Raw genomic sequence first — 56618 nt, 5'->3', positions numbered from 1 at the left:
CCGAAGACCCCGGAATCGCCGGGGCCCACGGACGAACCGACGGAGACACCCACAGACGGACCGTCCGAGACACCTACGGACGAACCGACTGAGACGCCGACGGACGAACCGTCAACTGATCCCACTGATCCCGGTGGGTTGGGAGTCAAAGACCCGGACGAGAAGTCGGATGAAGAGCTCAACGGCGACTTCCCGAAGGATGCGCAACTCGATGAGAAGGCTCCGATCTTCACGAAGACTCCCGCGGCAATGGGGTCTGAGTCACTGTCCTTCAAGGGGCTCAGCGGGATCTCGTTCGCAGCTGTTCCGACCGCCGACGGCGGGAAGATCACCACGCTGAAGATCCAGGCCGATGAGATATCAATCTCCGGGTTCTCACTCACGGTGCGCCCGCCGGAGGAGAAGGAAGGACTGTTGACCACTGCTGACACAATGACGCTCAAGGGCGATGTCACGGTGTACATCGGTTCGATCACCGCCACGACGAAGAACGGCGATTCGCTGACCCTGGGTCCCGAGACGCCGCCGACCATGGACGATGTCGAACCGGGACTCCTGCGAGTCACGATGGGATTGGTCGGTTCCACAGCCGATTCGATCAACTACTCGAACACAGACCAGGAGCTCAAGGAAGCCTGATCACACCCGCGTCGACTCGTTCGTCGCAGGCGCGTCATCCAACAGAGGCCCGTCGTTTCCCAGCATTGCGTACTGCTGGGAAACGACGGGCCTCTTCTGTGTGAGGATATTGGTGTCGGGATACGCGGAACTTTTCAGCCCCCCTTCTTCAGCTGTCCTTCTGGGCACGCGCCAGCTTCTTGGCTTTCAGCGAATCCCGCACCTCACGCAGCTTGTCGCGCTTACGACGACGGCCCGCCTCCGCGGCTCTGATCTGCTCCATCGTCGGCTCATGATCACCCATGCCGACCTGCAGCTCGGCGGGTGTGATCTCACGCATGATGCCGACGTCGATGCGCTTGCGCAGCCGCAGAATCTCAAGGCGCAGGATCCGGGACAGGAAGTAGAGCCCCAGCAGGTTGGGGAAGGCCATGAGGAAGAAGATCGCGTCGGAGAACGCGATGACGGACTCCAGCGACATTGAGGCACCGACGATGACGGCCAGGATCCAGAAGACCTGATATGCCTTGTCGGCCTTCTTCGAGTTCCCCGTCAGATACCCCAGGGCCTGTTGACCGTAGTACCCGTAGGCGAGGATCGTCGAGAACGCGAAGAGGACGACGCAGATCGTGAGCAGGAACGGGAACCATCCGGCGACGCTCGCGAAGGCTTCGGAGGTCAGCCCGATTCCGTCTTCGGACGTCGACCCGTAGAGCCCGGTGGTGATGATGGCCAGGGAGGTCAGGGTGCAGATGATGACGGAGTCGATGAGCGGTTCCCACATCGCCACGAAACCCTCGGTTGCCGGCTTCGTCGTCTTCGATGCGGCATGGGCCATACCGGCCGAGCCGACGCCTGCCGCGTTTGAGAACAGGGCACGCTGGATGCCGACGATGGCGACGCCGATGATTCCGCCGGCGACACCGTCGGGGCTGAATGCCCCGGTGAACATCAGCACGAATGCGTGCGGGATCTCGCTGGCATTCATGATGAGGATGACGAGGACGCTGAGGAAGTAGAGGATCGCCATCATCGGGGTGAGTTTCGAGGTCCACTGCCCGATCTTCTTGATTCCGCCGAGTATGACCAATGCGGTCAGCGCTGCGAACACAACACCGATGAGCCACGATTTTCCGTCGAGGAAGCTGCCCTCACCACCGGTGGCCTTGACGAGGATCGAGGCGGCCTGGTTGGCCTGGAACAGGTTGCCCGCTCCGATCACGCCGATGACGGTGGTGGCAGCGTAGAAGACCGCGAGGAACTTGCCCAACTTGGGGCGGCCGATCTCGGCCAGCCCGTCACGCAGGTAGTACATGGGGCCGCCGGAGACTGTCCCGTCGGCATGGACCTTTCGGTACTTCACGCCCAGAGTCGCCTCGGCCATCTTCACGGTCATGGCGAAGAAGCCGAAGATGATGATCCACAGAGCGGCCCCGGGCCCGCCGATGGTGATGGCGACGGCCACACCGGCGATATTGCCCAGGCCCACCGTGCCCGAGAGCTCTGTGGCGAGCGCCTGGAAGCTCGATACCTGACCGGGGTCGGTCTTGCGGGTGAAGCGTCCGCGGATGATTCCGACCGAGTACTTCAACCCTGTGACCGGCTGAAATCTCAGATAGACGGTGAGGAAGACGGCGGCGGCCATGAGCCAGACGACGATGAGCGGAATGGCTAGGTCGCCGATCGTGAGCTCGAAGAAGACGATGTTGCTGAAGGCCTGCGCAATCGGACCGAAGAACGATTCGATCGCCTGGTCGACGCCTGAAGCAGCGATGATGTCTGCGGCTGCCGAAACATCGACAGCTTGGGAAGCTGCGGTCATCCGATCTGCACTGATCGGGGTGGAATCCAGGACTGCGATGTCGTGGATCTGGCCAGAATTTTCAATTATGGGATTCATTCTCACGGGCGCTTGCTAGCGATTCGTCCGGAGGATCGGTCCGGCACCGGCGCCTGAAGACAACCTAGCAAGAACGCCGCAAGCTGTCAGCTAATATTCAGCTTTCAACGATGCCTGGGGCCACCGTGCCGTTTCAGAAATCACCGCGCTCTTCCACAATTCACGGCCGTCCCCGCAGGAAGTGAACGAAGCTGTGTGCAAGTGCCTGATTGATCCGGATCAGATCGGCGTCCGCCTCGGCTGCCTCCGTCGTGATGGACTCATTGGTTTTGCCCTCGGGCAGCCGTAACGGGTCCGAGCTCAGCCACTGCTGAACCTGCGCGGCGTCGGATTCGGGATGGAACTGTGTCCCCCACGCGAATTCCCCGACCCGGTAACCCTGGATCGGAGCATCGGACCCGGTGACCAGGAGTTCACCGCCGTCTGGCAGCTCCATCTCCTCCTGGTGGAAGAGGACCGCCGGAAATGTCTCCCCTGCAATGGCGCAGAACACTGGATCCTCCTCCCCCGCCGAGGTGGTGTGCAGATCGTAGATCCCGATCTGCGGGTGTTCCCGGCGGATGATCTTCGCCGAGGTGGCCGCGGCCAGGAGCTCCCCGCCGAGGCAGATGTTGAAGCTCGGGAACTCCCCCGCCGCCGATCGCTGCAACAGGTCCCTGACCTGGGGCAGCCATGGATTGACGGCGTCCTCGAGCGGCCCGGCAGACCCGCCGAGGACGAGAAGAGCGGCATAGCTGTCAATATCAGCGGAGCCAGCACGCTCAGCAGAGCCGACAAGCTCAGCGGAGCCGTCGAGAGCGGAAGGAATCTCATCGCCGAGGTAGGGACGAACGACAACCACCTCAGCGCCAGCTTCGGTCAGCCACTCGCCGAACCTCTTCGGACCTGTGCCGCACTCATGTTCGATGACCAGGATTCTCACTGCGCTCATGCCGACCATTGTCACCGATGCGAACCGGCGCCGTCGACAAGGTCTCTGATGCGACACTGCGTTGAGGCCGACAGAACAGTGAGGCCCACAACGTGACAGATAGGCAGACGAAGCAGGGTCCGTGCTCAACGATGACGTCGTTGAGCACGGACCCCGGCACCACCTCGGCGGCGGTGTTTGAGTGATTATTCCGAATTGAGATCTGAGCTGCGATCCGAGCGGTGGTCAGCCGTCGATCGACCGAGCTGTGGACGTGGTGACGGCCTTGTCGGCGACGATGGCTTTGCGCAGTGACAGGAAGAGCAGAACCATGCCGACGGAGAGCGCGATGTGTCCGAGTCCGGCGATGCCGGCGATCATGGCGCTGGACTCCTGGCCGAGGACGGTGAGCATGCCGTGCCAGACCATGGTGCCTGTGGTGAGGATGATGCCAGCGTTGTAGGTCCAGAAGAACCAGGAGAACAGCTTGGTGCCTGACAGGCCGAAGACCTTGTCGAGGACGAGGACGATGAGCAGGACGATGAAGCCGAGCGTGAGCAGGTGGGTGTGGACGAGGCTGAGCTGGGTGAAGCCTCCTTCTGGGAAATCGTTGGCCTTGGTGAACTCCCGGTAGAACAGGCCGGAGAGGACGCCGATGATCATGTATGCGAATGCCGCGTTGAATATCTTCTTCATGCTTCTACTTCATCAAGATCCGGCATTCGAATCCTGACCCAGAGGATTGAACTCTTCTCCCAACTTTTGATTGATGTTCCTCCTCACACCCTCAAACTTCCCCACTTCGCAGGAAATCCGGCCCAGTCACGGTTAGCCTGAAAGCATGTCCATGGAGAATCTGTTCGCAAAGATCGACCGCATCGCGGGTGGCAGCAAAGCAGGACTCATCGTTCCTGCCGAAGGGCTCGCCCACCCGAAGACGAAGCGCGCGTTCGCGTGGATCACAGGACTGCTCGCCTTCGAGCTGGTCCTCGGCGTCGGTGCCGTCGTCTTCGCTGTCATCATCGCCCGCGCGGGCGAACCCGTGCCGTTCGCAGTCTGGATGCGTACCGTCGTCGTTCTCGGAATGACCGCCACCCTGTTCTACTTCTTCTGGCGCTCGACGAAGGGCTACTACTGGGGCTACCAGCGACTGCGCCTCTTCGCCCAGATCTTCCCGGTGATCACCCTCGTCATGGCGGCCATCCCCGGCCTCTATCCGGTCTGGATGATCACTGAGCAGATCGTCTTCAGCCTCATCATGATCGGTGTCGGTGATTTCCTCACCAGCGATCATATGCGCGAGGTGTTCCGCAAGCCCGAGAGCTGAGGTTGTGGGTGGGCTGGGCACGTGGGCTGGGGGCGGGCTGGGCTGAGAGCGGCCCGTGGGCTGGGTCTCAGCCGGCCACGAGCTTGCGAGCCTCCTCCTGGTGGGCCGCGATGAGCGCTTCCTTATCCAGCTGTACCCCGTTGCTGCCGACCGCGTTGCCGTCGAGTACTCGCCATTGACCGGCGACCATGACTCTGTCCGCCTTCTCCGCTCCGCAGAGGACGAGGGCAGGAATCGGATCGTGTGAGCCGGAGAAGGCGAGACCGTCGAGGCGGAACATCGCCAGATCCGCCTGCTTGCCGACCTTGATGCGTCCGATGTCTTCACGCCCCAGGGCCGCCGCGGATCCGCGAGTGGCCCAGTCGAGCACACGAGCGCAGGTGACGTCAACCGAGCCGTAGCGCAGGCGCTGGATGTAGAGTGCCTGTCGGACTTCACGGATGAGGTTCGAGGCATCGTTCGATGCCGATCCGTCGACACCGAGACCAACGTTGACGCCGGCGTCTTCGAGCTCGACAGCCCGAGCGATGCCCGAGGCCAGGCGCATGTTCGACGTCGGGCAGTGCGCCACGGAGGCACCTGCCTCGCCGAGGCGGGTGATCTCATCCGTATCGAAGTGGACTCCGTGGGCCAGCCACGATCGGTCACTCAGCCACCCCACGGACTCGAGATAGTCGACGGTGCGCAGCCCGAATCGTTCCCGGCAGAACTCCTCCTCGTCGAGGGTCTCTGCAAGGTGGGTGTGGAGTCGGACGTCGAGCTCTTCGGCGAGTATCGCACTGTCGCGCATGAGTTCGGTGGTCACGGAGAAGGGCGAGCAGGGAGCGAATCCGATCTGCACCTGCGCCCCGGCGCCTCGTTCGTGATAGGCCTCGACGAGGCGACGGGAGTCGGCGAGGATCACGTCGGCATCCTGGACGGTCTGCTGCGGCGGCAGCCCGCCGTCCTTTTCGCCCAGGGACATGGATCCGCGGGTGAGCATGGCGCGCATGCCGAGCTTCCGGGTCACCTCGACCTGGATATCGATCGCATCGCCCATGCCGGTGGGGAACAGGTAGTGGTGGTCGGCGGCTGTCGTGCACCCGGACTCGAGGAGTTCGGCCATGGCCACAGTAGTGGCCAGCTCAAGAGCCTTCGGCGTCAGCCGAGCCCACACGGGGTAGAGATTGGTCAGCCACCCGAAGAGTGGCAGGTCCGCTACGGGAGCCCACGCACGTGTCAGGGTCTGGTAGAAGTGATGATGGGTGTTGATGAGCCCCGGAGTGATGACGTGCGCGCTCGCATCGACCACCTCGGCGACGGACTGTGCCCCTCCGGTGGGCTCACCACCTGCAGGAACAAGTTCGACGATCAGCCCGGACTGCCTATGGACGACGATTCCGCCGGAAGCTTGCGCCGGATCGGTGTCGCGGCCGAGGTGGACGGCCATGGGATTGCGCAGCCACAGAGTGGAGCCATTCGCAGTGCCAGCCGTCGGGGTGCCGGCTGTTCGGGTGCTGGCTGCAGTCGTACTGGGTATTGGGGATTCGATTCCTGTGGTCATATCTGCCGCCTTTCAGTGCTGATTCGGCCGAATCATCACATCGACCGTTGTGCGGCGACACGACTGGGGGCGAATCGCCGCCAGCTCAGGTTTCTCGGCGTCTGCTGCTCCGCCGTCCGGTGGAGGTGTACGGGACGCAGGTCCGCGAGTGAGTTCTGCACTCGAGGTGATACCGCGCTCTGTCCCCTAGCTCCAGGCTCTACCGCCTAGCTCCAGGTGCTGCACCTCAGGTGGGACTTATTTGTCCTCCGAGGCATCCACCGGCAAGACTGCACTCTAGCATGTGCGGCAGATCACGAAATGAGTTTGCCATCCTTTCACCATTCACCTAGCATTTTGCGATAAGGAAATATACTTTCACATCTTGGAAGTATTCAAACGGATCCCTCACATTCAGTCGACCACCCGAATCGCTTATCCAAGCGAGGGCCCCGAGGCTGTTACTCAGGGAAGAACTCAACGGAGAGATAGATGTCGACATCAAAGCAGGCACCCAAGAATTCCCGGGCCGAAGCGGCCCGTCCGGAGGATGAACGGCTTCCGGTCGGCACCTCATTTGCCTACGGTCTTCAGCACGTTCTGACCATGTACGGCGGCATCATCGCCGTCCCCCTCATCATCGGCAAGGCCGCCGGACTCGATGGTGCCGGAATCAGCGTGCTGATCGCATCATGCCTGTTCGTGGGCGGATTGGCCACGATTCTGCAGTCGTTCGGCGTTCCGTTCTTCGGCTCACAACTGCCGCTGGTGCAGGGAGTGTCATTTGCCGGCGTCGCCACCATGACCTCGATCCTCGCGGGAGGTGAAGGGCTTCCGGAGGTCTTCGGCGCTGTCCTGGTCGCCTCGGTGATCGGCCTCATCGTCGCTCCAGGTTTCGCGCTCATTGTGAAGTTCTTCCCACCCGTCGTCACCGGCACCGTCATCACGACGATCGGCTTGTCCCTCATGCCGGTGGCCGCTGGTTGGGCCATGGGCGGAAACGCAGAGGCACCCGATTACGGCAGCGGTCGCAATATCCTCATCGCTGTCGGTACCCTTGCCGTCGTCCTCATACTCAGCCGAATCCCCGTTGCCGCGATCTCCCGCCTATCCATCCTTTTGGCAATCGTGGTCGGAACTGTCATCTGCCTCATCTTCGGCTGGGCCGATTTCTCTCACGTGCTCGATCGGGGCGTGTTCGCGTTCCCCGAACCGTTTGCCTTCGGAATGCCGACCTTCTCTGCTGCGGCGATCATCTCGATGTTCATCGTCATCATCGTCACCTTCGCAGAGACCACTGCCGACATCATCGCGGTGGGCGAAATCGTCAAGACCAAGGTCGACTCCAAGCGGATCTCCAATGGCCTGCGCGCGGACATGCTGTCCTCGGCAGTGTCACCGATCTTCAACTCCTTCACCCAGTCCGCCTTCGCCCAGAACGTCGGACTTGTGGCGATCACCGGGGTGAAGTCTCGTTTCGTAGTTACCGCCGGCGGTGTCATTCTCGTCGTCCTCGGCCTGCTGCCTGTCATGGGAGGAGTCGTTGCCGCGATCCCCTCCCCCGTCCTCGGCGGCGCAGGCATCGTCCTCTTCGGCACCGTGGCTGCCTCGGGCATTCGCACCCTGTCGAAGGTCGAGTACGAGGGCAACCTCAACATGATCCTGGTGGCAGTGTCCTTGGCGTTCGGCATCATCCCGGTCGTCCAGCCCGACTTCTACAACTCCTTCCCCTCGTGGGTCGGAATCATCCTCCACTCGGGAATCTCCTCGGCCACTCTCATGGCCGTGCTGCTCAACCTGGTCTTCAACCACATCGGCGTGAAGAACAAGGACCGCACCGAACGTTCGGTGTTTGTCGCAGGCACCGGCCGAGTCATCCGCAGGGACGAGCTCGAGCGACTCATCAATCATGAGGCGCTGCTCGCCGAGGGCGACACAGTCAAGGATGGGAAGATCGTCGACTGCAACGGCGAAGAAGTTCCTGTCGTCTCGGAGCAGCAGCACGAAAAGGTTGTGGAGGCGATCAAGAAGGGCGAAGCGCAGACTCAAGACGATATACGTCGAGTGATCAGAGAGACCGAAGACTGACGCTCTCTGGCTGAACAGGCAGTTCCGTCCGGAGATTCCGCCTAGACACTCAGTTCCAGCCGTCGGTGGTGGTGCATACGCGCCCACCTCCGACGGCTTTCTACTGGAATCGGAAGTTCAGAATGGCGGTGGACCACCGGCGTCCCAGATCCATTCGTCTTCCTTCGCGCGGTCGTTGAGCATTGAGTTGTTCTTCACCCACCCGGCCTGACCGTCGGCAGCGGGTGGCCCCGGACATTCTTGAGATATTCGCTTGTCGCCATGCCACGGCTCATCTGCCGCACGTGTTTTCGTCTTCGGTGGATCAGATGTGCGCGCAGCCTGTTGCTGCATCTCAAAGAACATCTTCGCGTGGGCGGCATTGATCGGATGGTCTCCAGCCGCCACCTCGGTTCTCATTCCGTGTCGAAAGACGTACTGCAGGAATCCGGTGCGGTTCATCCGAACTGAGTATTTGCGATCAGTTTTCGCCTGATGATGCAGTTTGCACAGCGGGTGGAGATTGCCGAATCGGGTATGCCCGCCTTCTGCCGGATGAGCATGGTCGAAGGGCACGATGTGGTCGATCTCTGTGGTCTCTGCCCTGCGTGTGCAACCGGGAATCGTGCATGCCTGCCATTTGGCAATCAAGGTCTGACGGACATTCTCGGGTATTTGGTAGGTCGTAGCCTTGGCATCGACCGGTGTGCCGCTGGCAGGGTCTGTGAGAATCCGCGTCCAGGACTTCGCATGTCTGGCGACTCGACGCGCCGTATCTGCTGGGATCGGAGAGCCGTCGGAGAACGTGCCAGGAAGTTCTGAGGAGCCAGCGAGTGTGAGGAAGGGGACTGTGGTGATCATCTTGGCCTGCGAGCCCAGCCACTGCTCGTGAGTGGGCATCGTGAGAACGACTTCCACTCTGTTCGCCTCTTCGTTGGCTTCCGAACTCGATCCGCTGACGGTGGCGGCGCTGGCGGTGGCGCTGGCGGCCCCAGCCTCGGCGATGCGTTCGTTCACATTGTTGATGACAGAAGCCGGGGTCAGCGGCTGCTCAGCGGGCACATCGAGAGGAATGTCATGTGTTGACGTCTCCCCCGTCGTCGTATCGGTCGCAGTGACCTGAATGCTGAGCTGCGGGATGGTTCGCGTGAGAATGTCGAACATGAGTGCGTCAATTCCCCGGTCATCGTCGATCTCGGTGCCCGGCGCCAACTGGTCACTGAAAGCCGCGATGCTCCCGGACCGTATCGCTCGTGCAAAGGCCCCTATACGCAGATAGCAGGCCTGCAGTTCGGGCGCTGGTCCAGCCAAGGTGAGGAACGCCGTTCCATCGGCGGTCGTCGTTATATCGACACGTCGGCGCTTGCTCGCCTCTTCCACACGCTCCTCGAGAGGTTCGACGACTGCGATCTTCATGCCCAAAGACTTCTTGAAGGTTTCGAGCGTGATGTCCGCGCGACGATCCGCAAGGTAGTCGTCGATGAGGGGAAGGTTCTCGAACTTGATGTCCCTGCAAGCATGAGCGGTGGCATGGACGTGTTCGATCGTGAACTCACCGGCGAGGCAGCGCGCAAAGAATTTGGGCAGCCCATGCAAGAGAATCATCGCCGAGGTTATCTGGGAATACGCCCGCGCGGTCGTCGTCCCCAGGACTGTTGTGAACTCCGCGATGTCTTCGGCCTGGGAGAGTTCGTGCACCCAGCCGTAGAAGGTCTGGTCCAGCCTGAATCGAGGAAAGGACGGGAGTTCCTTTTTGCCTCTATCGGGGTCCTTGCCCCTCTTGGGGGTCTTGGACTTCGCAGCTCCGGAAGAGCGGCGGTCACGCTGGAACCGGCGAACGGTTTCGGCGATCGTCGCGTGAGCATATGGCTGCCCAGGATGAGGATTGTAGAGGCGCAGATTCTCTACGGTTTCGTTGAAGAAGAGTTCAGCAGAGACGTCCAGTGCCGATAGCTGCGCCTGATCACTCGCGGCGAATACTTTCGCAGCGTCAGCAAAAGGTGAATCCGCATCAATGCGGAGGCGCCGAGAGAAATGTGTCGGTCCGCGGGCCGCTCCGCGAGCATCGGCACCTGTATCGGCGCCAGCGCCAGCGCCAGCGCCAGCATCAGCGGGAGAAGCCGGACCAGTCGCGTCGCCCGAAGCGGGCCCATTGGAGTTTGAAGTGGCATTGGGTTGAGGCTTCTCAGTGGAATGAGAGGTTCCATCGGAGTCACGGGCAGGTTCGGAACCGGTGCTGTCGGATTCGGAGGGGAACTTCACTGGTGGTCACCTGATCTTCACGTCGATGTGAGTGCCTACCTCAATTCTAGTCGTGATCGTCAGTGATTAACATCACAATTCGATAACAAGCGATAGGTTAGTTCGATCTTTATTCGATGATGAAGTCATAATGGACGTAATAGAGAGGCATTTTTCAACCACCACCTGCTCACCCTCAACCGGCCAACCACCTCACACCGCGGTCCGGGGAATCCCGCGCGCTTCTGAGCACATCTCAGCGCAAGAGCAGGCCCGGCAGCTGCTCCATCGCGGTGAAGATCTCATGGGCTCCCACGCGTTCGAGGGCCTCGGGTCTCTGATGGACTGGCGAGTCGGGGCAGAAGCCGAACACGTGTGCGCCAGCCGCAACGCCCGCTGTCACACCGGTCGGCGAATCCTCGATCACTGCTGTCTCCACAGGATCGACGCCGAGAGCGTCAGCGGCCGCCAGATACACGTCCGGCGCCGGCTTCGACTGAGGCAGCTCCATTCCGGAGAAGATCCGACCGTCGAAGACGTCGAAGAGCCCGATCTTCTGCAGCTGCAGGTTGATCTTGGGGCGGTCAGCGCTCGACGCGACCGCGAGCCGACCGGGGTAAGCCGCATCAAGGGCACGGACCGCCTCGGCGACTCCCGGTATTGCTTCCAATGAAGCTTCGAGAGCATCATTGCGACGTCCACGGAACACACTCAGCCACTCAGCGTCGATACGGAAACCGGAATGCTCCTCGATGACATCCACCTCGTCGCGGAGCATCTTCCCGACGAACCGGGACACACATTCCTCTCGCGAGATCTGCCATCCCAGCTCATTGAGCATTTCCCAGAGAACAGTGTTCGTGAGGCGCTCAGAATCGACGAGCACCCCGTCGCAGTCGAACAGCACAGCAGCATACTTCGGGCTCGGATTCATACTCCGATTCTGCCATCCGGTGCTGACTCGACTACCCCCGACCCCTCGACTACCCCCGACCCCTCGACTGCCCCCGGCCTTGGGCGCGGGCTGCTTCCAGCCCCGACCCGACTGCTGCCACCTCAGATCCGAACTGCCCCCATGCCCCCAGTGACCCTGCGTGATCAGCCGATAGCAATCGTGGACGCCGAGTACAGAATGTATGCGGAGGCGAGCGCGCAGAAGATGATGACCAGCGCGAACAGGCTCAGCCAGGCTGCCGCCGGCAGGCTCGAACCCTGGGCGAGGATGTAGGCATCCGACTGTTGGATGTGGCGCCTGCGGGTATGGACGCGGAATACCTTGACGAGGTCCTTGAGCGAGCCGATCACCAGGGCCGTTCCCAGGCCGGCGACGAACACGGCGAGCCATTCGATCGGCAGGAAGACGACGACGAGCTGCGCGGCCACGGCCGTGACCACTGCGATCATGGCGCCGGCGAGGTTCCGGATGAAGATGAGCGCAACCAGAAGGATGAGCGCACCGACCGACAGCGCCAGTGGCGCCCACCCCTGAGTCGCCGAGGTGATGAGGACCAGTCCGAGGACGCCGGGTGCCGGATATCCCCAGAAACCCGACCACGTCGCCGAGAATCCGACCTTGCCGAAGGAGTTCATCTGACCGGAGTGGTCGAAGTTCAGGGAGATTCCCTTGACGACCCGACCTGTCATCAATGCGGCGAAGGCGTGGCCGAGTTCGTGCACGAAGGTGACGAACATGCCGAAGAAGCGCCAGATTCCCGGCGTCAGCGTGACAACCAGAGGAATGCCAATGACGAGGAGCAGCTGTACGGCATCGGGTTCCAGCCCGTCCTGGCGCCCGAACCCGGACGTGATGGCCTCCCACCAGGTTGAGACTCCCTGCTTCAGGTCCATGCACGCACCTCCGTCGTCAATTGCTCGCTCATAGCGGCCCAGTCTATGAACCGACCCTGAGTGACATCCTCAGGGTCGGTTCCGAGAGTCCGTACGGGCCCGTCTTCCAGGTCGGTTCACAATGCGAAGCCGGCACCCCAGCAGGGCCAACCTGCGGACCCGCACAGGTCCTCGGGCATGTGATCGAACTCTCCGCGTCAGTCCCTTACCTGCGCCCTCGCCGCGACCATAGACTTCTTTTGTGCCGACCACCGACGCTCTTCTCTCCTTTCTCGCCGCAGCCCTCGTCATCATCGTGATTCCCGGGCCGACGGTGCTCTTCGTCGTCGGCCAATCACTCTCACACGGCAGACGCTCGGGCTTGACGAGCGTGCTCGGCGGCAGCGTCGGCATCATCCCGATCATCGTGGCCGTGGCCTTCGGGGTGGGCACCATCGTCGCCCAATCGGTCGTCATCTTCACGATCGTCAAGATCCTCGGCGCCGGCTACCTCGTCTACTTGGGCGTCCAGGGCATCCGACACCGCAAGGTCGGCAATGAGGTGCCCGAGGACCCATCATCGGCGCTGGAGGCTGAGAGCGAAGCGGATTCCTTCGTCCCAGCTGGTCGTGAAGTCACCTATCGCTCGATGTTCATGCAGGGCTTCATCGTCGGCATCTCGAACCCGAAGACCATCATCTTCTTCGTCGCGGCCCTCCCCCAGTTCGTCTCGATCGAGGCAGGGCATGTGCCGTTGCAGATGATCTTCCTCGGTCTCCTCTTCCAGGCGCTTGCCCTGTTCTCGGACGGGTCGTGGGCCTTCATCGCCGGTACCGCGCGCAGCTGGTTCGCTCGCTCGCCGAGGCGGATGTCGCGGATCCGTGGAATCGGCGGCGGCATGCTCATCGGCTTGGGCGGAACGCTGGCCTTCGCCAGCCAGTAGACAGACACCGCTGCGCCCATTGGTCCGGGTCGCTGCGCTCAGTCATCCGAGCAGCACCTACTGGTTCGAGAACGCGGCATCGAAGGACGCGTCGGGCTTCTTCCACAGCAGTTCACGGATGCGCACGACCGCCTCGGCGGCACCGTGGAGACGATCCATCCCGGCATCTTCCCATTCGATCGAGATCGGCCCGGTGTAGCCGATCGACCTCAGCGCTCGAAACGCATCCTCCCAGTGCATGTCCCCGTGCCCCGTCGACACGAAATCCCACCCTCGCCGAGGATCACCCCAGGGCAGATGGGAACCGAGGATGCCGCTTCGCCCGCTCGCAGGCCGAAGTCGTGTGTCTTTACAATCGACATGGTAGATGCGATCGGCGAAGTCGGTGATGAAGCCGATCGTGTCCAGGCCCTGCCACAGCAGGTGGCTCGGGTCCCAGTTGAGGCCGAAGGCTTCCCGGTGTTCGATGCACTCCAATGCCCGCACCGTCGTCCAGTAGTCGTAGGCGATCTCGGACGGATGAACCTCGTGAGCAAAGCGCACCCCCTCGCCGTCGAAGACGTCGAGGATCGGATTCCACCGAGTAGCGAAGTCCTCGTAGCCGGCATCGATGACCTCGGCAGGGACAGGTGGGAACATCGCCACATACGGCCAGATCTTCGATCCTGTGAACCCGACGACAGTGTCCACACCGAGCTTTCGCGCCACCCTGGCTGCCCGCTTCATATCTTCGGCGGCACGTCGGCGCACCCCTTCCGCATCGCCGTCGCCCCAGACATAGTCACGCACGATCGCCTGATGGCGGAAATCGATCGGATCATCGCACACGGCCTGGCCCGCCAGATGGTTCGAGATCGCCCACACTTTGAGACCGTACCTGTCCAGAACATCGAGGCGTGACTGCAGGTACGCAGGATTTTCGTCGGCCCTGGCGAGGTCCAGATGATCGCCGGAACACGCGATCTCCAGCCCGTCATAACCCCAGGACGCCGCCAGCCGAGCCACCTCCTCGAACGGCATATCGGCCCATTGGCCAGTGAATAGAGTGACTGGATGAGATGAATCGGTCATTGCTGCTCCCTTGCAGATATATTCGCTGCCCTGTCCGCCGGGGCCGTGTCCGCCGAGCCCCCGTCGGCCGAATTCCTGACCGCCGTCCCCGTGCCCGAAGCCCGCGAAAGCTGCAGTTCGGTGAGGAATTCGGCGCTGGATCTTGCCAGTTCGTCTTGGGTCTTTGCCAGGGGACGCCAGATGGACGCAGCCACGGCGATGGTGTCGTTGTCTGCGGTGAAGCTCTCCAGCGTCAGCGGTCCCGCGTAGGCGATGTCGTCGAGAGCATCGAAGAAAGAGTCCCAGTCGGTGTGGTCTCCGCCCACGGGCCCGCGATCGTTGCCGCATACCTGCACGACCCGACAATGATCCCCGGAGGCCCGGATCGCGGCTGCCGGGGAACGCTCCTCGATGTTGAGGTGATAGCTGTCCAGAGCCAGCCCGACTCCACGGTCCAGCAGGGGTTCGAGAGCATCGAGGGCCTGGCCGACGGTATTGATGATGCTCGTCTCGTACCGGTTGAGCGGCTCCACAGCCAGGGTCACGCTGCGTTCGGCAGCATAGTCGGCAACCGGGCGCAGTGCCTCCCGAAGCATCTCCACGACCTGGCTCCGCTCGCCCGCATCCATCCGCCACACTCGGCCGGTCGCGGCCGTGAACGGACCAGCCACGGTGGGCGACCCCACGGCGAGCGCGACATCCACACAGTGCCGGAGGTAGTCCTGGGTATCCGCACGATACAGCGGGTCGATGAGGTCACGACCGGGACCCATCGCCCCCACGATCCGCGCACCCATTTCGTACCCGGCAAGCACCTCGGCGGCGGAGTTCGGGTCCCATTCACCCGGGTTCTCCACGGGCAGTTCCAGCAGACCGAACCCGAATCGTCGGGCTCGGTCCGCCAGATCGCCGAGGTTCTCCGTCGTCAGCGGAGATGTCCACACCCAGGTGTTGATGCCGATCTCACGGGGTCCGATCACGTCCTCACTCCCGTTCATACACGCACGCCGAACATCCGCGCACGCCGTTCATCCGCCATCCGCACACGCCGATCATCCCCATTCCCCGATCAGGGGATGACTCGGTCCTGCCACACCTGCGGATATCCGGCCATGTCTTCGCCGCCGAACTTCGCATAGTGGCCATCGGGCATTCCCTCGTTCCGGTCAAGGTACTCATCGAGGTCCTCGGCCGTGATCGGGCTCTGGGGCAGCACCCATTCGGTAGGAACTTCCTCACCTTGGAAGATCTTCTCCGCGGCCAGCAGCGGGGTCCGCCACTGGAAGTTCGTGTACACGGGCGCCAGAGCAGTCATCTCAGTGTCCTTCCACTTCCGCAGGAAGCTCAGCTCGTCCTCACCGGTCATCACCGGGTAGTCCTTGCCAGCATCCTCGAATGCTTCGATCGCGGACACAGCACCGTCTCCCGCATCCATCCAGATGCCCTGGACGTCGCCCTTCGCGAGCTCATCGGAGACGACCTTCTTGATCTCGGCCGGGTCACCCTCGGTGAAGTAGTCGACGACCTCGATTCCGGCCTCACCGAAGAGCTTGTCCGCTGCCGCCCAGCGCTGTTCGAGCACGTCGACACCGGGCAGAATCCGCAGCGCCACGACCTTGTCGCCCTTCTCGAGGTTGTCGATGAGGAACTGCGAGGTGTCGATGCCCCAGGCGAATCCGCCGATCGGGTGGATGAACGTCACGGCGCAGTCCGTTTCGACACCGCGGTCGAAGACGATCACGGGCTTGTCTGTCTTGCAGGCGCGTTCGACGGCCGGTGTGATTGCGGCCGTCGAGTTGGGCGAGATGATGAAGCCATCGCAGTTGCCTTCGGCGATGAAGTAGTCGATGTCCGCAATCTGCGTATCATCATTGTCCTGAGCATCACGGGTCTCCATCTCAGTGATGACGCCGTCCTTCTTGAGCTCCTTGAGCTGCTCGTTCATCGTGATCCACCCGGTCTGGCGCCAGGGGTTGGAGATCGATGCATTCGCGAAGCACATCTTCTTCCCACCATCGGACTTGAACTCCGAGGTGTCGCCCATCTTCGGGTTGATCATCTGCAGGTAGGGCTTGTCCTCCGGGCCATCCGGTTCGACCTCACGCTGCTTGAACTGCTGGTCGTAGAGCTCCTGGTCGAACCATTCCTCGGCCGGTGCCTCCTCCTGCGCACCATCGCCTTCGTCCGCCGGCTCCACAGACGGGTCGGTCGTGCACCCCGCCAATGCGATGAGAGCCGCGGCACTGGCAATGCCGAGCGCGCTCCTCAATCCTCTTCTCATGATGTTCTCTCCCTTGTCATTTCCGTGCGGCTTCGTCGCCGCCGGTGAGTTGGATCGGCGAAGGTGCCCCCGCCGAGGTTGTGCTTGGGTCGGTCTGTTCATTCGTCGGGCTCGTGGTCGCCGAGGTGGCGGGTCGTCTGCGCTTCTTCGCGAAGACCACACCGGAGTATGCGACCGCAGCGATGATGATGGCTCCCTGGATCGCGTCGCGCATCGTTGCCGGCACCGAGGTGAAGTTGAGCAGGGTGAAGAGTGACTCGAGCGTGAAGGCTCCGATCAGTGCGCCGAGGACGGTTCCCCGTCCGCCGCCGAGGACCACGCCTCCCAGAACGACTGCCGTGATGGCGGTGAATTCGTAGCCCTGACCGACTGAGGGATGGACCCCGGCATAGCCGGCGAGGAGCACTCCTGCCACTGTCGCTGCGAGGGAGGACAGGACGAAGGCGAGAGTCTTCGTCCTCCACACGTTCGCTCCGGCGAAGACCACCGCCTCTGCGTTGTCGCCGATGGCGACCACGGTCCTGCCGAAGGGTCTCCGGGAGATCCACACGGCGAAGACGATGACTGCCACCAGAATCAGGACGGCATAGGGCAGGAGGCCCAGGATCGGGATCCCCTCGATCCCGCCCCGGCCGAGCTGCCGGAAGGATTCGGCGGGATTGCCCGTCGCCGCTCCGCCCGTCCACCACATGACTGCGCCGTGGATGACGAGCATCGTGCCGAGGGTGACGATGAACGAGGGGACTTTGAGCAGCGTCGTGGCCAGCCCGTTGACGATGCCGACGACGACGCCGATGACCAGCATGATGATGAGCACCGGCACCGTCTTCGAGTCGTCTTCGCCGATGAGATGGCCCGCGGTCATCACCTGCGCGGTGACCACTGCGCCCATCGACAGGTCGAATTCGCCGCTGACGATGACGAAGTACTGGCCGATGGCGACGATGACCACGGGCGAGACCCGCTGGATGAAGCGCATGAGCGCTCCCGGCTCTGCGAAGCTCGGGTTGAGGACGACAATGGCGATCAGGATGACGATGAGGAGGACGACCACGGCGCCCCGCGGATCCACAGCCCGTTCGATCAGTCGACGAAGTCCTCCATCGCCGAGGCGGGTCTCGGGAGTTCTCGGAATCATCCTCGGCTCCCTTCACGGTCGGTCTCAAGGTCGCGGTCGGTCTCGAAGTCACGGCCGGTCTCGGGGTCACGGTCACTCTCGGGGGCACGGTCAGTCTCGGGAGCACGCTCGGGCACAGCCGCGGTGGCGATGTTCGGTCCTGGTGGCGCATCGGCGAATCGGATTCTGCGGGCGATGACCCGGCGGCGAGCGTAGAGCGCCACGGCGATGATGATGACGAGTCCGCGGATGACGTCCTTGAGGAAGGGATTGAACTGCATGACGCTCATGAGATTGTCGAGGACTGCGAAGATCGCTACACCGCCGATGGTCCCCCAGATCGAACCGCGTCCGCCCATGAGAACTGTTCCGCCGAGGACCACCGCGGCGATCGAGAGCAGATCGTAACTGCCCTGTGAGCCGACGGTCGGGCTGCCGACACCCAAGCGACTCGCCAGCAGCAGACCCGCCAATCCTGCACAGACGGAACTGCCGATGTGAGCGCCGATCAGTGGCAGGCGCTGCCGGACGCCGGAGAGTCGGGCGACCTCCGAGTTGCCGCCGACGGCGAACAGGTGGTGGCCGAATCTGGTCCGGACCAGGAGGAATGCCACGAGGCTGGCCAGGGCGAGCATGACGATCGTCGAGATCGGCACCGGTCCGACGCCGGTGGCGCCGAAGAGCTGGAACGACCAGGGAACACTGCCTTCTGTGCCCTGGTAGTTCGTGTCCAGATACCCCTTGAGGATGAGACCGACTCCCAGAGTCGCAACAAAACCGTGGACTCCGAGGACGGTGACGATGAGACCATTGGCCAGACCGATGCAGGCCGTGACCACCAACGTCAGCAGCACCGCGGGGAGGACCATCGCATCGCTGCCGTTCATCGTCTGCGCTGCGACCAGACTGGCCAGGCTCATGACATAGGGAACGGAGAGGTCCAGGGATGCTCCGAGGATCACGAGCGTCTGTCCGATGGCGACGAATCCCAACACGCTCATCCCGGTGAGAATGTCACGGACATTGCCCGGGCTGAAGAAGTTGCGACCGGTCGTGGCCACAAGGACGGCACCGATGATGAGCACTCCGATGAGCGCGAGATAGACGAGTGCGGTGGTGTCGAGGCGACGCAGCTGGGCTCTCATCGGTCTCCCACCACTTGGGCCTCGGTGCCGGTGGCCAGGGCCAGGACCTCTTCCTCCGTCGAACTCGGCGGAAGCTCCCCGGCGATTCGGCCATCCGACATGACGAGAACCCGATCGGACATTCCCAGGACCTCGGGAAGTTCGCTGGAGACGAGGACGATCGCCACACCTCGGCGGGCGAGGCTGCGGATCAGCTTGTAGACCGCGACCTTCGCGCCGACGTCGATTCCTCGGGTCGGTTCGTCGAGCAGCACCACACGTGGGGAGGTGGCCAGCCATTTGGCCAGAACGACCTTCTGCTGGTTGCCTCCCGACAGTGCTCGGACCTCCTGGTCCGCATTGCGGCTGATGACCTCGAGAGATTCGAGGATCCCCGGAATCTCGGCGCGCATGCCGGATGTGCGGGAGGGGAAGACAGCGCGGATCGCCAGGAGCGCATTGTCGACAATGGATTGGGAGAGCACCAGACCTGTGCCCTTGCGGTCCTCCGTGACCAGAGCCAGACCCCGCCGGACGCCCTGTCGGGCGGAGGCGATGCGCACCGCCTCCCCGTCGAGGTGCAGCGTACCGCGGGTGAACGGCTCGGCGCCGAAGATCGCGGACAGCAGCTCCGACCGCCCCGAACCCTGCAGGCCCGCCAGCCCGAGGATCTCACCGGCGCGCAGGTCGAGGGCGATGCCGTCAAGCTGTTCATTGCCTCCGCCAGTCACCGAGAGCACGGTGTCACCGATCTCCGTTCCCGTCTCGGCCTCGGGGAAGAACGTGCTGATGGGCCTGCCGACCATGGCGCGCACGAGTCCCGCCTGATCCATCTGGGACGCCGGTTGACTGGTGACGAGAGCACCGTCCTTCATCACGGTGATCGTGTCGCAGAGGTCGAAGACCTCCTGCAGTCGGTGCGAGACGTAGATGATCGCCACGCCCTTGGATTTGAGAGTCTCGATGACCCGATAGAGGACGGCAACCTCATTGTCGGACAGCGCCGCGGTGGGTTCGTCCATGGAGATCACCCGGGCATCGACGGAGAGTGCTTTGATGATCTCGACGATCTGCTGTTCAGCCACGGTCAGCCAGCCGACCTTCGCATCGGGGGTGATTCCCTCCACGTCGAGTTCGTCGAGGAGGGCCTGGGTCTTCGACCGCATCGTGCGCACATCGACAAGGCCGCGTCTGCGGGGCTCTCGGCCCAAAAAGACGTTCTGCGCGACGGTGCGATCGGGCAGCAGATTGAACTCCTGAAAGACCGTGGCCACGCCTGCCCGGCCGGCATCGACGGGATGGGAGAAGTCGACGACCTGGCCATCGATGCGCACCTCGCCGCCGTCCCTGCGGTAGACACCGGCGATGATCTTCATCAGCGTGGACTTTCCGGCTCCGTTCTCCCCGACGAGGCCGTGGACCGTGCCGGCGCGCACCTCGAGCGCGATATCGTGCAGCACTTCGACTCCGAAGAACTGTTTGCTGATCCCCGTGGCGCGCAGCACCGGTGCATCGGTCATGGCTGTCCGACCTCGACCCACGTGCGCTCGGCTGCCGATTTGAGCACAGCCTCTGTCACGGATGCCGCGCGAACGCCGTCGGCCAAGGTCGGCACACCTTCACGCTCCTCACCGGCGAAGACAGCGTAGGAATCGGCGACGAACGCATTGAATGCATCCTGATAGCCCTGCGGATGTCCTGCCGGGACTCTGCACAGCCGGGCGGCATCGGCCGACAGGACCTCGGGGTCGCGCACCAAGAGCAGACTGCCGGCACGACGGCCCACCCACAGCTCTTCCGGCTGCTCTTGGGCGAATCGCAGACTTTCCTTGGATCCCGCGACCTCGATGACGAGGCCGTTCTTCCGTCCCGGCGCGAGCTGGGAGATGAGGACCGAGCCGATTCCACCGCCGCTCATCTCGACCGTCATCGCAACTGTGTCTTCCGTGGTCACCGTCGCTCCGCCTCGGCGGGGGTGGACGGTTCTCGTCGTTGCGACCAGGGACACGATGCGTTCGTCGGTGATGAACTCGATGAGATCGACGAGGTGGGAGCCGATATCCGCGAACGCGCGGGAGGGGCCTCCGGAGCCGGCATCGACACGCCAGTTGTCGTCATCGGCGCTGAGCATCCAATCCTGAAGATAGCTGGCATCGATGGTCAGCAGAGCCCCGGCGTCTCCTCGCCGGATTCGGGCGCGGGCCTCACGCACCATCGGGTGATAGCGGTAGACGAACGGAACGGTTCCGCCCAGTCCCAACGATGTCGCATGCTCGAGGATTGAGCGCGCGCTGGCCGCATCAACGGCCAGCGGCTTCTCGCAGATGATGTGGGAGCCCGAGTCGAGCGCTCGCCGTGAGTGTTCGGCGTGGGTGCTGTTCGGGGTGCAGACATGGACGACGTCGAGCTCGTGGTCGAAGAGATCGTCACCGGTCGCGGCTGCCCGGTAGCCGAGTTCAGCTGCAGCGCTGCGGCTGCCGGCTGCGCTCGAGCGTGCGATCACCTCGAGGTGAGCTCCGGCGGCGCGAGCGGCACGGGTATGCGTGCGGGCCATGAAGCCGCCACCGACCATCCCGATTCGAGGTGGAGGGGCGGAAGCCTGGGCGTCAGTGTCCATGAATCATTCTGATGCCAGCTTGCCTACTTCTGTCAAGTCTTTTTTAAAAGTAAGTTATCAATCGTCATCTTTGGGCAATGCGCTTTACCTAATGTGCTTTACTGAAGGGATGAGCCAGGTGACAGTTTCGCAAGCCCCTGACCTGTCGCATGCCGGCGGGCTCTTCCAGCTCCTGCGCGACGGTCAGCCGCGGACTCGGGCCGATCTGGCGAAGTCGACCGGCCTCTCACGTCCCACCATCGCGCAGAGAATCGACCAGCTTCTCGGCCTCGGGCTCATCACCCCCGTCAGCGACGCCGTGTCGACAGGCGGCCGGCCGAGCTCGCAGTTCGCCTTCAATCCTCGGGCCAGAGTGGTCGTCGCCGCGGACTTCGGCGCCTCACACGCTCGCCTGGCAGTGACGGATCTGACCGGCACCGTCCTCGCGGAACTCGGCGAGGAACGCGAGATCTCAGAGGGTCCCGTCAGCGCCATCGAGTGGCTGAGAACTTCGGCGCTGCGCCTGCTCGCCGAGGCTGATCGCAGTGCCGTGGATGTCGTCGGGGTGGGCATCGGCCTACCCGGTCCAGTCGAATTCTCCTCGGGTCGCCCGATCAATCCGCCGATCATGCCCGGCTGGGACCGGTTCGATCTGCCGGGTGCCCTCAAGGAGACGTTCTTTGCCCCGGTCCTCGTTGACAACGACGTCAACATCATGGCCCTCGGCGAGCAGACCTCGGCCTGGCCCGACACCACGGATCTCATCTTCGTCAAGGTCGCCACCGGAATCGGAGCCGGCATCATCTCCGGCGGCTCTCTGCGCCGCGGCTCGCACGGAGCCGCAGGCGACATCGGCCACGTCGCCCTGGCTCGCGCGGCCGACGTTCCGTGCGCCTGCGGCAATCGCGGGTGTCTGGAAGCGGTCGCCTCGGGGCGTGCGATTGCGCGCGAGCTCGCGCGGTCGGGGCTGGCGACGAGGACTCCGGCCGACGTGGTGGGGCTCGTCAAGGCCGGTGATCTGCAGGCGATACAGGCCGTCCGTCAGGCCGGCCGCGACCTCGGCGAGGTCCTCACCACATGCGTGAGCCTGATGAATCCCTCCCTCATGCTCATCGGCGGGACCATGGCGCAGGCGGCCGAACACCTCGTGGCCGGTGTTCGCGAAGTCGTCTATGCGCGCTCCATCCCTCTGTCGACCGAACACCTGACGATCGCCCCCTCTCGCGCAGCCGGAGATGCCGCCATACTGGGCGCGGCGCACCTGGCCATCGATGCGGCCCTGTCTCCCGACCGGATCGCTGCCGCCCTCAACCGGTGACGACGACTCGACACACGAGAACCACCTCAATTCAAATGGCAAGCCATCTTGCCACATACGGTGCCCACAGCGGTTCTGACACTCCGACGCAGCAGGTCCTGATCCCCCAGCTGGAGCTTCACCCCATTACCATGGGAAGTGCGCACCCCCAAGAAACAGCGCCCTTTCAATGAAGGAGTTCCCCCTCTTGCCTCATAATCGAGCATTCGCCCAGGTCGATGTCTTCTCCAGCGAGCCCTTTCGCGGCAACCCTGTGGCCGTGATCCTCGACGCAGAGGGGCTGGCCGACCAGGACATGGCTCGGATCGCGAATTGGACAAATCTTTCGGAGACCACATTCGTCCTCCCACCCAGCGACCCACGCGCTGACTACCGTCTGCGAATCTTCACACCGGCTCGCGAACTCCCCTTCGCCGGGCACCCCACACTCGGTTCGGCGGCCGCGTGGCTGGAGGCAGGGGGCGTCCCACGCAGCGAGGGGACCGTGGTCCAGGAGTGCGGTGCCGGACTCGTCAATCTTCGCCGAGGTGGCCAGACCCTGTCGTTCGCCGCTCCCGAGCCGATCCGCACCGGTGACCTCGACGAAGGCTTCGTCGAGCAGATCGCCTCCGCCCTCCACATCGACCGCGCAGAGATCCTCGGTCATCAGTGGGTCGACAACGGACCAGGCTGGGCCGCAGTGAGACTGACGAGTGCGCAGCAGGTCCTCGACCTCGAACCTGACTTCTCGCAGATTCCCGACGCCAAGCTCGGCGTCCTGGGTTCCCACCCGGATGAGAGCGAGCATGAGTTTGAGATCCGAGCGTTCGTCCCCGGCGCAGGCGTGGCCGAGGATCCCGTGACGGGCAGCCTCAATGCCTCAGTCGCGCAGTGGCTCATCGCTTCCGGCCTTGCGCCGGAGAAGTACACCGTCACGCAGGGCACCGCGCTCGGACGGGCCGGTGTCGTTTCGATCTCCCATGAAAACGATGAGGTCTGGGTCGGCGGATCCACGGCCGTGTGCTTCCGAGGGACGGCGTTCGCATGAGCCGATCGATGAAGATGCCGAGCAGGCACAAAAAGCCCACCACACAGAACAAGCCGGTGCGGATCTTCCACGGCCGAATGTACTTCGCCCTCCAGGCACTCGCCGGTGCCGCGTGGTGGCTCGGCACCATCACACTTCCAGCACTGCGTGAGGCGACGCTGGGCGGTCTCAGCCCGCTGCTCGTCGCCATCGTCGACGTCCCGCTGTTCGTCATCGGCTCTGCTCTGGCAGCACTCAACTTCCGCTGGGCCGTCTGGGTGGCCACTGCCTGGACAACCCTCGTCGCCCTCTGCATGGTCATCTATGCCACCGTCACCACCGAGGCGGGCCTGGGCGCCGTCCTCATGGTGGCCGCCGCAGTGGGCAGCATCCTCGCCGGGACACTCATGATCCTCGGTCGGATCCCGTCCGAACGCCTCGTCACCGGCCCGTTCGCCTTCCGCAGCTCTCACACACGCGTGAGGTCTCAGCTCCTGATCAGAACCACGATCCAGATCATGGTCTTCTGGGGCGTGTTCCTCATCGTCATTCCGGGGATCATCAATTCGTTCGAGGAACGCTGGAACCTGACCGTGAAGTTCCCTATCCTCGTGATCGTCGCCGGTTTCGCCCTCCTCGCCTTCGGCACCGTCCTCGGCGTGTGGTCTGCACGGGCGATCGCGAACTTCGGTTCCGGTACTCCCCTGCCCGCCGCGATGGCCCACCATTTCGTCAAGAGGGGACCTTACGCCTTCGTTCGCAATCCCATGGCCATCGCCGGCATCGTCCAGGGTGTGGCGATCGGGCTCTTCATCGGTTCATGGATGGTCATCGCCTACGCCATCGCCGGTTCGCTGCTGTGGAACTGGCTGATCCGCCCGCACGAGGAAGCCGACCTGCATCAGCGCTTCGGGGCCGAGTACGACGACTACGCGGCACGAGTCTCCTGCTGGATCCCGACGTTCTCACAGGCCGACGAGGACTATGACGATGAGGACGAGGCCGATGCGGATGCGGACCACTCCGAGGTCGAACATGACCACGCCGCGGACGAACCGGGCCGCGCCGCGGACATCAACGTCGACGCCGACGGGGCCCGCGCCGACCGCAACGACTACTAGAGCACGCGCCCGTCCGGGCGTAGGATTCGGCCATGGTCACCTTCACAGCGACTCTCCTGAAGCTGGGCAATAATGTCGGCATCGAGGTGCCCGAGCACATCGTGCTCGGCTTCGGAGTCGGAAAACGAGTCCCGGTCATCGTCACGATCTCCGAGTACTCCTATCCCTCCACGACCGCGGTGATGGGCGGAAAGTTCCTCCTCCCGTTGGCCAAGGAACATCGTGAGGCGGCGGGTGTGTCCGGCGGCGAGACCCACGAGGTCACGCTGACCCACGACACCTCGTCGCGCGAGACCCCCGTTCCCGATGACCTCGCCGAGGCGCTCGGCAGTGCCGGCGTCCGTGAGGTCTTCGATGGGCTGGCCCCTTCGAAGCGCAAGGAGCATGTGCGTCAGGTCGAATCGGCCAAGGCCGAGGCCACGCGGGAGCGCCGGATCGCGAAGATCGTCGATTACCTGGGGTAAGCGGGCAGCTGCTTCCCTGACCGGCACCTCGCCGAGGTGGTCGATCGTCGACGGTCGACCACCTCAGATTCCAACGGCTCAGCTCGTTTCGGCTTGGTTCGGCTCAACTCGCCTCACCCCGCGTCGTGCATGGTCACCGAGTAGCCATCGGGATCGACGAAGGTGAACGTCAGGCCGAAGGGACTCGGTGCCGGGGGGCGCAGGATCTCCACCCCTGATTCGACGAGGCGGTCGTGCAGAGCCTGGGCATCATCGCACTTGAACCACAGCGCCACCCCGATTCCGGGACGATCGACCGAGTCGAGATCAACGCCGGGCAATGGCTCACGCACGGCGAACGGAATCGGAGAGGTCGCGAAGACCACTGCTCCGGGCGGCCCCGCCGGCGCCCGCGTCAGGCCGATCGTCTCCTCGTAGAATTCGGCCGACTTCTCCAAGTCTCGCAGCTGCAGTGCGAGGAAATCCGGTCCTGTCACAGTCATGGTCGTTCCCATCTCTTGCTGCTGAAATGCATGTCAGTGTTCTGACATAAACAATGTATGTCAGAATACTTACATGAGTCAAGAGCCACAGCTACCAGATGCACTCGAATCCCTGATCGGATATCAGCTCAAGCACCTGCAGTCGGTGCTGCGCTCGCGCATGGACGAGGCGCTGCGGCCGCTGGGCATCTCAACTCCGCAGTACGCCTGCCTCGAGCTGCTGCGCCGGGCTCCGGGAGCATCGAACTCGGAGCTCGCCCGCGGGGCCTTCGTCACCCGGCAGACGATGAATACACTGCTGAAGGGCCTGCAGGACCGGGGTCTCGTGACGCGGGCGGCGAAAGCTGAAACCGGCAGGGCACTGCCGACGACCCTGACCGATGAGGGAGGGAGGGCCCTCGACCGGGCCGTCGAACGGGTTGAGAGGATCTCTGCACTCATGGTCTCCTCGCTCGACGAGGAACTCAAACGCCACCTCGGCGAGGCTCTCGATCTGTGTATCAACGCCCTCGAGAATGAGGACATGAAGGGCGCACCCGGGAGCTGAGGTCGCCGAGGTGAAGGTCCTCAACGCACGACGCGATCGACCTCGTCCGGTTCGTCTCGAGGAGGCAGCAGGACCATGAGGACCAGCGCGAGGACGGCACCGATCACGGCACCGAGCGTGTTCGTGATGAGGTCGCTGATCGTGCCGTAGCGAGTGGGCGAGAGCAGAGTCACCTGGGCCCCCTCGATCAGGCACGTGAAGGCCGCGCCCGCCGCCCCGCCGACCCACCAGTGCCGACGCCCCATCTGCAGTGCGAGCAGGAATCCGAACGGGACGAACATGGCGACATTCGCCAGCTTCTCGACGAGTGTATAGGTCAGCCATGACGTCACCTGATGATCGGCGAAGAATTGGAGCAGCCTCCCGATCGGACCCGCAGGGCTGACGTCGAGCTGGTAGGGGGTCAGCGTCATGAAGCCGATGAAGACGGTGTAGAAGATCAGCAGCACCAGGAGCATATCGCCCATCCGTCTCTGCCGACTCGCCATGCGGCTCAGACTACCGTCGATACCTGATGACAGCCCCCGGATTGCGGTAACCCGCAACCAGGGTCCCAGACAGTTCAGCCGACGAATCGGGCACTGAGTTCGTCGCCCCCTCGTCGCGGGCGACCAACCCGAGGACTGGCGTGAGCGGTTCCAGTGCTGGGACAGACTGCATCGCAGAAAAAGGGGCCGCCTCGCTGAATTATCAGCGAAACGGCCCCTTCACCTCAGCAATCAGGCGAGCGCGGTCACCTCGGCGCCCTCGAATGTTGCGGTGTCGATGACGGCACGGAAGTAGACGTCGCCGGCGACGACGCGGTCATAGGTCGCGTCCGCTTCGTCGATGCTCACGGTCTCGATTGTGGCGGCGATGTCGTGCTTCGCGCAGAAGTCGAGCATCTCCTGTGTCTCGGCGATGCCGCCGATCATCGATCCGGCCAGCACCTTGGCGCCGCCGATCACGGAGGCGAAGGACAGCTGCTGCTTCTCCGGAGGCATACCGACGACGGTCATGACTCCTCGGGGCTTGAGCAGACTCAGGTACTTGTCGACGGGAATGTCCGCGCTGATCGTATTGAGGATGAGGTCGAATTCTCCGCGGTGCTTGCTGAAGAAGTCCTCCTCTGTCGTCGCGAGCATCTGCTTCGCGCCGAGCTCGAGCGCCGCCTCCTCCTTATTCAGGGTGCGGGAGAGGACGGTGACGTCCGCGCCCATGGCGACGGCGATCTGGACGCCCATGTGGCCGAGCCCGCCGAGTCCCAGAATGGCGACCTTCTTCGGTGCTCCGTCCTTGCTCTCACCTGCGCCCCAGCGGTTGAGCGGCGCATAGGTGGTGATACCGGCGCAGAGCAGCGGGGCCGCGACGTCGAAGCCAAGAGCGTCGGGGATACGGCAGACGAAGCGCTCGTTGACGACGACCTTCTCGGCGTAGCCGCCCTGGGTGATGGTGTCGTCGACGTCGGTGGAGTTGTAGGTCCCGACCTGGCCCTTGAGGCAGTTCTGCTCCTGCCCTGCCCGGCATTCCTCACACTCTCCGCACGAGTTGACCATGCAGCCCACACCTACGCGATCGCCGACCTTCCAGTCGGTGACGTCGGAGCCGACGGCCTCGACGACGCCGGCGATCTCATGGCCGACGGTCAGGGGGAAGTGCGCCTCGCCCCATTCGTTGCGGATGGTGTGGATGTCGCTGTGGCAGATTCCGGCGGCCTTGATGTCGATGACCACGTCATCGGCCCGGGGGTCGCGGCGTTCGATGTTCGCGACCTGGAACGGCTGGTCGGGGCCGGTCTTCTGCAGTGCCTTGACGGTGAAGGTCATGGAAACTCCTCTGTGCTGTGACGACTCCGAAAGTTCTCGCGGCTCCGTGACGGGGCCGCAGATACACTACATGCAGCACCGCTTATCTGTCGGTTATTCCGGGCCCACCCGTGATCTCTGCAACAGACGCACCTTCTGGACCGTCCTGCGCCCCTTCGCCATCCTCTAGCCCTTGGCCGCCCGCTCGGAGATCGAGAGATCGAGAGGAAAGTCGACCGGTGCATTGCCGAACAGGAGCTTCCCCGCCGAGGCGGCCGCTTCCCTGATCGTCTCCGCCGCGGCTTCGGCCTGCTGGGCCGGGGCATGCACGATGACCTCATCGTGGAGGAAGAACACCAGGTGAGCCCGTCGTGAGAACACCGGTCCCGAGGCGGTTCCAGGGTTCCGGTCATCGACGGCGGGCAGCCGTGACAGCCGCAGTCTCAGGTCGGCCAGCCAGGCAAGTGCCCATTCGGCGGCGGTTCCCTGGACGACGAAGTTGCGGGTGAAGCGTCCCTGGTCACCGGCGGCACGCCGGGCACGGTTCTCGTCCTGTGAGGTGGCGTCGAACTGGTTCGCCGCCGACTGAACTCGGCGCCATCCTTCCCCTGGCATCGGGGACGTCCTGCCCAACCACGTGGACACGACCCCTCCGCGTGAACCCTCCTCGGCGGCGGAATCGACCAAGCCCATGGCGGCGGGAAAGCTCGTGCGCAGGCGGGGCACGAGTCTGCCGCTGTCACCGGTCGTGGAACCGTACATGGCGCCGAGCACGGCGATCTTCGCCTCCTGTCGGGTGCCGACGATGCCTTCGTCGACGAGGCCGGAGTACAGATCACGACCACGACCGGCCTCGGCCATGGCGGCGTCCCCGGACATGGCGGCGAGCGCCCGTGGCTCCAACTGGGCGACATCGGCCGAGATCAGCCGCCAGCCGGGGTCCGCGCGCAGGGCCGGTCGCAGCTGACGGGGAATCTGGAGAGCACCGCCGCCGCTGGCTGCCCAGCGACCGGTGACGACTCCTCCGGGCACGTAGACGGGACGGTACCGGCCCTCGGAGACCCATTCATCGAGCCAATGCCAACCGTTGGCAGTCAGCAGACGTGACTGCTTCTTGTACTGCAGCAAGGGTGCGATGGCAGGGTGTTCGCTCTGCTCGAGCTCCCATTTCGACGTCGAGGCGACATTGATTCCGGCGGCATGCAGGGAGTGGAGAAGTTTGACGTGGGAGTCGAGATTGGCCCGCGGATCGTCGAGAGCCGCCCGGACCTCCTCGGCGACGGCGAGCATCTTCGCAGGCTTCGCATCCCGCGCCGGCCGCGGACCGAGCTCCGCAGCGAGGATCCGGTCGTGTTCGGCGACGTCCCAGGGCACCCCGGCCGCCTGCATCTCCGCGGCCACGAGCCCACCGGCGGACTCCGCAGCGAGCAGCAGACGCAGCCGGCCGGGATCGGAGGCAGTCTGCAAGGCCGTGGACTGACGGGAGAATTCGGCGAGCGCAGACTCGATGTCGTGGGGGACCGTTTTGATGTGGCTGCGGCGTTCGGTGACTTCGAAGAGCGCCTCCGCCTCGGGCGCGGTCGGTGCACTCACGGGGCCCGCATCCCACTCCTGCGCAGCCACGAGAGCACTGTGATCGGTGACGAGTTCCGAGCGCATGAGTATCGCATGGGTCAGCCGCAGGTCATAGCAGCGTTCGATCTGCACCCCGGCGGCCAACAGGGCTGGATACCAATTCGGAGTGTCGCTGAAGACCCACCTCGGCCGGTCCTCTGCTTCTCGGATTCGCACGAATTCCGGCAGCTCATCCGCGCCGAGGTGGTGACGCCCGATCCGCTGCCTGGCATCGTCGAGGTCGGCGACGGCGATCATCGAACCCATACCCCGAACGCCACCAAGGGCGCGATCGGGCGCACGGCCGATCACACACCACGCAGCGGGAGCGGAATCGGGTGAGGTCATGGAACCAAACTACTGCCTGTACAGGACAGAGTGAGATCTGGCCCGGAAATCTCGTGTTCTGCGCTGTCCGAAGCCGGTGAAATCCGTTGTCGTGCAGCAACTCTCACGATAATCTTCACCTACGTGTCGAATCGGCGCGATCTCGGTCGTCTCAATGATGAGCGACCGAAACACGTCCGCTCATGAGATGAATGGAGCACGACAATGCGCTACTCACTGGTCTTCCACGCACCCGAACTTCAAGACGGCGGCCCCCAGCCCTCCCCCGAGGTCATGGAGGAGATGCAGAGACTCATGGCCGACTACGCCGACGCTCTCTATTCGGCGGGAGTCTTCATCGCCGCCGAGATGCTCGAACCGCAGCAGGCGACAACCACCGTCACCCGCCGAGGTGGCTCTGTCGTCATCGAGGACGGGCCCTTCGCCGCGACGAAGGAAGCGCTGGCCGGAGTCTTCGTCATCGACGTCGAGAGCCGAGACGCGGCCCTGGCCTGGGCAGAGAAGTTCCCCGGAACGAACTACGGGGTCGTCGAGGTGCGAGCGGCGGCAGTCTCCTATATAGAGGGACGGTGGGTACAGGCCCGAGCCGGTCAGTGATTGTCGCTGCAACGGCAGCGCTGAGGGATCTTGTATGACCGAGAATTCGGATCCAAGCGAGACGGCGATGCTCCTCTCCCAGGACGGCTGGGGGCGGATCATCGCCCTCATCGCGTCCGCCGACGGGGATCTCGCCGGCGCCGAGGATGCCCTGAGCTCGGCTCTCGAACGCGGTGTTCGCGTGTGGCGGGAACAGGGAGTCCCGGCCAATCCCGAGGGCTGGCTCTATCGGGTTGCCCTCAATGCACGACGCGATGTATGGAAATCGGCGGCGGTCCGCACCTCGGTGGTCTGGGATCCCGCGGTCCACGACGGCTCAGATGACTCGGTGCACCCTGGATCCTCAGTGCACCCTGGATCCGCAGATCCACCCGATCCGGATGCTCTTCCCGATCGTCGCCTCGGACTGCTGGGGGCGTGCGCCCATCCGGACATCGATCCGCCAACCCGACCGCTGCTCATGCTCTCTGCGGTCATGGGCATGACTGGGAAGCAGATTGCCGCGGGAATGGCGCTTCCGACCGCGACAGTCGCCGCACGATTGACCAGGGCGAAGAAGCGCATCGCTGCCTTGGGCATCGGTTTCGGCCTTCCTGATCGTTCCGATCTCGACGTTCGACTCCCCGACATCCAAGAAGCAATCTACGGTGCCTTCGCCATCGACTGGGTGCATGCGCCGGCCCAGCCGCGCGATGGCACCATCGGCGAGACCCTCTATCTCTCCCGGCTGCTGACAGAACTGTGCCCAAGGGATGGAGAATCACACGGGCTCGCAGCCCTCATCCATCTCTCCGCCGCCCGGTTCCCGGCCCGCCGCAGCAAGGACGGACTGTTCGTTCCCCTCGACGATCAGGATCCGGGCGTCTGGGATGCCGTGCTCATCGCCAGGGGCGAGGATCATCTGCGCGCAGTGCAGCGCAGCGGCGAGATCGGTCGCTTCGGCCTCCAGGCTGCGATCCAGATCCTCCACATGTCCGGTGTGCGTGGTGGAGGCACCGATTGGCCGATGCTGCTGCGCCTCCACGACGATGTGGAGCGGATGGCGCCCAGCCTCGGCGGAGCTGTATCGAGGGCCGCGGTCATTGCTGAGATCGACGGTCCGGAGGCTGGTCTGGCCGAACTCGATAGTCTTGACACCGCAGGGCCCGGGACCGACCGGGGCACAGTCGGCGGGACCTCGGTTCTCACCAGTGCTGCCGCTCCCACCGGACGCGCCGCTTCGTTCCAGCCGACGTGGGCGCTGCGCGCGCATCTGCTCACCCGTGCCGATCGAGTACGTGAGGCCCGACTCGCCTATCGCCGCGCCATCGAGCTGACCACCGACCCCGCCGAACGCGCCTATCTCGAGACCCGGTCGCTCGAGGCTCGATCAGGAAGGTGAACCAACAGGCATATACGTTCAGCCCTATCGATATAGGTCAGCGTATACTGTATGGTCAGAATATGCTGACCATTGCTTCTCGCGTCGACGTGATGAACCGTCTGGGTCGGGCCATGGCCGATTCAACCCGCTCGCGAATCCTGCTCTCGCTGTTCGACTCTCCCGGATATCCTGCGCAGCTCGCGCGCGATCTGGATCTGACCAGGACGAACGTCTCAAATCATCTGGCCTGCCTGCGCGGATGCGGAATAGTTGTGGCCGAGGCTGAGGGGCGACAGACCAGATACGAGATCGCGGATCCCCACATCAGTTCGGCCCTCAACAGTCTGCTCGACGTCACTCTCGCAGTCGACGAGAGCGCCCCCTGCCTCAACCCCTCCTGCACCGTGCCCGGCTGCTGCGATCGCGAACCTGCCGACGACCGTGGCCGTGGGGCCAAGGCGTGAGCAACACGGTTGTTCCCACTGCTCCACCGCGCGTACAGGTTCTGCGTCGACGCATCAGGATCGTCGTGGCCATCACCATCACGTGGAACGTCATCGAGGCCGTTGTGGCTCTCATCGCAGGTGGGGCAGCCTCCTCGGCGGCTCTCATCGGGTTCGGGCTCGACTCGATCGTCGAAGTCCTCTCTGCGGTAGCCGTGGCATGGCAATTCGCAGCACCCGACCCCGAGCGGAGGGAGAAGACGGCCCTGCGCGTGATCGCGGTGTCCTTCTTCGCCCTGGCAATCTACGTCAGCGTCGATGCAATCGCCTCCCTGGCCGGTTGGCGCGATCCAGAGCATTCCACCGTCGGCATCGTCATCGCCGCCCTGAGCCTTCTCGTGATGCCATTCCTCAGCTGGTTCGAACGTCGCACGGGTCGCGAACTCGGGTCCGCCTCGGCGATCGCAGATTCCAAACAGACCCTGATCTGCACGTATCTCTCTGCCGCTCTGCTCGCAGGATTGCTGCTCAACAGCACCCTCGGGTGGGCATGGGCGGACTCCCTCGCTGCTCTCGTGATCGCCGTCTTCGCCATCAGAGAGGGCATCGAGGCGTGGCGCGGGGATGCCTGCTGCGCCGCACCAGTGTCTGTGCTCACCGGCGAGCACGAGGCCGACGGCTGTGCTGGCGATCGCTGTCAGGATTGACCTCGGCAAACTGTCTCGTCTCCGAGCCCTCCGCCCGACAGCAGAATCGGAGTACGGCATAGGATGGAACCACCATGACCGAAACACAGAACCACGCCCCCTGCACGAGGCCGTCAGGGATCGACCTCGTCCGCGACGACACCCACTGACTTCGCGCCGCATGCACAATTCCTCTCCAACCGACCCGTGCGACACCTCCAGTGCGCGAGGCGCTGGGCTCGGATATCCCGCACAGGGCCACGCCCATGCAAAGGCGATACTCTTCGGCGAACACGCCGTGGTCTACGGAGCCCCTGCGCTCGCCGTCCCTCTTCACGGACTCGGGGCACAGGCCGACATTCGCCTCACCCCAGGACGGGAGACGCACATCGACAGCCAACTGTTCTCCGGCACTGCCCAAGCAGCACCACCTCAGATGGGGCCCGTGGTCGCCGGACTGTGCGCGGCCCTCGAGGCCACAGGTGATGAGACCGCCGAGGTCCAGGTCGGCATTCGCAGTGCGATTCCCCATAGTCGCGGCCTTGGTTCGAGCGCTGCAGTTGCCACCGCGATCGCACGGGCAGTGGCTGATCTCCGTGGGAAGGTCCTCGACCGTGACGCTCTCCACGCCGTCGTGGCGAGGGCAGAATCTGTTGCGCACGGTCGCCCCAGCGGAATCGACGCATGGGCCGTCGCAACTCAAGTGCCCATCAGGTTCCAAAGCGGTCGGGCCACAGCGATCGACGTCGGCAGGAGGCTGATCTTCGTGGTCGCAGACTCGGGCCAGCAAGGCTCCACCGCCGAGGCGGTCGCCGGGGTTCGCGAACTGCGCGCCGCACAGCCGAAGCACGTTGAGGCCGCGATCTCCCACCTCGGGGAACTCACGGAGGACGCGGTCGATGACGTTCGATCCGGCGACCTCGCCACGCTCGGGTCGCGGATGCTCGACGCACACAAGCTGCTCAGGAGCATCGGAGTCAGCAGCCCGGCCCTCGATGCGCTCGTCGAGGCAGCACTCGCAGCCGGAGCCCACGGCGCCAAACTCACCGGAGGCGGCCTCGGAGGCTGCGCCCTCGCTCTCGCCGACTCGGACGAACAGGCCGAACACTTGGCGCTCGCGCTTCGCACCGCCGGAGCACCGCGCACCTGGACAACGGAGGTATCCACGACATGAGAACCACAACCGCCCGCGCCTATCCGAACATCGCCCTCATCAAATACTGGGGCAAGCGCGACGAGTCCCGCATTCTCCCGGCGGCGGGCAGCCTGTCGATGACGCTCGACGCCTTCGAAACGACGACCACGGTCGTGCCGAATCCTGACGGTGATGCCGACAGCTTGGAGCTCGACGGTCAACCCGCCGACGAGGAGCAGACACGACGCACTACCGCGTTCCTCGACCACGTCCGTTCCCTCGCCGGCTCCGAGCAGCCGGTGATCGTTCGTTCGCGCAACTCCGTGCCTACTGGAGCTGGCCTCGCTTCATCTGCATCCGGGTTCGCCGCACTTGCGACTGCGGCCGCCGCTGCCTTCGAGCTCGACCTCGACACCCGCGCTCTCAGCCGGCTCGCCCGGCTCGGCTCGGGATCGGCCTGCCGCTCCGTCGTGCCCGGGGTAGCAGTGTGGCACGCGGGTGATGATCAGGCTTCGTGCGCCGAGCCCGTCGACGCACCGGACATGCGGATGGTGGTCGTCACCGTTGACCGGGGTCGAAAACCGGTGTCGAGTCGCGCAGCCATGCGCCTGACCGCCGCCACCTCTCCCTTCTACGATGCCTGGGTGAGTTCGACCGAGGAAAGCCTGTCGGAAATGATGGAGGCCTGTCGAGAAGGCGATTTCACGAGAATCGGTGAGATCACGGAGTCGCACGCGCTGAGGATGCATGCGCTCATCCAATCGACGACTCCGCCCATCCGGTTCCTCCGGCCGCTGAGCGTGGCCATCTTCGACGCGGTCGAGAAATTGCGCGAGAACGGACTCGAGGCCTACTCCACAGCAGATGCTGGGCCCAATGTCGTCGTCCTCGTACGACCCGAGAACGCCGAGGCCGTGGCAGAGGCCCTCGACGGACTCGGTGAGATCCGAATCGTCGGCCCCGGACCGGGAGCCCATCTGCTGCCCGAGGGTTCCGAGGTGCCCGCAGCGACAGAGGTGATCTCATGATCGAGACGCGTGCACCAGGCAAGCTCTTCGTCGCCGGCGAATACGCTGTCGTCGAACCCGGCCAACCGGCCGTGCTCGTCGCCGTGGACCGGTATATCACCGTCCGGCTCACCGAAAGCCGAGATGCCGGCCGCATCCACTCCAGCGAATACGGTCAGACCCCGCTGGTCTGGTTCCGCGAGGCAGACAGCCAGAGCATCGTGCTCGACCACCGGCCCGCAGACTATGTGCTCGCTGCGATCTCGGTCGTCGAAGAGCTGCGGGCAGAGATGGGGACACCGCCACGGTACTTCGACCTCGACATCTCCAGCGAGCTTGACGATGCCAGCGGACGGAAGTTCGGTCTCGGCTCCTCGGCCGCGGTGACGACTGCCGCGATCGCCGCCCTCGACGAGTTCTACACATTGGGCCTGACTCGGACCGAACGCTATAAGCTCGCTCTTCTGGCCACGATCGCCATCTCTCCCAACGCCTCGGGCGGGGATCTCGCGGCGAGCACCTTCGGAGGGTGGATCCGCTACTCCTCACCCGACCGCGCGGCCCTGAAGCTTCACCGCGAAGTCCACGGAGTCGCCTCGGCGCTGCACTGCAGCGAATGGCTTGGGTCAGGGGTCACCCGCATCAGCCCACCCGAATCCCTGCATCTGCTTGTCGGCTGGACCGGTTCCCCGGCCTCGACGGACCATCTCGTCAAGCGCGTGCACACCCCGGGCAGGGAGAAGGCGCGCCCCTTCGAGTCGTTCACCGACGAGAGCCGGCTCGGGGTCAATGCACTCGTCGCCGCCTTCGACGAGGATGATGCGATCGGCGCCCTCGACCGCATCCGGCAGACACGCCGACTGCTGCAGCGACTCGGCGAGTCCTCCGGCAGCCAGATCGAGACCGAACAGCTGGCCGCGCTGTGCGATATCGCCGAAACCTACGGTGCCGCGGCCAAACCCTCGGGCGCCGGCGGAGGAGACTGCGGCATCGCCCTCTCCGACGCCGAACTGCCCACGATCGACATCCTCCGCGAGTGGGAGCGCCACGGCATCCGCCGACTCAGCCTGACCCCGCACCGACCCGAAGGCAGCATTGATGACTTCTGAGAGCCCCCAGGCCCGTTCCGCCCGCGCGACACGCAAGGACGATCACGTCCGGCTGGCCTCCGAGCAGCAGTCCGAAGCGCCGCGGCGCACCGATTTCGACGATCTCGAGTTCGTCCACCATGCCCTCGGCGGGACGAACCCGGAACGGGTCGACCTCAGCGTCCGCCTCGGCGAGTGGACCTGGCCGACGCCCTTCTATGTCAATGGCATGACCGGAGGCACCGACACGACGGCGGCGATCAACCGCAACCTTGCGATCGCGGCCGCCGAGACCGGGCTGCCGATGGCCTGCGGTTCGATGAGCGTGGCTCTCGACGATTCGGACGCGGCGAAGGGCTTCACGATCATCCGCGAGGAGAACCCGAACGGCTTCGTCATGGCCAACCTCGGTGCCGGTCGCAGCGCCGAGGATGCCCGCCGTGCCGTCGACCTGCTGCAGGCCGACGCCCTTCAGATCCATATCAACCCGGTGCAGGAGACCGCGATGTCCGAGGGCACCCGCGACTTCTCCGAATGGGCACACGGGCTCGAACAGATCGTCGCATCCTGCCCCGTGCCGGTCATCGTCAAGGAGGTCGGTTTCGGGCTCAGCCGTCGCACGCTGGAGCTGCTGGCCTCGATCGACGTGCGCTTCGCCGATGTCAGCGGCGCCGGCGGCACGGACTTCCTCCGTATCGAGAACGACCGCGCCGGCGCCGAGGACTTCTCCATGCTCACCGGGTTCGGCCAATCCGCCCTGACCTGCCTGCTCGATTCCCCCGTCCAGGGGCCCGTGCTCCTCGCCTCCGGCGGGGTGCGCAACCCCTATGACGTCGTCAAGGCCCTTGCCTGCGGTGCGCGGGCCGTCGGGGTTGCCGGCACGTTCCTGCAGGCCGTGCTCGATGGAGGCGCGGACCGTCTCGTTGAAGTGGTGAACACGTGGCAGTCTCAGACCAGGGCGCTATTCGCCCTGCTCGGAGCCGAGACGGCAGAAGACCTCACCCGCACAGACCTGCTCACACGGGGCCGCCTCGGCGAATTCTGCCGTCTGCGCGGAATCAACGTCGAGGAACTGTCCCGACGCTCGGGGAGCTGACCCCGGCCCAGGCCTCCAAACGCTCCCACACACGAAACAGCCCTCCACCTCGGCCCCGAAGGGCCCCGGTGAAGGGCTGTTGTTCACTGTGCGCGAGGGGGGACTTGAACCCCCACGACCTTGCGATCACTGGCACCTGAAGCCAGCGCGTCTACCAATTCCGCCACTCGCGCGAACAAGAGAAAACTCTAGCATCGCGACCCCGAAGAATGAAACCGAGGTCAGCCGAAACGCCCGAAACGTGTCGACGTTCACATTCACTGCCTGTCGGTCTCGCGTCTGGGGTGACGCACGCCTCATCTCCCATGACATCGGCGCTCGTCAGAAGCTCAAGGAGTACTCAGCGACAACCCCTAAGCTGGACGACCGCCGGGAATCCGAGCAGACCTCGGCCCCGAAATACCCAGTGACGTGAGTTGAGAGCTTCACCGCGTTAGGATTGGGTGTTGGTGTCTCCGTCTCGGTGTCCTTTTCCGAGCGTGGACTCACCTAGACAGACTCGCTCGGACGCACAGTCCGGGCTGGTGGCGAAACGTTCGTCACGCGCACGACACCTGGATGAGGAGGTGCCATGGGGATTCTCGATCGTTTCGAGAAGGGATTGGAGAATGTCGTCAACGGCGCCTTCGCCAAAGCGTTCCGCTCACAGGTGGAACCGGTCGAACTGGCCGGCTCGCTGCGACGCGAAGCCGATAACAAGGCCGCAGTCGTCTCGCGCGGACGGACACTGACCGCCAACCACTACAGCATCGAGCTGTCACCCACAGATTTCGACCGGCTCTCGGGCCTCGAGAACGAACTCCGCTCGGACCTGCGACAGGTGATCGGTGATCACGCGGTCGAGCAGGCCTACAGCTTCGTCGGTCCCGTCTCCGTCGAATTCGTCGAAGCAGAAGACCTCGACACCGGAATGTACCGTGTCGTCTCAAGCACCCAGCGTCCCGACGGATCGCCCGCGGCCCAGCCGGCCAACCGCGGCGGCTACGATCCCGTGTCCCGCTCACACAACATCGTGGGTGAAGGACAGGCCAACTCCGGTTCCCGTCCGGTCCCGCCCAGGCGCACCCCGGAACCCACACCGGCGCCAGTGCGCCAGGCCGCACCGTCCAGGTCACGCACGATCGATGCGAGCGTGACCATCCACGGCCAGGACTACGCACTGCACCAGGGCACGAACGTCTTCGGACGGTCCTCATCCAGCTCCGACTACGTCATCGACGACCCCGGCGTCTCCCGCCGACACTTCGAGATCACCGTCGAGCGCGATCACGCGGTCGCCAACGACCTCGGATCGACCAACGGAACACTTCTGCGCGGCCGCAAGCTCACCTCGGCGAACCTCTCCGACGGTGATGTCCTCATGGCCGGAGATGCAGAGGTGCGCTACCACGAGATCGAACAGGACGCCCAGTGAGCGAATTCACCGTCACCGTCTTCCGGTTCGCCTTCTTCATCATCCTCTGGCTCTTCGTCCTCGGAGTGGCCGGTGTCCTCAGGCGCGACATCTTCGGTGCCAAAAAGGCCCCCAGGAAGTCTCGCCGAGGTGGCAGGGCCTCCCGTAACGCAGCACCGAGTCCGGCACCGAGCAGACCAGCACCGGTCCCCGCGCCGACGCCTGCTCCCGCGAGGTCTCAAGCGCATCCGGGATCTGTCCGCGTCACCGGTGGGCCCTTGACCGGGACCTTGATCACTCTCTCCGGGGCGCCGGTGACCTTCGGGCGTGCACCGGACAACTCGATCGTCATCAATGACGATTTCGCCTCCAGCCATCATGCGCGAATCGTGGCCGCCAACGGCTCTTGGGTCCTGGAGGACCTGGGCTCGACGAACGGGACGATCGTCGACGGCTCGCCCATGCATTCGCCCATCAGTCTGCGGATCGGCACCCAGATCACCATCGGCCATACGACGCTGGAGACCCAATCGTGACGACCGACGGTACGATCACCCTCCGTTCAGCAGCCCGGTCTCACACCGGGCTGGTGCGTAAGAACAACCAGGATTCCGGCTATGCGGGTCCGAATTTCTTACTCATCGCTGACGGAATGGGCGGTCACGCAGGCGGAGACGTCGCCTCGGCGATCACCGTCTCCCGCCTCGCCGACCTCGATCGCGAACCCAGCGGCGAAGACGCTCTGGAGATCCTGCGCACCTCGATCCTCGAGGCCAATGACCGCATCTGCCGCGGTGTCGCCGAACAGCCCGAGCTCGCCGGCATGGGCACCACGGTCACCGCTCTGCTGAGGGCACCGGGCAACCGGTTCGCACTCGCCCACATCGGCGACTCCCGCGGCTACGTGCTGCGCGACGGTGAACTTCAGACCGTCACCCACGACCACACCTTCGTCCAGATGCTCGTCGACGAAGGCCGCATCACCGCTGACGAGGCGGAGACCCACCCGCAGCGATCGGTCGTCATGAAGGTCCTCGGCGACGTCGGAGCCTCGCCCGATCTCGACCTCACCCTGCGCGAAGCCCACGTCGGCGACCGCTGGATGCTGTGCTCGGACGGGCTGACCGGCTTCGCGGACATCGATGACATCGCCCGTATCCTCGCCGAGGTCTCCGATCCCGACGAATGCTGCCGTCAGCTCATCGACCTGGCCCTGGCAGGGGGCGGCGCCGACAACGTCACCGTCGTCATCGGCGACGTGCTCGAGGGCACCGTCGACACCGTGCACGGCAGCTCCGTCGGTTCCGTCCACCTCAACCCGAAGTACGCCACGATCGGCATGAACCCCGACGTCGACGAAGCCAGCGCGGAGACACAGCCCCACTACGGCAACGGCGACACCCCCACCGACACCGTTCCCCTGCAGGCGGTGTCCGACTCCGATAAGCAGGAGCCCACCGCCGAGGTGGTCCCACCCTCCCAGCGCACCGACACGGAGACGTCCGACAGGGACGAACCCACCGAGGAGGATGACCTCGACGCTGACGACGACGAGGTCGAAAAGCGGTCCTACCTGGGTTGGATCATCGCTGCCATCGTCATCGTCGCGATCGCCGTAGGCGGATTCTTCGCCTACAACTACATGAACAACCACTACTACCTGACGAATCTCGACGGGAAAGTCACCCTCTACCGGGGACTCGACACCACCTTGGGACCCATCGAACTCAGCCAGCTCGAGGACACCACCGACATCGAGGTCGGCACCCTCAACAGCTTCTCGCAGGATCGTCTGCGCGGCTCCATCCAGGCTGACTCCCGCGACGAGGCCGATCGCATCATCGAGAACCTGCGTCAGGAAGCCGACAAGTCCGGCACTGTCTCGGGTAATGCCGAAGACACCGCGAGCCCCAGCGATCCCGCACCGTCACCACCGAGTTCCCAAGCGGTCGATCCCAGTGATGCCATCACTGAGGAGTCACAGTAATGTCCGCGAACCCCAACCAAGGCGCGCGGCCACGGCCTTATCGCTTGGCTGAACTCGGCCTCCTCATCCTCGCAATCGCCGTATCCACGAGCGCCTATGCCCTCGTGGGACTCGGCACCGAGGACACGATCCCCGCCAATGTCTACCAGTACGCGGCATGGTTGGCCGCACTCGGCCTCATCATCCACATCGTCGTGTGGTGGAAGGCCAAGTACGCCGACCCTGTTCTCGTCCCGATCGCGGTTCTGCTCAACGGCCTGGGCCTGGCGATGATCTACCGGGTCGACCTGGGCCGCCCCGAGTTCCAGAACAGTGGAATGACGCAGTTGATCTGGATGACGCTGGGTGTGGGACTGGCCGTCGCCGTTCTCGTTTTCCTCAAGGACCATCGGACGCTGCGGCGCTACACCTATATCGCCGGACTCACAGGACTGATCCTGCTCCTGCTCCCGCTGGTCCCCGGACTCGGCACCGAGCACTACGGGGCGCGCATCTGGATCAAGGTTCCATTCTTCGGATCGTTCCAGCCAGGCGAAGCCTCGAAAATCCTGCTGACGATATTCTTCGCTGGATATCTGGTTACTTATCGCGATCAACTGGTCCTCGCCGGCCCCAAGTTCCTCGGAATCAGGTGGCCACGACTTCGCGACCTCGGGCCGATAGTGGCCGCGTGGATCGCCAGTGTGGGCGTCCTCGTGTTCGAGCGAGATCTCGGCACTTCGCTGCTCTTCTTCGGGCTCTTCGTCGCAATGCTTTACACCGCGACGGCAAAGAGGGCCTGGATTCTGCTCGGCCTGGGCTTCTTCGCCCTGGGAGCAGTATTCGCAAGTCTATATTTCACGCACGTTCAGCAGCGTCTCGAGGGCTGGCTCAGCGCTCTGGACCCTGAGGTCTATAACAAGGAAGCCGGCGGGTCGTATCAGCTCGTTCAGGGCCTGTTCGGCATGTCCAATGGAGGGCTCTTCGGCACAGGTCTTGGCGAAGGTCGACCGAACATGGTGCCATTCGCCGAATCCGACTTCATCTACGCCAGCCTCGGCGAAGAACTGGGCATGGCGGGACTCTTCGTCATCCTGCTCTGCTACCTGTTCATCTTCCAGCGCGGCATCAAGACCGCCCAGCAGCTGCGCGACGGTTTCGGCACCCTGCTGGCCACGGGCTTGAGCTTCACGATCGCCCTGCAGGTCTTCGTCGTCGTCGGCGGCGTCACCCGCCTCATTCCGCTCACGGGTCTGACCACGCCGTTCCTCGCCCAAGGCGGGTCGTCTCTGATCGCAAACTGGATGATCATCGCGCTGCTCCTGCGCATCTCCGACAATGCCAGGCGACCGGTGGAGGAGTTCCACACCGGTGTCCTCAAGATCACGGAGGATCCCGACGACGCCACCGCCTCGGCGCGGGCGACTGGGAATCGCAATGACACGAGACGTGTCGAGGGAGCACGCGAACACGCGACTGGCCGTCTCGCCACGGATCGCGCCACCAGCGACGATGCGCCGACGACCAACTTCGGCGCCGCCGATCTCGAGACAGACCGGTCCGTTGAGGACCCGACGACGAATCTGGGCACTACCGGAGGTGAACGATGAAGAAGCCACTGAAACACATCAGCATCGTCGGGTTCGTCATGTTCGCGCTCCTGTTCAGCTCCACCAGCTGGGTTCAGTTCGTGACCGCCGACTCACTGAACAACAATGCGCTCAACAACCGGAAGGTCCTCGACCAGCTGGCTCGCGACCGGGGTCCGATCCTCGTCGACGGCAAGAAGATCGCCTACTCGGAACCAGTCGACGACAAATACAAGTTCCAGCGCAAGTACGGCTCGGAGGGCCTCGACCCCCGTGCATACGCCTCCATGACCGGGTACTACTCCATTGTCTCGGGAGCTTCAGGCATGGAGCGTGCCTCCGGCGAGTACCTCTCCGGCGACTCCGACGCTCTGTTCTACGACAAGGTCGGCAGCCTGGTCACAGGTGAGCAGCCCCGCGGTGCGGCCGTGGAGCTGAGCATCGATCCGAAGGTGCAGAAGGCCGCATGGGACGGACTGGGCAACCAGAATGGTGCAGCGGTCGCACTCGATCCGAAGACCGGCAAGGTCCTCGCAATGGCCTCGACACCTGGCTGGGATCCCAACCCCATCGCCAGTCATGACTCCTCGACAGCACAGTCCGCCTTCGAGACTCTCAACAACGCTGAGGACAAGCCCGCCTATAATCGCGCCATCGGCGGCAACCTGTACCCGCCGGGCTCGACGTTCAAGGTCCTCGTGGCTGCGGCCGCACTGGAATCGGGCGATTACAAGCCGGATTCGACACTGAACGGTCCGGCAGAGCTCGACCTGCCCCAGACCACCTCCACGATCGGCAACTCCCATCCGGGCGCCTGCCGCAACGGCGGAAGCCCGTCCCTGGCCGATTCGCTCGCCGAGTCCTGCAACACCTCATTCGCCTCACTCGGAATGGATCTGGGCGAGGATGCGATCAAGGAACAGGCGGAGAAGTTCGGATTCGGCCAGGAGATGGAGATTCCGCTCAACGTCAGTGCGTCCACGTTCCCGAAGGACCTCAATCCACCCCAGTTGGCTCAGTCCTCGCTGGGACAGTACGAGGTCAGGTCCACGCCGATGCAGATGGCGATGATGACGGCGGGAATCGCCAACGGCGGCAAGATGATGAAGCCGCAGCTCGTCGACCGGGTTCTGAACGCGAGCACCCTCGAACCCATCAAGGAGATGCGCCCTGCGCAGATGTCGCGGCCCGTTTCGGGTAAGACCGCCGATCAGCTGACCACGATGATGGAAGGCGTGGTCGAGAACGGAACCGCCTCGGTGGCCAAGATGAACGGCACGAAGGTCGCCGCGAAGACCGGTACCGCACAGCACGGACCCGGTGCGGCCCCGCACGCGTGGTTCATATCATTCGCCCCAGCCGATGATCCGAAGATCGCAGTCGCGGTCGTCGTGGAGAACGGCGGAAACGCGGGCAACGAAGCTTATGGAGCGACGGTCGCAGGACCGATCGCCAAGGACATGATGGAAGCGGTGGTCGAAGAATGAGACCCGTCGAAGGCACCCTGTTGGGAAACCGATACAAACTCACCTCTCGCATCGCCGTGGGCGGTATGGGCGAGGTCTGGAAGGGCGTCGACTCCGTGCTCGGCCGTGAGATTGCGGCGAAGATCCTCAAGGACGAATACCTTTCGGATACGACCTTCCTCGCGCGGTTCCGCGCCGAGGCACAGAACATGGGACGGGCATCGGACCCCGGAATCGCCGGTGTCTTCGACTACGGCGACGAGCAGGGATCCCCCTATCTCGTCATGGAGTACGTGCCAGGTGAGGCACTGTCGGCGATCATCGAGCGCAGCGCACCCCTGTCGGAGACGGACACTCTGAGCATCGTCTCCCAGTCCGCGCAGGCGCTGGGGGCGGCCCACAAGGTCGGAGTCATCCACCGCGACATCAAACCCGGCAACATCCTCATGACCCCGGACTTCCGGGTCAAGATCACGGACTTCGGCATCGCCCGCGTCACCGACCAGGCCCCGCTGACGAAGACCGGCCAGGTGATGGGCACCGCCCAGTACCTGGCACCGGAGCAGGCCACCGGCAAGGGTTCGGGGTCCGGCTCCGACCTCTACGCTCTGGGCATCATCGCCTATGAGGCACTGGCCGGGCAGCGTCCGTTCACCGGTGACTCGCAGGTCGCGATCGCCATCGCCCAGGTCAACCAGCAGCATCCGCCGCTGCCGGACACGGTGTCCGAGCCATTGCGCCGCTTCGTCGACTGCCTGCTTGAGAAGAAGCCCGAACGCAGGCCCTCCGATGCCATGGCCGTATCCCGGGCCGCCGATGCGCTGGCCGCAGGCGATGTCGCAGCTGCCGAAGAGATTCTGCCGCAGATGCGACTGGGCAGCGCCGCCTCCGATGCACTGACCCAGGTCTTCAACAGCCCCGAACCCGTGCCGACGACCAAGGCGATGCCGGTCACGGCGTCCAACGAGGAGACTCGTGTCTACCCGGGTGCAGGTGTTGCTGGTGCCGGTGCAGCGGGCGCCGGGGCTGCGAACGGCAGCGAACTCGACGCGGAGAACGCAGAGGACAGGGAACTCGACGAGAAGCAGTCGAAGAAGGGCCGCGCCCTCATCTGGATCCTCGCGATCGTCGCACTCATCGCCGTCGGTTCGCTGCTGTGGTTCTTCCTCGGAGGAGGCAACGCCGAGCCCGAGCCGGACCCCAGCACCAGCGCTCCCACGACTTCGCAGGCAGCGAAGACGATCGAAATCGACAAGAGCGATTACATCGGACTGACCGAATCCTCGGCGACTCAGAACCTCGAACGACAGGGGGTGGAAGCCGAGACCCAGACCATCGAGTCCTCCCGCGCAGCGGGCACGGTCGCCGATGTGGGTGAGGGCGACAACGGCTACACCTTCGAAGAGGGCGACACCGTCACGCTCTACATCTCCTCTGGCCCGGCCGAAGAGCCGGTGGAGACGGAGGAACCTGAACCTTCGAGCACTCCCACACCGTCGGAGACCAGCGACGACGAGGGTTCGGGATCGAGCAGCAACGACGACGGGGGCTCCTCGAGCAACGAGAGCAGCAACTCGAACGACACCGGCTCGTCGAATTCCGACAGTGCTTCGAACAGTGATTCGAGCAGCGATTCCGAGGGCAGCGATTCGAGCAGCACCGACAATGGAACTGACACCGACTCGGGCTCGAGCAGCGATCCGAACGGCGGCCAGAACGGCAATGACAACAGCGGTTCGAACTCGAACAGCGGGTCCACCAGCTCCGACGACGGCGGCGGAAACCCGTCCGGAGGCGGCGGCAACGAAGATCCCAGTGCCGGCGCGAACTTGGACGAGTCGATCTTTGGCTGACACCATGCGCTGAGAAGACGAGTAATCTACTTGACATGCGGAGTACTTTCCCACGACGTGGGTGAACCAAGCGGAGGACCAGAATGAATGAACCCAAGGTGCTGTCGGGGCGGTACGAGGTTCGTGCGCTCCTCGGCCGTGGGGGCATGGCAGAAGTGCACGAGGGCGTCGACAACCGGCTCGGCCGGCGCGTCGCGATCAAACTTCTGCGGTCCGATCTCGCTCGCGATCCCTCGTTCCACACGCGTCTCAAGCGTGAGGCTCAGTCCGCGGCAGGGCTGAACCATCCGGGCATCGTCGCTGTCTACGACTCGGGCGAAGAGGACTTCGTGGAGACCGGAGGCTCCAGCGTCTCCGTGCCCTTCATCGTCATGGAGTATGTCGAAGGCCAGACCCTGCGCGAAGTCCTCAACGAACACGGCACCCTGACCATCGACGAGGCGCTCAACGTCGTCGCCGGTGTACTCGCCCCACTCGAGTACTCCCACCGCAACGGAATCGTCCACCGCGATATCAAGCCAGCCAACGTCATGCTCACCCCCGAGGGTGACATCAAGGTCATGGACTTCGGCATCGCCCGCGCTCTCAAGGACAACAGCGGGCTGACCCAGTCCCAGTCGGTCGTGGGCACCGCCCAGTACCTGTCCCCCGAGCAGGCCCGCGGTGAGGTCGTCGACGCCCGTTCCGACCTGTATTCGACGGCCTGCCTACTCTATGAACTCCTCGTCGGCCGCCCCCCGTTCGTCGGAGATTCGCAGCTGGCAGTCGCCTACCAGCACGTGGGAGAGACGCCGAAGCCGCCGAGCTTCTACAATCCGAATGTTCCCCCTGAGGTCGACCGCCTCCTCATGCATGCGCTGCTGAAGGATCGTGACGAGCGTTACCAGGACGCCTACATCTTCCGTGAGGATGTCCTCGCGGCCCGTGACGGTCGTCCCCTGAGCTTCGACGACGACATGGATCGCACCCAGGCGTTCCCGATGGCTGGGGCCATGATGGGTCCCCCGCAGTATGCTCAAGACGCCGAGGTGGAGCCCGAGACGGGTGCCGTGTCGACGATTATGTCCAAGCAGGACGAACAACCACCACCGCCGAGGCGGTCCCGCGCCTGGATCTGGATCGGCAGCATCTTCGTGCTGTTGGCTCTGGCCGCGGTGGCGCTGTGGGTCTATGAGATCAACAAGCCCGAGCCGATCGTCCAGGTCGAGGTCACAGACGTGGCCAACTTGAACGCCGATGAGGCCGAGTCCGCCCTCATCCAACAGGGCCTGAGAGTCGACCGGGACGAGTCCTACAGCGAGGACGTCGACGAAGGCAAGGCCATCAAGACCGATCCCGCCGGCGGTCAGCGGGTGAACAAGGACAGCGTCGTGAAACTGGTCATCTCCTCCGGCCCCGAAAGCGTCAAAGTCCCCGATGTCTCCGGTAAATCTGAGGAAAGTGCCCGCAAGATCCTCAACGACGCCAAGCTCCAGGCAGGCACGCACATCTCCCAGAACTCTCCGGACGTGGAGAAGGGTGTCGTCATCGAGACGAAGCCCGGCAACGGCTCCGAGGTAGATGTGGACTCGAACGTCGACCTCGTCGTGTCCTCGGGAATGGTCGAGGTCCCCGATGTGACGGGCAAGTCCGCGAAGGAAGCGTGCGAGATTCTCGAAGGCGACGACTATCAGCTGGGGTGCAAGACCGAAGAGGTCGAGACCGCAGACGAACCGGCGAAGAAGGTCTTCGAACAGTCATCGGCTGGCGGCAGCGAGGTCAAGCAGGGCACGGAGATCACGGTCAAGGTGGCCAAGAAGCCGCCGGAGGAGCCATCGTCGCCGAGCATTCCATCCATACCCGGCGGGGTCCCCACCTCGCCGTCTGACGACGGCGGCAGTGACGACAGCGGCGATGACACCGGTGCCGAGAAAGACAAGGACAGTGACTCGGACGCCGAGGCCATCGGCGGAGGCGGAGGCAACTGGTTCGACGGCTTCTCCGACACAGGTGCCGACGGCAACCGCTGAGTGAGTCCGACCAGACCGCAGGTCTGACACGCCGAAGGTCTGAAACGGCTGGGGCCGCCATCGAGAAGTCTCGGTGGCGGCCCCAGTTCGTCTTGTCAGGACAGAGTGAGGAAGAGGTCGGTGCGCAGATCCGCCGGGTCCATATCGGGGTTCGGCTCTGTCACGTAGACCTCGAAGAACGGCAGGTCCGGGTGGTGTCCGGCGTCGACGACCGCCTTCATCAACCCCGCCCAGGCCTCGCCCAATCCGTCATATCCACCGGTATGGGTCAGTGCGGCGATCGACCCGCCGGGCAGCTGGGACGGGATCGCGATAAGGTCTTCGCCCAGAGGCAGGGCCTGCTTCAGCCCCGAGGTGAGCGGAAGGCCGATCTCCAGGTCGACGGTGTCGCTGGGTTGGCGCGTGTACAGCGCGAATGCGGGACCAGCGATTTCCTGCTCAGCCTCGGCCAGGGCAGGGAACAGCCCGGAGAAGGCGGCGTCGAAGTGGGTTGGAAGGTCCTCCATGGCGACATTCCTGACCTCTACGACGGCGGTGGGGACCGACGTCGCCTCGAACACGGTGAGTTCGGGGAATGGTTCGCTCCGGTTGATACTCGACTCTGACATCAGTGGGTCCTCTCGGTGTGTCTCACGATCCTAATATGCCGAGTAGGGCCACAGGAAGAGTCTGAGCGCGATTGCTTAGTCGAAACAGCCGCCTCAGCAGCCGTCTGAGCCGAAGCAGCCGTCTGAGCCGAAGCAGCCGTCTGAGCCGAAGCAGCCGTCTGAGCCGGAGTGGCGGCCGCTTAGGCCGGAGTGGCGGCCGGGACGGGCTTCGCCGCGATCGCCGAGGCCATCGGAGACATCGCGGCAGCCCGAGCGGCGGCACCGTCGATGCCACAGACCTCGAGCCAGTTGCCCAGCATCAGGTAGCCGCATTCCGTGAGCACGGATTCCGGGTGGAACTGAACACCGAACAATGGCTGCTCACGGTGTTCGATGGCCATCACGACCCCATCATCGGTGCGGGCGGTGACCAGGAACTTCTCGAGATCGATGGTCTCATCAACGATCGCCAGCGAGTGATAGCGGGTCACGGTCAGCGGGTTCTTGCAGCCGAAGAAGATGCCCTGACTGTCGTGGGTGATGACCGAGGTCTTTCCGTGCATGAGCACCGGCGAGTGGGTCACTGTGGCGCCGAAGACCTCTCCCAGCGCCTGATGGCCCAGGCAGACTCCGAACACCGGGGTGCCAGACGTCTCCGCCCAGGCGATGAGGTCCGGGCACACTCCCGATTCGGCCGGCACTCCCGGACCCGGTGACAACAGGACACCGTCGTACTCCGATGCCAGGGTCACGACAGCCTCGGCGCTCAGATCGTCATTGCGGATGACGTGAGTCTCGGCTCCGAGCTCACGGACGTAGGACACGAGCGTGTAGACGAAGCTGTCATAGTTGTCGACGACGAGGATCTTTGTCATTGGCCACCGCTTCCATCAGTCACAGTTGCGTTGTTGAAGGGCATGTAGGGGGCGACGACCGGGAAGACGTACTGCATGAGCAGCAGCACCACGGCCGCGATGAGGATGAGGGCGAAGATGAGTTTGATGAACCAGTTGCCCGGAAGCAGTCGCCAGATCAGACCGTACATTCTCAGGCACCACCGTTCTTGCTGACCTTGTCGTAGGCTTTCGAGTCCTTGATGTTCTCCGGTGCACCGTCGCCGGCCGGAGTCCAGTCGGTGAGCTCGGCGTAGGCGACGTAGCGCTCTCGGGCCGAGAACATCGGGTTGCAGGCTGTCATCGTGAGGATCCGGTCCTTGCCCTTGAATTTCGGTTCGTTGGGGACCGGTGCGAGCACCTCGACTGCATCGGGGAGGATGATGTCGAAGTTGCGGAACGTATAGGTGTAGAAACCGTCCTTGGTCTGGACGATGATCTCATCGCCGGGACGCAGCTTCGCGATCTGGTTGAGCGGTTTGCCGTAGGTGACGCGGTGGCCGGCGATCGAGAAGTTGCCGACTTCGCCCGGCATCGCGGAGTTCGGGTACCGACCCACGCCCATCCGGTTGAGGACGGGTTCGAGATCGACACCCTCGGCGACCGTGCGGTAGTAGTCGTCGCCGAAGCGCGGAATGTAGAAAATGCCGAACGCTTCGTTCTTCCCCACCGGATCCGCCACGACAGGTTCGTCCGGATCCTCCGGAAGCTCGTTGGGGTCCTGGTTCTGCCAGTCATCGGTGAGCTGGTCGGCCAGCACCTCGTTGTCGCGGTTGGCTTCGATATCGGTCCACCACAGCTGCCAGACCACGAACAGGATGAGAACCATTCCGGCGGTGATGCAGAGTTCGCCGAAGGTGCGGATGGTGCCGCGAACTGGGCCCAGCGGCTCACGCTCCGGCTTCTGCCTCCGACGATTGGTGCGGCGACCTCCGTCGTTGTGTCCGCCGTCGTTCTGTGCGCTGTAGTTCTGTGCGCTGTTGTTCGCAGCGCCCGCGCCTGCACCCGCATGGGCGCCGAGGTTGGGGTCCGTTCCGCTGCTGACCGCGGGCATTACCTGAGTCGAGTCCGAGTAACCGAGTGGCGCATCGGAGTAGACGGCGGTCGGACCCCCGTTGGCGGCCGCAGCTTCAGCCTCGCGACGTCGGAGTTCACGGCGGCTGGGAAGTGGTTGATCGGTCGCTGAAAGCGAGCCGGATCCTGGGTTCGATCCTGCGCCCGAATTCGGAGCCCCGCCGAGGTCGGGTGCGGGGGTCATGGGCTCTGTGGACGGGTTCGCTTCGTAACCGCTGTATCCGCCCTGTGACTGGTGTCGTTCATTGGCCGGGTGATGCGAGGAGTTCTGCCTCTGAGCAGGACGAATAGTGGGTCGCGATGACGCGTCTGCGTCTGATTCGTTACCCGAGAAGGGACCATTCACCACTGCTGCACCGTGCCTATTGTTTCGAATCCGAGGCTCGCCCAGAGGACAAGCGGGGACACCGTATTGCACTTTATCGCATGAAACTGCACAAACAGGTCGTTCTCAGGGTAGTTGGAGTTTTTAAAACTGCCGGATGTCACGAGTAGACTGATGTCCGATTGTCCCTATTCATCAATCGGTGACCTCAGCAATGGTCGGCCGTATAAGGAGTACTCGTGGCCAAGTCCAACGGACGGACCCAGCGCCCCCAGCGCACTTCTCGCAACTCGTCGAAGGCCAATGTCGAAACCAAGACCCAGCCGAACGACGATGTCGAGGCAGTAGAGGACTCGCAGGTCGAGCAGACGGAGGACCTGGGGGACGAGAGCCTCGAGGGCGACCTCCTCAACCTGGATGAGTCCTCCGATAAATCCGACGTGGTGGCCGACGATGATGACATCGACGGCGACGCTGAAGCTGCCGACGCCGAGGCTGCCGACGGTGACGCCGACGCCTCCACTGTCGGCGACGACAACGCCGCAGATGACGACAACACTGCAGATGACGAGACGGCCAAGAAGTCCACGGCAGCCGCCACCGGCAAGAAGTCCACATCGAAGGGCTCCGGAGCCAAGAAAGCTGCCGCCGCTGATAAGGCTGATGCAGCCGACACAGCCGACGAGTCCACCGCCGACGCCAAGAAGACTGAGAAGTACGAGAAGGTCGACAAGGCAGCCAAGGTCGACAAGGACAGCAAGTCTGCCGAGAAGAGCGAGACCACCAAGGGTGCCTCCGCTAAGGGCTCATCGGCTAAGGGGGCTGGTGCCAAGGGGTCATCGACCAAGCGCACCTCGCGTTCGGGCAATCCGGCCAAACGCCCCCAGGGTCGCAAGACCGCCTCTTACACCTCGCAGTCCGGTCAGCAGACGATCAAGCCGAATCCTCGCTGGTTCCTGCCGGTGCTCATCGGCCTCCTGCTCATCGGCCTGATCTGGCTCGTGACCTTCTATGTCTCGCAGGGAGCGTTCCCGGTCGAGGCTTGGCAGAACTGGAACATCCTCATCGGCTTCGCCTTCTTCGTCGCGGGGCTGATCATGTCCACGCGCTGGAGGTAGTCGCCAGGCACCGCACCACGCTTGCTCCGAATGGCGGGACGGGGGTTGCGTCGACAACCGGGTGTACGCACCCGCAAGTCGACGCGGCCCCCGTTTTTCGTTGGCGTTCCCGTCCTCAGCCCATGCCCCCACGGCGGTCACCTGCGGGTGGAGTGCTGGCTCGCTATTGACGTTTCAACTGCCTCGACTGGCTCTTGTCCACAGGGACGAAGTTATACCCAAGCCGGGAATGTCGCTTGTGCATAACTTATTTTGGGCTTGTGACCTGGCGAAATACACGCATGTAAGTTATCCACCATGTGGATAAAGGTTGTGGACAACTAGATTCAGTCCGCGAAGACGCCAATTATTCACGGAAGTCTGATATAAGCCTGAGAGTCATTGCGCGCACCTGTGTGGGTGGTCAGCGGTGCTCTTCACATGGCCGCGATCTGCCAGACGTCGTTGATCTGCCAAGCGCTGGCGGCGAGCATCAGGAGAAGCAGCCCGAGGGCCGCGAGTGCGAACATCAGTCTCGACTGCTTCTTCGGCACCAGCAGAGCACCGCAGCCGAGCACGAAACCGGCGATGAGTCCGCCGAGGTGGGCCTGCCAGGACACTCCTGCTACGAGGAATCCGTATCCGAAGTTGAGGGCAACGAACAGCACGACCCCCGTGATGTTGCGGTCGAGCTTCCGGGTCGGCACCAACAGCACGCCGACGATCGCAAAGACCGCACCGGAGGCTCCGATGTTGTTCGTCACCCAATCCACAGAGAACGGCTTCGCGAGAACGAGGACCATGACTGATCCACCGATCGCTCCCAGCAGATAGAGGACGAGGAATCGCCAGCGGCCAAGAGCCCGCTCGACGAATGATCCGAAGAAGAACAGGCCGATCATATTGGCCAGGAGATGGAACGGTGAGGGCTGTTCGTGCACCAGGGCCACCGTGAGAACCCGCCACGGCTGTTCGAGCACGAGCGCGGGTACGAAGCTCAGCCGATGGGTCAGATCCAGACTGGGCAGCAGTTGGGACAGGAAGACCACGCCCGTGAGGATCATGATCACACTGGTGACCAGCGGAGGGGTCACAGAAAGGGCCCGGCCGGTCTCCCGGGCCGAGCCCTCCTGAGGTGTGTCCATCACACCATGGTACTCAGTTCAGTGAGTCTCAGTTCAGTGAGTCTCAGTACCCCAGGACAGCAGGTACCGATGCTCACCGGCGAATCGGAGTCAGCCGTTGATGTCGACCGATTCCAGGACGACTGGTTCGACCGGCTTGTCCATGGCAGCAGTGCGGACGTTGTTGATCTCGTCGACGACCTTCTGCGAAGATTCGTCGGCGACCTCGCCGAAGATGGTGTGCTTGCCGTTGAGCCATGGGGTCTCGGCAGTCGTGATGAAGAACTGCGAGCCGTTGGTGCCGCGTCCCATCTGCTTGCCGGCGTTGGCCATGGCCAACAGGTACTTGCGATCGAACTGGAGTTCCGGGTGGATCTCATCATCGAAGGTGTAGCCCGGGCCGCCGGTGCCGGTGCCCAGCGGGCAACCGCCCTGGATCATGAAGTCCGAGATGATGCGGTGGAAGTTGAGGCCGTCGTAGAAGGGGCGCTTGGTGGGTTCGCCGGTGGCAGGGTCGGTGAATTCGCGCTCACCCTTGGCCAGTTCCACGAAGTTGGCAACAGTCTTCGGCGCGTGGTTGCCGAAGAGGTTGATGGTGATGTCACCATGGTTGGTGTGCAGGACTGCTGTATGCGTAGAAGCTGTATTCATAGGGCCATTCTTCCACGCGCCGGGGGCTTCCGCAGATTCCGACGGCTCAGTTTGCAGACTCTGTCAGCGTTTCTGCAGGCAATTTCATGACGGGGTGATGCCCGGTGGCTTGCACCTAGGCCGTAGACTGAGACTGATCAATTGACCCCGACAAAGAGGATTGGGAATGTTCATGTCGAAGAAGTCAGCTCGAGATCCGTTCACTTCGAAGCTCGATTCCGCGAAGAAGACGTCACTCCGAGTCCTGGCCGATGCCAGCGGGGCCGCAAGTCCAAAACTCCGCGAAGCCGCTGACAAGGCACGCCCTCAGGTCGAGGCGCTTGCAGAGAAGGCTCGGCCGCAGGTCGAAGCACTGGCCGATCGCGCCGAGGATCTTGCCGTCAAGGCCCGCCCTCAGGTCGAAGCATTCGCCGATAAGGCGAATGACCAGGTTCACGCCTGGGCGGACAAGCTCGATGCCTACCGCCCCGAGGCCACCGAACGTGCCGGCAAGTTTGCGACCAACGCCGCCAACTCGCTTGCAGCCGTTGAGACCCCCCAGCTTGTCGACGATCTCGCTGTGCGCCTGACCGGCGACAAGAAGGCCGTGAAGAAGGCCCGCAAGGCACTCACCAACGCCGGAAAGCGAATCCAGAAGGACACCGCACGCAAGTCCGGTGGCGGCAAGGCCGCAGTCGTGTGGACCTTGGTCATCGGCTCGGCAGCCGGAATCGGCTACTACGTGTGGAAGAAGGCACAGCCGGTCGAGGACCCATGGTCGACACCGCTGCCCAACAACCGTCCGGAAGATGCTCGTCCGGTGGGCTCGACCCCCGCGTCCCGCCAGGGAACAGCACCCGAGGTCTCGCAAGCCGCAGTGCCCGAGTCGAAGACTGCCGAGGCCACCGCCACGGCAGCACCGACTCCGAAGCCTGCAACCGAGGCCAAGGACACCAAGGCAACGCCGGCGACCATCGTCAAGCCTGCCGAGGATTCGAAGTCAGCCGCCGAGACGGTGGAAGACAAGAACGCCAAGCACTGATCTGTCCGGAGAGGTCGACTGACATGGTCAACTGACCGGCCGATCGACCAACCCAGACAGAGAGAACGGCTCCCGCCGCTGAAGTTCGCTCACGTGAAGACGTGAGAACAACAGCGGCGGGAGCCGTTCGTCATTCACCCAGAACCTCACGCTTGTTGGCCGGCCCACCACCCCGGAAGTGACCTGAGATGCGGACCGCCAGCAGCCCCGCGATCGTGAAGGCAAGTGTCGCTGCGAGGATGAGCAGAATCGGGGCCGTCCACCCATCGGTGACATTGCCCAGCCAACCTGCGAACGGCGGGGCCAACGTGGCTGCGAGGTAACCGCCGCCCTGCACCCGGGCCGAGGCAGAGGCCGTTTCTCGGTCGCTTCCAGCGGTGCGGGCGATGATGGAGAAGATCGCGGTGAATCCGCCGCCTTGGGCGATTCCGCCGGTGATCGACCACAGCACGTATGAGCTCGGAGCGAGCAGCAACCCTGTCGGGAGCGAGAGCCACAGCGCAGCGATGATCGCCACCGGCACCCAGGGCTTGGTTCTGGCCGCCAGCAGCGGCACCCCGAATGCTCCGAGGATGGCAGCGATCTGGAACAGTGAGGCGGTGCCGCCCGAGGCTGCCGAGTCCAGCCCTCCCGTGTCGGAGAGGATCGAGGGCAGCCACGTGGTGGTCGTGTAGTAGGCAATCGACTGTCCGCTGAAGGTGATCACGAGCAGTGCGATGATGGCACGGAATTCGGGAGGTGCCTCGCGCCAAGGACGACGTGCCGGTGTGGGTGCAGGTGACGTAGGCACATCCGCCGAGGCTGCGAGGATCGCCTTGCGTCGGATCCGCAGTCGGATCACGCACAGCCAGTAGAAGAGTCCGATCACGGCCAGAGCGCCCCAGATGGCCACGGCCCACCGCCACCCGACTGCTGCAGCCAGGGGACCCGTGCCGAGCAGGGTGATCATGGAGCCGACATTCATTGTGGCCGAGTACAGGCCCGTCACCATCGACACCTGGCTCCATGGGACTTCGCGCCGGATGATCACCGGCACGGCGATATTGCCCAGAGCGATGGCGAAGCCGATGATTCCGGTGCCCGCGAGCACGAGCCAGGGCGGACCGAGCGAGCGCAGCACGGTTCCGAGAAGCACACCGGTGAGGCAGGACAGCACCGTCGCCTCCGCACCGAAGCGTCCGATGGTCTTCCCCGCAACAGGGGTGACGAGGGCGAACAGCAGCACCGGCAGACCGGTGAGGAGGCCCACCCCGGCAGAGCTCAGCCCGGTGTCGTCCTGAATGTCACCGAGGACGGCGGTCGGGGCGATGATCGGTGCCCGCAGGTTGAGGGCGAGGATGACGATGCCGACGATCATCCACGGCAGCATGCGACGGACGGCGGGCTGGTCAGACGTGGTAGCTCCTGGAGTGTTGCGGCAGTTCGGACGGCACCCGCCAGGGTGTGAAGCGCAGCAGTGCTACATCCGTTCGGGCACGCGGATGCCCAGGACGCCGAGGCCGGCCTCAAGCACCTCGAGGACCGTCTGGCTCAGACGCAGCCGGGAATCGCGCACCTCGACGGATTCGGCGATGAGGACCGGGCACTGCTCGTAGAACGAGGTGAACGACTGGGCGAGGTCGAAGAGGTACGTGCACAGTCGGTGCGGCGTGGAGCCGGCGACCACCTCGGCGAGGACATCGGAGAACCCGAGGATCGCCAGAGACAGGTCACGTTCGGCAGCCTCGCCGAGGTGGATCGGCGCAGTCGTGAACGCATCCCCGTCCGCCTTGCGCAGGATCGAGCGGATCCGGGCTCCGGCGTACTGAAGATAGGGTGCGGTGTTGCCGATCGGGGCGAGCATCCGGTCGAGGTCGAAGGTGTAGCTCGTGTCGTGGGCGACGGAGAGGTCGGCGTACTTCACGGCGCCGATGCCCACGATCTGTGCGACCTCGGCTTCCTCTTCGGG

53 protein-coding genes and 1 tRNA gene (2 of these 54 running past the window's edge) are annotated in these 56618 nt (G+C 63.9%); 27 read left to right on the top strand and 27 right to left on the bottom strand.

Annotated features, from left to right (window positions below; genetic code table 11):
* Positions 1-639 carry the 3' portion of a hypothetical protein gene (locus HX613_RS11080; RefSeq protein WP_235343917.1) on the top strand. It extends 207 nt beyond the left edge of the window, so only the last 639 of its 846 coding nucleotides appear in the window; its start codon lies beyond the left edge, outside the window; its stop codon occupies positions 637-639.
* A gap of 148 nt (positions 640-787) precedes the next feature.
* Here the strand turns inward: HX613_RS11080 and HX613_RS11075 are convergent, their stop codons facing one another.
* From HX613_RS11075 to HX613_RS11065, 3 genes are all read right to left on the bottom strand, one after another.
* A complete protein-coding gene (locus HX613_RS11075) occupies positions 788-2518 on the bottom strand; it encodes an alanine/glycine:cation symporter family protein (protein WP_235343916.1) in 1731 nt (576 codons plus the stop codon).
* A gap of 160 nt (positions 2519-2678) precedes the next feature.
* Entirely contained in the window at positions 2679-3449 is a 771-nt protein-coding gene (locus HX613_RS11070; RefSeq protein ID WP_235343915.1) for a type 1 glutamine amidotransferase, read from the bottom strand.
* A 225-nt stretch (positions 3450-3674) separates the two neighbouring features.
* Positions 3675-4124, bottom strand: coding sequence for a DUF2871 domain-containing protein (locus HX613_RS11065; protein ID WP_235343914.1), 450 nt, complete (start codon positions 4122-4124; stop codon positions 3675-3677).
* 145 nt (positions 4125-4269) lie between these two features.
* Between HX613_RS11065 and HX613_RS11060 the strand changes: the two genes are divergently transcribed.
* A complete protein-coding gene (locus tag HX613_RS11060; protein WP_235345373.1) occupies positions 4270-4755 on the top strand; it encodes a hypothetical protein in 486 nt (161 codons plus the stop codon).
* 67 nt (positions 4756-4822) lie between these two features.
* Here the strand turns inward: HX613_RS11060 and HX613_RS11055 are convergent, their stop codons facing one another.
* Positions 4823-6298, bottom strand: coding sequence for an 8-oxoguanine deaminase (locus tag HX613_RS11055; protein WP_268826756.1), 1476 nt, complete (start codon positions 6296-6298; stop codon positions 4823-4825).
* 471 nt (positions 6299-6769) lie between these two features.
* Here HX613_RS11055 and HX613_RS11050 point away from each other — a divergent pair, with 471 nt between their 5' ends.
* Positions 6770-8365 (top strand): nucleobase:cation symporter-2 family protein, encoded by a 1596-nt coding sequence (locus HX613_RS11050; protein ID WP_235345372.1) that lies wholly within the window; start codon positions 6770-6772, stop codon positions 8363-8365.
* Between the two features lie 117 nt (positions 8366-8482).
* On the opposite strand, the gene HX613_RS22670 is transcribed toward HX613_RS11050, so the two are convergent.
* The 3 genes from HX613_RS22670 to HX613_RS11035 form a co-directional block, all read right to left on the bottom strand.
* The gene (locus tag HX613_RS22670; protein WP_235345371.1) at positions 8483-10606 is read right to left on the bottom strand and encodes an HNH endonuclease signature motif containing protein; all 2124 of its coding nucleotides are present in this window, start codon (positions 10604-10606) and stop codon (positions 8483-8485) included.
* 235 nt (positions 10607-10841) lie between these two features.
* Positions 10842-11519 (bottom strand): HAD family hydrolase, encoded by a 678-nt coding sequence (locus HX613_RS11040; RefSeq protein ID WP_235345370.1) that lies wholly within the window; start codon positions 11517-11519, stop codon positions 10842-10844.
* A 164-nt stretch (positions 11520-11683) separates the two neighbouring features.
* Positions 11684-12433, bottom strand: a complete 750-nt coding sequence (locus tag HX613_RS11035; protein ID WP_235345369.1) for a M50 family metallopeptidase — start codon at positions 12431-12433, stop codon at positions 11684-11686.
* A 241-nt stretch (positions 12434-12674) separates the two neighbouring features.
* Here HX613_RS11035 and HX613_RS11030 point away from each other — a divergent pair, with 241 nt between their 5' ends.
* Positions 12675-13355, top strand: a complete 681-nt coding sequence (locus HX613_RS11030) for a LysE family translocator (RefSeq protein WP_235345368.1) — start codon at positions 12675-12677, stop codon at positions 13353-13355.
* 57 nt (positions 13356-13412) lie between these two features.
* On the opposite strand, the gene HX613_RS11025 is transcribed toward HX613_RS11030, so the two are convergent.
* The 7 genes from HX613_RS11025 to HX613_RS10995 form a co-directional block, all read right to left on the bottom strand.
* Positions 13413-14426 (bottom strand): sugar phosphate isomerase/epimerase family protein, encoded by a 1014-nt coding sequence (locus HX613_RS11025; protein WP_235345367.1) that lies wholly within the window; start codon positions 14424-14426, stop codon positions 13413-13415.
* On the bottom strand, positions 14423-15403 hold the full coding sequence (locus HX613_RS11020; RefSeq protein ID WP_235345366.1) for a sugar phosphate isomerase/epimerase family protein: 981 nt from the start codon (positions 15401-15403) through the stop codon (positions 14423-14425). Before HX613_RS11020 ends, HX613_RS11025 begins: the two co-directional genes overlap by 4 nt.
* 71 nt (positions 15404-15474) lie before the next feature.
* Positions 15475-16686, bottom strand: coding sequence for a substrate-binding domain-containing protein (locus HX613_RS11015; RefSeq protein WP_235345365.1), 1212 nt, complete (start codon positions 16684-16686; stop codon positions 15475-15477).
* Positions 16687-16702: 16 nt separating this feature from the next.
* Positions 16703-17824 (bottom strand): ABC transporter permease, encoded by a 1122-nt coding sequence (locus HX613_RS11010; RefSeq protein ID WP_235345364.1) that lies wholly within the window; start codon positions 17822-17824, stop codon positions 16703-16705.
* Entirely contained in the window at positions 17821-18948 is a 1128-nt protein-coding gene (locus HX613_RS11005; RefSeq protein WP_235345363.1) for an ABC transporter permease, read from the bottom strand. The genes HX613_RS11010 and HX613_RS11005 overlap by 4 nt, the downstream gene beginning before the upstream one ends.
* Positions 18945-20447: a sugar ABC transporter ATP-binding protein gene (locus HX613_RS11000; protein WP_235345362.1), complete on the bottom strand. Its 1503-nt coding sequence runs from the start codon at positions 20445-20447 to the stop codon at positions 18945-18947. Before HX613_RS11000 ends, HX613_RS11005 begins: the two co-directional genes overlap by 4 nt.
* Positions 20444-21544: a Gfo/Idh/MocA family protein gene (locus HX613_RS10995; RefSeq protein ID WP_235345361.1), complete on the bottom strand. Its 1101-nt coding sequence runs from the start codon at positions 21542-21544 to the stop codon at positions 20444-20446. The genes HX613_RS11000 and HX613_RS10995 overlap by 4 nt, the downstream gene beginning before the upstream one ends.
* Positions 21545-21653: 109 nt before the next feature.
* Here HX613_RS10995 and HX613_RS10990 point away from each other — a divergent pair, with 109 nt between their 5' ends.
* From HX613_RS10990 to HX613_RS10975, 4 genes are all read left to right on the top strand, one after another.
* Positions 21654-22841, top strand: a complete 1188-nt coding sequence (locus HX613_RS10990) for an ROK family transcriptional regulator (RefSeq protein WP_235345360.1) — start codon at positions 21654-21656, stop codon at positions 22839-22841.
* Positions 22842-23028: 187 nt separating this feature from the next.
* Positions 23029-23868 (top strand): PhzF family phenazine biosynthesis protein, encoded by an 840-nt coding sequence (locus HX613_RS10985; protein WP_235345359.1) that lies wholly within the window; start codon positions 23029-23031, stop codon positions 23866-23868.
* Positions 23865-24968 carry a methyltransferase family protein gene (locus HX613_RS10980; RefSeq protein ID WP_235345358.1) on the top strand — a complete coding sequence of 368 codons (1104 nt, stop codon included), beginning with the start codon at positions 23865-23867 and terminating at the stop codon, positions 24966-24968. The genes HX613_RS10985 and HX613_RS10980 overlap by 4 nt, the downstream gene beginning before the upstream one ends.
* A 32-nt stretch (positions 24969-25000) precedes the next feature.
* On the top strand, positions 25001-25432 hold the full coding sequence (locus HX613_RS10975; protein WP_235345357.1) for a YdeI/OmpD-associated family protein: 432 nt from the start codon (positions 25001-25003) through the stop codon (positions 25430-25432).
* A gap of 113 nt (positions 25433-25545) precedes the next feature.
* Here the strand turns inward: HX613_RS10975 and HX613_RS10970 are convergent, their stop codons facing one another.
* The gene (locus HX613_RS10970; protein ID WP_235345356.1) at positions 25546-25914 is read right to left on the bottom strand and encodes a VOC family protein; all 369 of its coding nucleotides are present in this window, start codon (positions 25912-25914) and stop codon (positions 25546-25548) included.
* Positions 25915-25987: 73 nt separating this feature from the next.
* On the opposite strand from HX613_RS10970, the gene HX613_RS10965 reads away from it, so the two are divergent.
* Positions 25988-26461, top strand: coding sequence for a MarR family winged helix-turn-helix transcriptional regulator (locus HX613_RS10965; RefSeq protein WP_235345355.1), 474 nt, complete (start codon positions 25988-25990; stop codon positions 26459-26461).
* Between the two features lie 20 nt (positions 26462-26481).
* Here the strand turns inward: HX613_RS10965 and HX613_RS10960 are convergent, their stop codons facing one another.
* The 3 genes from HX613_RS10960 to HX613_RS10950 form a co-directional block, all read right to left on the bottom strand.
* Positions 26482-26949 (bottom strand): VanZ family protein, encoded by a 468-nt coding sequence (locus HX613_RS10960; RefSeq protein WP_235345354.1) that lies wholly within the window; start codon positions 26947-26949, stop codon positions 26482-26484.
* Positions 26950-27180: 231 nt separating this feature from the next.
* The gene (locus HX613_RS10955) at positions 27181-28266 is read right to left on the bottom strand and encodes an NAD(P)-dependent alcohol dehydrogenase (protein WP_235345353.1); all 1086 of its coding nucleotides are present in this window, start codon (positions 28264-28266) and stop codon (positions 27181-27183) included.
* A gap of 165 nt (positions 28267-28431) precedes the next feature.
* On the bottom strand, positions 28432-30207 hold the full coding sequence (locus HX613_RS10950; protein WP_235345352.1) for a bifunctional 3'-5' exonuclease/DNA polymerase: 1776 nt from the start codon (positions 30205-30207) through the stop codon (positions 28432-28434).
* A gap of 204 nt (positions 30208-30411) precedes the next feature.
* Between HX613_RS10950 and HX613_RS10945 the strand changes: the two genes are divergently transcribed.
* From HX613_RS10945 to fni, 8 genes are all read left to right on the top strand, one after another.
* Positions 30412-30804: a YciI family protein gene (locus HX613_RS10945; RefSeq protein WP_235345351.1), complete on the top strand. Its 393-nt coding sequence runs from the start codon at positions 30412-30414 to the stop codon at positions 30802-30804.
* Between the two features lie 34 nt (positions 30805-30838).
* Positions 30839-32185 carry an RNA polymerase sigma factor gene (locus tag HX613_RS10940; RefSeq protein ID WP_235345350.1) on the top strand — a complete coding sequence of 449 codons (1347 nt, stop codon included), beginning with the start codon at positions 30839-30841 and terminating at the stop codon, positions 32183-32185.
* A gap of 62 nt (positions 32186-32247) precedes the next feature.
* The gene (cmtR, locus tag HX613_RS10935; RefSeq protein WP_235345349.1) at positions 32248-32631 is read left to right on the top strand and encodes a Cd(II)/Pb(II)-sensing metalloregulatory transcriptional regulator CmtR; all 384 of its coding nucleotides are present in this window, start codon (positions 32248-32250) and stop codon (positions 32629-32631) included.
* Positions 32628-33317 (top strand): cation transporter, encoded by a 690-nt coding sequence (locus HX613_RS10930; protein ID WP_235345348.1) that lies wholly within the window; start codon positions 32628-32630, stop codon positions 33315-33317. Before cmtR ends, HX613_RS10930 begins: the two co-directional genes overlap by 4 nt.
* Before the next feature lie 160 nt (positions 33318-33477).
* On the top strand, positions 33478-34470 hold the full coding sequence (gene mvk, locus HX613_RS10925; RefSeq protein ID WP_235345347.1) for a mevalonate kinase: 993 nt from the start codon (positions 33478-33480) through the stop codon (positions 34468-34470).
* Entirely contained in the window at positions 34467-35459 is a 993-nt protein-coding gene (gene mvaD / locus HX613_RS10920) for a diphosphomevalonate decarboxylase (RefSeq protein WP_235345346.1), read from the top strand. Before mvk ends, mvaD begins: the two co-directional genes overlap by 4 nt.
* Positions 35456-36547, top strand: a complete 1092-nt coding sequence (locus HX613_RS10915) for a phosphomevalonate kinase (protein WP_235345345.1) — start codon at positions 35456-35458, stop codon at positions 36545-36547. Before mvaD ends, HX613_RS10915 begins: the two co-directional genes overlap by 4 nt.
* Positions 36537-37622, top strand: coding sequence for a type 2 isopentenyl-diphosphate Delta-isomerase (gene fni / locus HX613_RS10910; RefSeq protein ID WP_235345344.1), 1086 nt, complete (start codon positions 36537-36539; stop codon positions 37620-37622). Before HX613_RS10915 ends, fni begins: the two co-directional genes overlap by 11 nt.
* Positions 37623-37711: 89 nt before the next feature.
* Here fni and HX613_RS10905 read toward each other — a convergent pair.
* A tRNA-Leu gene (locus tag HX613_RS10905) sits at positions 37712-37795 on the bottom strand.
* A 68-nt stretch (positions 37796-37863) separates the two neighbouring features.
* Between HX613_RS10905 and HX613_RS10900 the strand changes: the two genes are divergently transcribed.
* The 8 genes from HX613_RS10900 (at position 37864) to pknB (ending at position 47898) form a co-directional block, all read left to right on the top strand.
* The gene (locus tag HX613_RS10900) at positions 37864-38037 is read left to right on the top strand and encodes a hypothetical protein (RefSeq protein WP_235345343.1); all 174 of its coding nucleotides are present in this window, start codon (positions 37864-37866) and stop codon (positions 38035-38037) included.
* A 156-nt stretch (positions 38038-38193) separates the two neighbouring features.
* Complete coding sequence (locus HX613_RS10895) at positions 38194-39036, top strand: FhaA domain-containing protein (RefSeq protein WP_204235377.1); 843 nt, start codon at positions 38194-38196, stop codon at positions 39034-39036.
* Positions 39033-39551, top strand: a complete 519-nt coding sequence (locus HX613_RS22665; protein ID WP_143922781.1) for an FHA domain-containing protein FhaB/FipA — start codon at positions 39033-39035, stop codon at positions 39549-39551. Before HX613_RS10895 ends, HX613_RS22665 begins: the two co-directional genes overlap by 4 nt.
* Positions 39548-41002 carry a PP2C family protein-serine/threonine phosphatase gene (locus HX613_RS10885; RefSeq protein WP_235345342.1) on the top strand — a complete coding sequence of 485 codons (1455 nt, stop codon included), beginning with the start codon at positions 39548-39550 and terminating at the stop codon, positions 41000-41002. The genes HX613_RS22665 and HX613_RS10885 overlap by 4 nt, the downstream gene beginning before the upstream one ends.
* Entirely contained in the window at positions 41002-42591 is a 1590-nt protein-coding gene (locus HX613_RS10880; protein WP_235345341.1) for an FtsW/RodA/SpoVE family cell cycle protein, read from the top strand. The genes HX613_RS10885 and HX613_RS10880 overlap by 1 nt, the downstream gene beginning before the upstream one ends.
* The gene (locus HX613_RS10875) at positions 42588-44057 is read left to right on the top strand and encodes a peptidoglycan D,D-transpeptidase FtsI family protein (protein ID WP_235345340.1); all 1470 of its coding nucleotides are present in this window, start codon (positions 42588-42590) and stop codon (positions 44055-44057) included. The genes HX613_RS10880 and HX613_RS10875 overlap by 4 nt, the downstream gene beginning before the upstream one ends.
* Complete coding sequence (locus tag HX613_RS10870; protein WP_235345339.1) at positions 44054-45889, top strand: protein kinase domain-containing protein; 1836 nt, start codon at positions 44054-44056, stop codon at positions 45887-45889. The genes HX613_RS10875 and HX613_RS10870 overlap by 4 nt, the downstream gene beginning before the upstream one ends.
* Positions 45890-45972: 83 nt before the next feature.
* On the top strand, positions 45973-47898 hold the full coding sequence (gene pknB, locus HX613_RS10865) for a Stk1 family PASTA domain-containing Ser/Thr kinase (protein ID WP_235345338.1): 1926 nt from the start codon (positions 45973-45975) through the stop codon (positions 47896-47898).
* Positions 47899-47993: 95 nt separating this feature from the next.
* Here pknB and HX613_RS10860 read toward each other — a convergent pair whose 3' ends face one another.
* The 4 genes from HX613_RS10860 to HX613_RS10845 form a co-directional block, all read right to left on the bottom strand.
* Positions 47994-48506, bottom strand: a complete 513-nt coding sequence (locus HX613_RS10860) for a GyrI-like domain-containing protein (RefSeq protein WP_235345337.1) — start codon at positions 48504-48506, stop codon at positions 47994-47996.
* Positions 48507-48685: 179 nt separating this feature from the next.
* Positions 48686-49360: an anthranilate synthase component II gene (locus HX613_RS10855; RefSeq protein WP_235345336.1), complete on the bottom strand. Its 675-nt coding sequence runs from the start codon at positions 49358-49360 to the stop codon at positions 48686-48688.
* Positions 49357-49530 (bottom strand): hypothetical protein, encoded by a 174-nt coding sequence (locus HX613_RS10850; RefSeq protein WP_186293079.1) that lies wholly within the window; start codon positions 49528-49530, stop codon positions 49357-49359. Before HX613_RS10850 ends, HX613_RS10855 begins: the two co-directional genes overlap by 4 nt.
* Positions 49531-49532: 2 nt before the next feature.
* Positions 49533-50636 carry a class E sortase gene (locus HX613_RS10845; RefSeq protein WP_235345335.1) on the bottom strand — a complete coding sequence of 368 codons (1104 nt, stop codon included), beginning with the start codon at positions 50634-50636 and terminating at the stop codon, positions 49533-49535.
* Between the two features lie 380 nt (positions 50637-51016).
* Between HX613_RS10845 and HX613_RS10840 the strand changes: the two genes are divergently transcribed.
* On the top strand, positions 51017-51895 hold the full coding sequence (locus HX613_RS10840; RefSeq protein WP_235345334.1) for a cell division protein CrgA: 879 nt from the start codon (positions 51017-51019) through the stop codon (positions 51893-51895).
* A gap of 416 nt (positions 51896-52311) precedes the next feature.
* Here HX613_RS10840 and HX613_RS10835 read toward each other — a convergent pair whose 3' ends face one another.
* Positions 52312-53019 (bottom strand): rhomboid family intramembrane serine protease, encoded by a 708-nt coding sequence (locus HX613_RS10835; RefSeq protein WP_235345333.1) that lies wholly within the window; start codon positions 53017-53019, stop codon positions 52312-52314.
* 90 nt (positions 53020-53109) lie between these two features.
* Positions 53110-53649, bottom strand: a complete 540-nt coding sequence (locus tag HX613_RS10830) for a peptidylprolyl isomerase (protein ID WP_235345330.1) — start codon at positions 53647-53649, stop codon at positions 53110-53112.
* 172 nt (positions 53650-53821) lie between these two features.
* On the opposite strand from HX613_RS10830, the gene HX613_RS10825 reads away from it, so the two are divergent.
* Positions 53822-54670: a hypothetical protein gene (locus HX613_RS10825; RefSeq protein ID WP_235345329.1), complete on the top strand. Its 849-nt coding sequence runs from the start codon at positions 53822-53824 to the stop codon at positions 54668-54670.
* Positions 54671-54800: 130 nt separating this feature from the next.
* Here the strand turns inward: HX613_RS10825 and HX613_RS10820 are convergent, their stop codons facing one another.
* A complete protein-coding gene (locus HX613_RS10820; protein ID WP_235345328.1) occupies positions 54801-56027 on the bottom strand; it encodes an MFS transporter in 1227 nt (408 codons plus the stop codon).
* A gap of 102 nt (positions 56028-56129) precedes the next feature.
* Positions 56130-56618: the 3' portion of an arginine--tRNA ligase gene (gene argS, locus HX613_RS10815; protein ID WP_235345326.1), read on the bottom strand. It continues 1236 nt past the right edge of the window; only the last 489 of its 1725 coding nucleotides appear in the window; its start codon lies beyond the right edge, outside the window — the gene reads right to left on this strand; its stop codon occupies positions 56130-56132.

Origin of the sequence: Brevibacterium sp. UCMA 11754, from assembly GCF_021532275.1 — a bacterium.
Taxonomy (GTDB): domain Bacteria; phylum Actinomycetota; class Actinomycetes; order Actinomycetales; family Brevibacteriaceae; genus Brevibacterium.
Note: the sequence above shows the minus strand (reverse complement) of the source record. Positions and strands in the feature narration are given on the sequence as shown.

What these genes read in the sequence shown, in the direction of transcription:
- mvk (WP_235345347.1), top strand. Translation starts at nt 33,478, where the DNA reads ATGCACAATTCCTCTCCAACCGACCCGTGCGACACCTCCAGTGCGCGA.
- HX613_RS10950 (WP_235345352.1), bottom strand. Translation starts at nt 30,207, where the DNA reads ATGACCTCACCCGATTCCGCTCCCGCTGCGTGGTGTGTGATCGGCCGT.
- HX613_RS10825 (WP_235345329.1), top strand. Translation starts at nt 53,822, where the DNA reads ATGTCGAAGAAGTCAGCTCGAGATCCGTTCACTTCGAAGCTCGATTCC.
- HX613_RS11025 (WP_235345367.1), bottom strand. Translation starts at nt 14,426, where the DNA reads ATGACCGATTCATCTCATCCAGTCACTCTATTCACTGGCCAATGGGCC.
- HX613_RS10915 (WP_235345345.1), top strand. Translation starts at nt 35,456, where the DNA reads ATGATCGAGACGCGTGCACCAGGCAAGCTCTTCGTCGCCGGCGAATAC.
- HX613_RS11065 (WP_235343914.1), bottom strand. Translation starts at nt 4,124, where the DNA reads ATGAAGAAGATATTCAACGCGGCATTCGCATACATGATCATCGGCGTC.
- HX613_RS11040 (WP_235345370.1), bottom strand. Translation starts at nt 11,519, where the DNA reads ATGAATCCGAGCCCGAAGTATGCTGCTGTGCTGTTCGACTGCGACGGG.
- HX613_RS10820 (WP_235345328.1), bottom strand. Translation starts at nt 56,027, where the DNA reads ATGATCGTCGGCATCGTCATCCTCGCCCTCAACCTGCGGGCACCGATC.
- HX613_RS10970 (WP_235345356.1), bottom strand. Translation starts at nt 25,914, where the DNA reads ATGACTGTGACAGGACCGGATTTCCTCGCACTGCAGCTGCGAGACTTG.
- HX613_RS10995 (WP_235345361.1), bottom strand. Translation starts at nt 21,544, where the DNA reads ATGGACACTGACGCCCAGGCTTCCGCCCCTCCACCTCGAATCGGGATG.
- HX613_RS11055 (WP_268826756.1), bottom strand. Translation starts at nt 6,298, where the DNA reads ATGACCACAGGAATCGAATCCCCAATACCCAGTACGACTGCAGCCAGC.
- HX613_RS10945 (WP_235345351.1), top strand. Translation starts at nt 30,412, where the DNA reads ATGCGCTACTCACTGGTCTTCCACGCACCCGAACTTCAAGACGGCGGC.
- HX613_RS10835 (WP_235345333.1), bottom strand. Translation starts at nt 53,019, where the DNA reads ATGGACACACCTCAGGAGGGCTCGGCCCGGGAGACCGGCCGGGCCCTT.
- HX613_RS10895 (WP_204235377.1), top strand. Translation starts at nt 38,194, where the DNA reads ATGGGGATTCTCGATCGTTTCGAGAAGGGATTGGAGAATGTCGTCAAC.
- mvaD (WP_235345346.1), top strand. Translation starts at nt 34,467, where the DNA reads ATGAGAACCACAACCGCCCGCGCCTATCCGAACATCGCCCTCATCAAA.
- HX613_RS11005 (WP_235345363.1), bottom strand. Translation starts at nt 18,948, where the DNA reads ATGAGAGCCCAGCTGCGTCGCCTCGACACCACCGCACTCGTCTATCTC.
- HX613_RS10980 (WP_235345358.1), top strand. Translation starts at nt 23,865, where the DNA reads ATGAGCCGATCGATGAAGATGCCGAGCAGGCACAAAAAGCCCACCACA.
- pknB (WP_235345338.1), top strand. Translation starts at nt 45,973, where the DNA reads ATGAATGAACCCAAGGTGCTGTCGGGGCGGTACGAGGTTCGTGCGCTC.
- HX613_RS10855 (WP_235345336.1), bottom strand. Translation starts at nt 49,360, where the DNA reads ATGACAAAGATCCTCGTCGTCGACAACTATGACAGCTTCGTCTACACG.
- cmtR (WP_235345349.1), top strand. Translation starts at nt 32,248, where the DNA reads ATGCTGACCATTGCTTCTCGCGTCGACGTGATGAACCGTCTGGGTCGG.
- HX613_RS11070 (WP_235343915.1), bottom strand. Translation starts at nt 3,449, where the DNA reads ATGAGCGCAGTGAGAATCCTGGTCATCGAACATGAGTGCGGCACAGGT.
- HX613_RS10875 (WP_235345340.1), top strand. Translation starts at nt 42,588, where the DNA reads ATGAAGAAGCCACTGAAACACATCAGCATCGTCGGGTTCGTCATGTTC.
- HX613_RS10845 (WP_235345335.1), bottom strand. Translation starts at nt 50,636, where the DNA reads ATGACCCCCGCACCCGACCTCGGCGGGGCTCCGAATTCGGGCGCAGGA.
- HX613_RS10965 (WP_235345355.1), top strand. Translation starts at nt 25,988, where the DNA reads ATGAGTCAAGAGCCACAGCTACCAGATGCACTCGAATCCCTGATCGGA.
- HX613_RS10975 (WP_235345357.1), top strand. Translation starts at nt 25,001, where the DNA reads ATGGTCACCTTCACAGCGACTCTCCTGAAGCTGGGCAATAATGTCGGC.
- HX613_RS11020 (WP_235345366.1), bottom strand. Translation starts at nt 15,403, where the DNA reads ATGAACGGGAGTGAGGACGTGATCGGACCCCGTGAGATCGGCATCAAC.
- HX613_RS11050 (WP_235345372.1), top strand. Translation starts at nt 6,770, where the DNA reads ATGTCGACATCAAAGCAGGCACCCAAGAATTCCCGGGCCGAAGCGGCC.
- HX613_RS11075 (WP_235343916.1), bottom strand. Translation starts at nt 2,518, where the DNA reads ATGAATCCCATAATTGAAAATTCTGGCCAGATCCACGACATCGCAGTC.
- HX613_RS10870 (WP_235345339.1), top strand. Translation starts at nt 44,054, where the DNA reads ATGAGACCCGTCGAAGGCACCCTGTTGGGAAACCGATACAAACTCACC.
- HX613_RS10990 (WP_235345360.1), top strand. Translation starts at nt 21,654, where the DNA reads ATGAGCCAGGTGACAGTTTCGCAAGCCCCTGACCTGTCGCATGCCGGC.
- HX613_RS11000 (WP_235345362.1), bottom strand. Translation starts at nt 20,447, where the DNA reads ATGACCGATGCACCGGTGCTGCGCGCCACGGGGATCAGCAAACAGTTC.
- HX613_RS11015 (WP_235345365.1), bottom strand. Translation starts at nt 16,686, where the DNA reads ATGAGAAGAGGATTGAGGAGCGCGCTCGGCATTGCCAGTGCCGCGGCT.
- HX613_RS10830 (WP_235345330.1), bottom strand. Translation starts at nt 53,649, where the DNA reads ATGAATACAGCTTCTACGCATACAGCAGTCCTGCACACCAACCATGGT.
- HX613_RS10860 (WP_235345337.1), bottom strand. Translation starts at nt 48,506, where the DNA reads ATGTCAGAGTCGAGTATCAACCGGAGCGAACCATTCCCCGAACTCACC.
- HX613_RS11060 (WP_235345373.1), top strand. Translation starts at nt 4,270, where the DNA reads ATGTCCATGGAGAATCTGTTCGCAAAGATCGACCGCATCGCGGGTGGC.
- HX613_RS10940 (WP_235345350.1), top strand. Translation starts at nt 30,839, where the DNA reads ATGACCGAGAATTCGGATCCAAGCGAGACGGCGATGCTCCTCTCCCAG.
- HX613_RS11010 (WP_235345364.1), bottom strand. Translation starts at nt 17,824, where the DNA reads ATGATTCCGAGAACTCCCGAGACCCGCCTCGGCGATGGAGGACTTCGT.
- fni (WP_235345344.1), top strand. Translation starts at nt 36,537, where the DNA reads ATGACTTCTGAGAGCCCCCAGGCCCGTTCCGCCCGCGCGACACGCAAG.
- HX613_RS10880 (WP_235345341.1), top strand. Translation starts at nt 41,002, where the DNA reads ATGTCCGCGAACCCCAACCAAGGCGCGCGGCCACGGCCTTATCGCTTG.
- HX613_RS10850 (WP_186293079.1), bottom strand. Translation starts at nt 49,530, where the DNA reads ATGTACGGTCTGATCTGGCGACTGCTTCCGGGCAACTGGTTCATCAAA.
- HX613_RS11035 (WP_235345369.1), bottom strand. Translation starts at nt 12,433, where the DNA reads ATGGACCTGAAGCAGGGAGTCTCAACCTGGTGGGAGGCCATCACGTCC.
- HX613_RS10955 (WP_235345353.1), bottom strand. Translation starts at nt 28,266, where the DNA reads ATGACCTTCACCGTCAAGGCACTGCAGAAGACCGGCCCCGACCAGCCG.
- HX613_RS10960 (WP_235345354.1), bottom strand. Translation starts at nt 26,949, where the DNA reads ATGGCGAGTCGGCAGAGACGGATGGGCGATATGCTCCTGGTGCTGCTG.